The following is a 40,520-nucleotide window of genomic DNA, read 5'->3' as shown; positions in this document are numbered from 1 at the left end:
GTAGAAAATCTGGTAGTACACCGGGATCATGGCAGCCTGCCAGTCGTTGGCGTGAATGATGTCCGGCTTGAAGTCGATACAGCGGATCATTTCCAGCACTGCACGGCTGTAGAATACAAACCGCTCGCAGTCGTCATAGAAGCCGTAGATGCCGTCTCTGCCGAAGTAGTACTCATTGTCGATAAAATAATAGGTCACACCCTTGTAAATGCCGGTGAAAATGCCGCAGTACTGCTTCCGCCAGGAAACGTCCACGGTAATATTGGTCAGAAAGGTCAGAGAAGCACGCATTTCCGCAGAAATGGACTTGTACAGAGGGATCACGACCCGACAGTCATGTCCCTTTTTCACAATAGCGGAGGGCAGAGAGCCGGCAACATCCGCCAGACCGCCGGACGCTACATAGGGCAATGCCTCACTGGCTGCAAACAAAATATTCATACGGATCATCCCTCCTGCAATTAAATCTTCGCACCCTTGCTGATATACAACGGATAGCTCTGGGAACCGGTCAGTACCCGGTCATCCACGATTTCCACGTCCTTGTCGGTGATCACGCAGTTCAGGCTGCACTTGCTGCCGATGGAGGTGTTCTGCATGATGACGCTGTTTTTGACCACGGTGCCCTTACCGATCTTCACGCCCCGGAACAGTACGCAGTTTTCCACCTTTCCCTCGATGATACAGCCATCCGCAATCAAGGAGTTCTGGATGTCGGACTCCAGACCGAACCGAACCGGGCCGTTGTCCATGATCTTTGTGTAGATGGGGGCGGATTTCTTAAACAAACCGTTCCGGTTTTCCGGATTCAGCAGTGCCAGATTCGCCTCATAGTAGCTGGACAGGCTGTCCAGCCGGGCAACATAGCCCGTATGCTCATAAGCGGCGATCCGGTAGCCTGCCGCCTTGTCCTGCAGCACGTCCCGGCTGAAGCTGTACTGATTCCGGCTCATTTTCTCCTTGACCAGCTGCTTGAGGAAGGATTTGCTCAACACAAAGGTGTTCATACACAGGTTGCCGGTGCCCCGCATGGGCGGATCGATCATAACATCGTCCACCATGCCGTCCTCCCCGATGCCCAGGAGAGTGGCGTTCTGGTTCACGTCCTTATCGTAGAAGCCCTTGGAGTATGCTACGGTAATATCCGCACCGCTTTCGATGTGCGCACGGATCATGGGCCGGTAGTCGATGGTGGTCACAATGTCGCAGTCGGACAGCACCACATATTCTGCCGGAGAATGCTCTACATACTCCCACACTCCGTCCAGGGCTTCCAGTCTGCCCCGGTAAATACCGGTGCCAACATGGCTGAAGGGAGGCAGCAGATGCAGACCGCCGTTCTTTCTGGAAAGATCCCACTCACGGCCGGAGCCAAGGTGATCCAGCAGGGAACCGTAGTTGGATTTTGTGATGACTCCCACGTCGTCAATGTCGGAATTGACCATATTGGACAGGGGGAAGTCGATCAGCCGGTACCGTCCCCCAAAGGGCACGGAGCCCATGGTGCGGAGCTTGGTCAGATCAATGATGGAGGAATCGTGCATACTTGCAAAAATCAATCCCATTACGCTAATATTTGCACTCATAGTCACATCTCCTTACAGGTTGTCAGATATAATCTGCTTGGGCAGTACGGTTTTTCCTTCGGAAACATCCACCTTGTGACCTACGACTGCAATGCCCCATTCGTCACGGTTCTCGATGGTCTCCGGACTTGCGCCGATCTTAGCGTTCTCGTGGATCACGCAGTCCTCACCTACGATGGCGTATTCCACCACAGCACCTGCCTTGATGACCGTGCCGGGCATGATGATGCTGTACTTGACGGTAGCGTTCTCCTCTACCACAGCGCCGGAGAAGATGATGGAAAAGTCCACGGTGCCGTTGATCTCGCTGCCTTCGGAGATCATGGAATTTTCAACCGCCGCCTTGTCCCCGATGTACTGAGGGGGCATATTCAGGTTCCGGGAGTAGATCTTCCACTCCTTATCATACAGATCCAGAGGCACGCTGGGACTCAGCAGATCCATATTTGCCTCCCACAGGCTGTCCAGCGTCCCCACGTCCTTCCAGTAGCCCTCGAAGGCATAAGCGAACAGCCGCTCCCCTGCTGCCAGCATTGCAGGGATGATATCCTTACCGAAATCCTTGGAGCCGGAGTTTGCATTCTCGTTTTCGATCAGATACTGCTTGAGCTTCTTCCAGGTGAAGATGTAGATACCCATGGATGCCAGCGTGGACTTGGGTTCCTTGGGCTTTTCCGTAAAGTCCACAACTCTGCCTTCCTCATCGCAGGTCATGATGCCGAACCGGGAAGCCTCCTCCATGGGAACGTCCAGAACGGCGATGGTGCTGTCCGCCTGATGCTGCTTGTGGAACTGGAGCATCTTGGAGTAATCCATCTTGTAAATGTGATCGCCGCCCAGAATGATCACATACTCCGGGTCATAGCGCTCGATAAAGCTCATATTCTGGTAGATGGCGTTGGCAGTACCCTCGTACCAGGATGCCCCTGCATTGGTCTGGTAAGGGGGCAGCACATGTACGCCGCCGTGCAGCTTATCCAGATCCCAGGGCTGTCCGTTGCCGATGTAGTCGTTCAGCACCAGGGGCTGGTACTGGGTCAGCACGCCCACCGTATCGATGCCGGAATTGGTGCAGTTGGAAAGGGGAAAATCAATGATCCGGTACTTGCCGCCATAGGGTACAGCCGGCTTTGCCATATCCTGGGTCAGCGCATACAAGCGGCTGCCTTGTCCGCCCGCCAGGAGCATTGCTACACATTCTTTTTTAATGTACATAATTCATACTCGATTTTTCCGGAAGGGAAAAATCCACTCCTCTCTGCATTCGTTGGTAAAACTTCTATTTCTGCGCCGCTTTGGACGGTGCGGATTTCTTAGTCGATCTGCGTTTTTTATACGGCACCGGCTTGAAGAACATGGTGGACAAGGGTGCCAGCGTCAGCGCAATGCTGTTGTCAAAGCCATGCATGGGGATGGCTTCGGATTTGACGGCTTTTTCTGCTGCGCCGGAGCCGCCGAATTCCGTGGCGTCCGAATTGAACAGCAGCTTATAGCTGCCCTTATAGGGCACACCGATCCGGTATTCCCGCCGCTCCACCGGCACAAAGTTGCACACCACGATCAGCTCCTCACCCTTGTCGTCAAACCGGCGGAAGGCAATGACGCTTTGCTGATAATCGTCATTGGCGATCCAGCTGAATCCATCCCAGGAGTCGTCCCGCTCCCACAGGGGCGGATGCTCCGCATAAAACCGATTCAATTTCCGGGTGTACTTGAGCATGGTGTTGTGCTTGGGGTAATCCAGAAGCATCCAGTCCAGCTGGTGCTGGTAATCCCACTCCTTCATCTGGGCAAACTCCTGTCCCATAAAGAGAAGCTTCTTGCCCGGATGCGCCATCATATAGCCAAGAAACGCCCGGTAGGAGTCGAATTTTTGATCGTAGCCGCCGCTCATCTTGCCGATCATGGAGCATTTGCCATGCACCACTTCATCGTGGGAAATGGGCAGCACGTAATTTTCGGAAAAACAGTAGAAGAACGAGAAGGTCAGCTTATCGTGGTTGCCGGAGCGGAACAGAGGATCCATGGACATATAGCTGAGCATATCGTTCATCCAGCCCATATTCCATTTAAAGTTAAACCCCAGACCCCCGTCGCAGGTGGGCTTGGTGACCATGGGCCAGGCGGTGGATTCCTCGGCGATCATCAACGCATCCGGGAACTTTTCAAACACCGCTTCATTCAGATGCCGCAGAAAATCAATTGCCTCTAAATTCTCCCTGCCCCCGTTCTTGTTGGGGCACCACTGACCATCCGGCCGGTCATAATCCAGGTACAGCATGGATGCCACCGCATCCACCCGGAGACCATCTACGTGAAATTCCTCAAACCAGCAACATGCGCTGGAGATCAGGAAGGAGCACACCTCCGGCCTGCCGTAATCGAACACCTTGGTGCCCCAGGCGAAATGCTCCCCCTTGCGCACGTCCTCGTATTCGTAGCAGCATCCACCGTCAAACTCGAACAAGCCGTGTTCATCCTTGGGGAAGTGCGCCGGTACCCAGTCCAGGATCACCCCGATGCCGGCAGCATGGAACGCATCCACCATGGCACGGAAATCATCCGGCGTACCAAACCGGGAGGTGGGGGCGAAATAGCCCGTGACCTGATAGCCCCAGGAGCCGTCGTAGGGATACTCCGTCAGGGGCATGAACTCAATATGGGTATAAGACATTTTTTGCAGATACGGGATCATCTGCTTTGCAAAGGTCCGGTAATCCAGAAAGCTCCCGTCCGGATTGATGCGCCAGGAGTTAAAATGTACTTCGTACACATTCACCGGGCTTTTGTAAATATTTCTCTGCCGCTTGGCTTTGCGCCAGGCATCATCCTTCCATTCATAGCTGCTCTCGTAGATCTTGGAGGCAGTGGCTGGCCGGGTCTCATAATGCGCTCCGTAAGGATCCGCCTTCATACGGATCTTGCCGTCCCTGCCCTTGATGCTGTATTTATAGGCAGCGAACTGCTCCAGCCGGGGAATGCAGCATTCCCATACGCCGCCCCCGATGGCGTGCATGGGGGTCTGACTTCTGTCCCAGCGGTTGAAATCTCCCACCAGGGAAACGGATCGGGCATGGGGCGCCCAGACCCGGAAGCAATGATACTGTGTACCCTTGCTGGATATCGTGTGTGCGCCGAAAAATAAATAGGACTTGCAATTTTTCCCGCTCAAAAACAAAGACAGCGGAAATTCATTTTCTTTTTGCAGATCCGGAATCATAGTATCACCCTCCCCTATGCTTACATTTTAACAGATTCCCGCCCTGGATTCAAGTATTTCTGCGCACATCCAAAAAAGTTCATATACTCCGCCTAGAATCAACCGTCCATTTTATGCATATTGTACAAAATCGCAAAAAATCACGTGGAAAACGCCTTGACTCCTCGTATATTTTTCACAAAATTCTGCAAGGCATAAAGAAGGCGGCTGATGCCGCCTTCTTAGTCCGTGTTCCTTCTGACCTGCGCCAGCAACACTGTGATATCGTCCGGTCTGCCGTCTGCCGCACTGCGCTGTGCCTTACAGCAGATGGCTTGGGCAGCCTGCTGGAGGGAGCCTCCTGCCAACAGCTTCTGCTTGACAAAGGCGTACTCGCTGTCCTCCACCCCGTCGGACATCAGCACAATCACATCCGAATCCTCCAGCCGGAGTCGGGTCACATGCGCCTCCGGCCTGCCCACGATGCCGATGGGGAAGGTGGGGGTCTGGTACATGGTCACCACCTGTCCCTGCTGGATCAGAGTAGGGGCTGCTCCATATTTCACCAGCAAGGTCTCGCCGGTTTCCTGGCTGATCCGGGCAATATCCAGGGTGGCAAAGGTTTCCTCCGTGGACTTGGTCAGCATGATATGATTCACCATGCCCACCGCCGTCTGCATGGACACTCCCATTTCAATGAGCCGCCGGAAGTTGGACAGCACCAGCCGGGCATCCAGGGAAGCACGCCTGCCGGAGCCCATGCCATCGGACAGCACCAGATACTGATGCCCCCTGCCGTCACTGAACTGGTCATAGCTGTCCCCCGGCGGTTCCTCATCCCGGGCGGAGGACTGGGCTGCAAACACCGCCAGACCATAGGGAGGACGCTCCCACAGACAGATCCGCACCTCCTCCCCGGCAAGCCTGCCCTCCGTATAATCCAGCTCCATACCCAAAGCATCGGACAAGCAGTCCCGGACAGAGCCCCCATCCGGCGCCGCATCCGCAAAGGCGTACAGCTCCAGCGCCAGCCTGCCCTCCGCCGACCGGTATGCCACCGCAGTATGTACCGGATATCCCTCCCGTTCTAGCCGCTGGGTCACCTTCCGGGTCATGCTCCGGCTGTAGGATACCGCCAGTCGCTGTCCGGCAGTGCCAAGCAGTTCCTCCGTCAGTTCCATCTGGGAAAAGAGAAATCCCTGGGATTCCGTCAGCCGGGCGGACAGCATCCGGTGCAAAGCCGCCTGCCGCTGTGCCTGCTGCATATGTACCAGCAGGGTCTGTGCCCTTGCGCAGTCCTGCAAAGCCTCCGGCAGCTCTGTGCCATCCCCGGCAGCCGCACACCGGAACGCCTCCGCCGTTTCCTCGTATCGCTCCTCCCAGCATTCCAATCGCCGGGAGCAGCTGCGGCATACCTGCTCACACACGCTCTGGGCGGTGGTTTCCCGGCATCCGTTCCGTTCCAGCATCCGGGCGATCTGCTGAGCATTCTGCCGCACCCCTGCAAGGGCATGTGCCAGGTAGTCCATCTGCACCGCCGCAAAGCCGGCGGGCGCTTCCTCTCCCCCAACCTCCGGCAGCCACTGCTCCAGGATTCCCTCCACCGGCAGTGCCAGATACAAAAGGCATCCTGCCGACAGATTCAGAAGCAGAAGGATGGCTGCTGAATCCGTCCCCAGCAGCAGTTGTCCTGCTCCCTGAATCGCCAGGAACAGCAGGCATACAGCACCCTTATGAAAATCCGCAAAGTATCCGGCAGCCATACCGGACAGGGCGAGGAATGCAGCAGCGTCCCCCAGTTCCCGGCTGCAAAGCATCAATCCGGCGGAAGCCAGCACACCGCAGACGGTGCCCCCGGCAATGCCATAGCGTTTTGCCCCCTGCAAGAGCACAAACCCGGCAAAGATCACGCCCAGGTTACAGATCCAAAGCTGGGCGGATCCCAGTGCCCCGGTCACCAGCAGAAAGCATACCCCGAAGGCGCAGCCGTTCGGCTCGCTGTATCCCCCAGCGGCAGGGCGAAAGGCAGTCAGCGCCTCTGCGGCAAAGTATGCCGCCACTCCAGCCAGCACTGCCATGCACAGATACAGCGCCAGATCCGCCAGGTCGATGCCCCCGATCACAAAAAACAATCCGGCGGAAATACTGAGCCCGGCTGCCGCCGCCAGAGCGCCCATCCCGGCACTTGTCCGCCGGGGCAGCACAAACCCGGACAGCACGATCATCACCAGGGCGCACAGCAGCACCGGTGCATCCCCCAGGGTTCCCTGGGTCACGGAGGCAAACAGGCTCCCAGCCAGAACCGCCACCCCCTGGAGGGGGGACACCACCGCCGCCAGGGAGACCTGCAAGGGGGAGGAAAATTCCCCGAACCGGGCACCGGTCAGCAAAAAAGCGCTGACACCGGACAGCAGCAATGCCCCTGCCTGTCCCCGTGTCAGACGCTCGGTTGTACGTTCCTTGATCATATGTATCCGCCCACTTTCTCCATCCGTTTCATTGCGACAGCACCGCATGCTCTTTGTGCGATGCTGCTTTGATACAGAAAGTATACCACGGCAGGCAGGCGGAATCCTGTCGCAAGCCCTTGCAGCATTCCGGTTGTTCCGGCGGCATTCCATTGGGAAATGCCGGGGCAATGAAGATCATGCCGATTGCAGGATCCGGGCAAGGGCAAACAGCTGTTCCATGGTCAGCTGCTCTATCCGGGCAGCAGGCGCAAGCCCTGCCTGCTCCAGGGCAGCATACACCGCCTGCTTCGGGATCCCCAGCAGGGAGGCAAGACTGTTGGCGAGGGTCTTGCGCCGCTGGGAAAAGCCTGCCTTCACCATCCGGAAGAAAAAGCCCTCATCCAGCCCCTCCGGATGGGGATTTTCGTGCAGATCGATGCGGATCACCGCCGAGTCCACGTTGGGTGCCGGCATAAAGCTGCCCCGTGATACAGGGAACAGTTGTCTGGCTTCCCCGTAGTAATGGACTCCCACCGTGATCGCCCCTGCCTCCCGGGTACCCACCTGGGCGCAGAGCCGCTGGGCCGCTTCCTTCTGCACCATGACGGTAATGGAGGTGAGGGGCAACCGGCTTTCCAGCAGCAGCATCAGAATGGGTGAAGTGATATAATAGGGCAGATTGGCGCATACTGCAACAGGAAGCCCCCCGAACTCCTGCCGGAGCAATGCCGCCACGTCAATTTTCATAATATCCCCTGGCACGATCTTCACGTTGTCAAAGTCCGCCAGGGTCTCCTCCAGCACCGGCAGCAGCCGCTGATCGATCTCCACTGCCACCACCTTATCCGCACGCTTTGCAAGCTCCGCCGTCAGCACCCCAAAGCCCGTTCCGATCTCCAGCACCCCGAAGCCGGGTCTGGCGTTGCCCAATTCGGCGATCCGGGGGCAGACTGTAGGGTTGATGAGGAAATTCTGCCCCAGCCCCTTGGAAAAATGAAAGCCGTGCCGCCGTGCCAGATCCTGCACCACTGAAATATTCGTCAGATTCTCCATATGATAACCTGTCCTTTCTTGCAAGCCAATCTTGCATTTTGCCCCCGACTTTGCTATACTATATGTATCTATTGATGCATAAGGAGGGTATTCAATGCTTCGCCGTGATAAAATCAATTATTACCTGGATATTGCCGAAACCGTACTGGAGCGCAGCACCTGCATCCGCCGCAAGTTCGGTGCCATTATTGTAAAGCATGATGAGATCATTTCCACCGGATACGTCGGTGCGCCCCGGGGCAGAAAAAACTGCAATGATCTGAATTACTGCACCCGGGACAAGCTGGGCGTTCCCAAGGGACAGCGATATGAGCTGTGCCGGTCGGTGCATGCAGAGCAGAACGCCATTTTATCCGCCGCCCGGGCGGACATGATCGACGCCACCCTGTACCTTGCCTGTCACGATGCCCGGACGGATCAGCTGGACGGGGAAGTGGAACCCTGCTCCATGTGCAAGCGGCTCATCATCAACGCCGGCATCAAGCAGGTGATTGTCCGTCAGACCCGGGATGCGTATAAGATCATCACTGTGTCCGACTGGGTGGAGCAGGACGAATCCCTGACCGGCAGCAGCGGGTATTGATGTTCTTTCATAGTATACCATTTTTGCGCCGGATAGTCAAAGTTTTTGTGGAGCAATGCCACATTGACAGACTGTTGAAAGTGTGCTATAGTGAATATAGCAAATGTTGTGCTTCTTCGGGTATATTCCCGGTGAATCCACACAACATATTGATATTGGATTTGGTTCACGGAACAAGGAGGAAGCCATGAAATTCAAAAGCGGCATCTGGGACAAGGAGATCAATCTGCGGGACTTTATCATCCAGAACTATACACCCTATGAAGGGGACGACAGCTTTCTTGCGCCCCCCACTGCCCGTACCAGGGCGCTGTGGGACAAGGTGCTCGCCCTGCTGGAGCAGGAGCGGAAGGCAGGAGGCGTGCTGGATATTGACGAGCACACCATTTCCACCATCACCTCCCACAAATGCGGCTACATCGACAAAGAACTGGAAACCATTGTGGGCTTGCAGACGGACGCACCTCTGAAGCGTGCCATTATGCCCTTCGGCGGTATCCGCATGGTGCGCAATTCCCTGGCAGCCTACGGCAGAGAACTGCCCCCGGATGTGGAAAACGTATTCAAATACCGGAAGACCCACAACGATGGGGTATTTGACGTGTACACCGACGATATGAAGCGTGCCCGGCACACAGGCATCATCACCGGCCTGCCGGACGCATACGGCAGAGGGCGCATCATCGGGGATTACCGGCGGATCCCCCTGTACGGGGTGGATCGGCTCATCGAGGACAAGATCGCTGCCAAGAAGGCACATGATGCAGAGCCCATGTACGGGGATACGGTGCGGAACCTGGAGGAAATGGCGGAACAGATCAAGGCGCTGAAGGAGCTTAAGGAAATGGCGGCAGGCTACGGCTTCGACATTTCCCGGCCGGCAGAGAACACCCAGGAGGCCATCCAGTGGCTGTACTTCGGCTATCTGGCAGCCATTAAGGAGCAGAACGGTGCCGCCATGTCCCTGGGGCGGGTGTCCACCTTCCTGGATATCTACGCAGAGCAGGATCTGAAAAGCGGTACCTTTACCGAAGAACAGATCCAGGAGCTGGTAGATCACTTCATTATGAAGCTGCGGATGGTACGGTTCCTGCGTACCCCTGCCTATGATGAGCTGTTCTCCGGCGATCCCACCTGGGTCACCGAATCCATTGGCGGCATGTGTGAGGACGGCAGACCCATGGTCACCAAGATGAGCTACCGGTTCCTGCATACCCTGGTAAACCTGGGGCCTGCACCGGAGCCGAACCTGACGGTACTGTGGAGTCACCGGCTGCCGGAGCCCTTCAAGAAATTCTGCGCCCGGATCTCCATCAGCACCTCCTCCATCCAGTACGAGAACGATGAGCTGATGCGGGAACGGTTCGGAGATGATTACGGCATCGCCTGCTGCGTATCTGCCATGCCCATCGGCAAGCAGATGCAGTTCTTCGGGGCAAGAGCCAACCTGGCGAAGGCGCTGCTGTATGCCATCAACGACGGCAGGGACGAGCGGTACGAGGATCGGCTGTGCCAGGGTGTGGGACAACTGTCGGATGGGCCCCTCCAGTTTGATGAGGTCTACAGTAAGTTTGAATATGTGTGTGAATGGCTCACCAAGCTGTATATCAACACCCTGAACATCATTCACTTCATGCACGACAAGTACTGCTACGAACGGCTGCAAATGGCGCTCCACGATGAGAACATCATCCGCACCTCCGCCTGCGGTCTGGCAGGGCTTTCCGTGGTGGTGGACAGCCTGTCCGCCATCAAGTATGCCAAGGTGACCCCCATCCGGAATGCAGCAGGCATCGCCACCGACTTTGCCATTGAGGGGGATTACCCCAAGTTCGGCAATAACGATCCCAGAGTGGACGAGCTTGCCACCATGGTGGTGGAGCGGTTCATGAAGCGGCTGTCCCGCCGGAGAACCTACCGGAATTCCATTCCCACCATGTCCATCCTCACCATTACCTCCAACGTAGTATACGGCAAGAAAACCGGCTCCACCCCGGATGGCAGAAAGGCAGGGGAGCCCTTCGCACCGGGAGCAAATCCCATGCACGGCAGGGACACCAATGGCTGCATCGCATCCATGCTGTCCGTATCCAAGATCCCCTATGCCTACGCAGAGGACGGCATTTCCTACACCTTCTCCATCATTCCGGACGCACTGGGCAAGAACGAGGAGGACAAGGAAAACAACCTGGTTGCCCTGCTGGACGGCTACACCCGGGAGCACGGACACCATATGAACGTAAACGTCATGAACCGGGAGACGCTGATCGATGCAATGGATCATCCGGAGCTGTATCCCCAGTTGACCATCCGGGTCAGCGGCTATGCGGTCAACTTCATCAAGCTGACCCGGGAGCAGCAGCTTGACGTGATCCACCGCACCTTCCACACCCGGATGTAGTCCCGGAAGGAGGAATCCCCATGACCACCGGCTATCTGCATTCCCTGGAAAGCTTCGGCGCAGTGGACGGCCCCGGCATCCGCTTTGTGGTATTTCTGTCCGGCTGTCCCCTCCGGTGCCTGTACTGTCACAATCCAGATACCTGGGAGCAGAAGCAGACTCTGTGCATGACGCCGCCCCAGGTAATGGAGAAGATCCGCAGTGAGCGCAGCTTTCTGCTGCGGGGAGGCGTGACCCTTTCCGGCGGAGAGCCTTTGATGCAGCCTGCATTCTGTGAGGAGCTGCTGACGCTTTGCCGGCAGGAGGGCTTCCACACCGCCATTGACACCAGCGGCTCCATTCCCCTGTCCCAGTCCCGGCATGCCATTGATCTGGCGAACATGCTTCTGCTGGACATCAAGGACATTGACCCGGAGGATTGCCGGACGCTGACCGGAAAAACCAACGAAAACGCCCTTGCCACTCTGGATCACTGCGAACAGACCGGCAAGGAGGTATGGATCCGGCATGTGCTGGTGCCCGGCTATACCCTGAATCCGGACAAGCTCCGGCGACTGGCGGAAAAGCTGTCCGGCTACCGATGCGTAAAACGGGTGGAGCTGCTGCCCTATCATACCATGGGGCTGTACAAGTGGGAAGCTCTGGGGATCCCCTGCAAGCTGGCGGATACCCCGACGCCTACGGATGACGAGATCGCCATGGCAAACGGATTCTTTACTAAGCAGAAAACCCCTGCTGCGGAATGACCGCAGCAGGGGTTCTGTTTGTATGTGGAATCAGTTCTTGATGCTGTGCATGGGCGCCGGGATCCTGCCGCCCCGGGCAATGAACTTTGCCGGGGACTTCCGATTGATCTGCATAATGGGGCCGCTGCCGAACAGACCGCCAAACTCCAGGATATCCCCTTCCTTCTTGCCGATGGCAGGGATCAGCCGCACCGCCGTGGTCTTGTTGTTCACCATGCCGATGGCAGCCTCGTCTGCGATGATGGCAGAAATAGTCTCCGCCGGGGTATCCCCCGGAACCACAACCATGTCCAGACCCACGGAGCATACCGCAGTCATAGCCTCCAGCTTTTCCAGCCGCAGGGTGCCGTTTTCTGCGGCAGCGATCATGCCTGCATCCTCGGACACGGGAATGAAAGCACCGGACAGACCACCTACGTTGGAGGATGCCATTACGCCGCCCTTCTTCACTGCGTCATTGAGCAGCGCCAGAGCCGCCGTGGTACCGTGGGTGCCGCAGCACTCCAGACCGATCTCCTCCAGAATATGGGCAACGCTGTCCCCCACTGCCGGAGTGGGTGCCAGGGACAGATCCACGATGCCGAAGGGCACATCCAGCATTTCGGAAGCCCGTGCTCCCACCAGCTGACCCATCCGGGTGATCTTAAAGGCGGTCTTTTTAATGATATCAGCGATTTCGTTGATGCTGGCATCCGGGTGCTTTGCAAGGGCTGCCCGTACCACGCCGGGGCCGGATACACCCACGTTGATGACGCAGTCCGGCTCTCCCACCCCGTGGAACGCACCAGCCATAAAGGGGTTATCCTCCGGTGCATTGCACAGCACCACCAGCTTGGAGGGGCCTACGCACTGCCGATCCGCAGTCAGCTCCGCAGACTGGCGGATGATACCGCCCATCAGGGCAACTGCGTCCATATTGATGCCTGCCTTGCTGGAGCCGATGTTGACGGAGGAGCAAAGATTTGTGGTCACATCCAGAGCCTCCGGGATGGAATGGATCAGCTCCAGATCCCCGGCGGAAAAGCCCTTCTGCACCAGTGCGGAATAACCGCCGATGAAGTTGACCCCACAAGCGTCCGCCGCACGCTGCAATGCCTTTGCGAACTTCACCGGGTCGCCCCCCTTGCATGCGCCGCAGAGCATGGCAATGGGGGTCACGGAGATCCGCTTGTTGATGATGGGAATGCCGTACTCGGTCTCGATCTGTTGCCCCACGGACACCAGATTCTTTGCCCGGGTGGTGATCTTTTCATACACCTTTTCACAGGCACGGTCAATGTCCGGATCGATACAGTCCAGCAGGGAAATGCCCATGGTGATGGTACGGATGTCCAGGCACTCGTCCTGGATCATGCGGATGGTTTCGAGAATATCGTATACATTCAGCATATCAGCAGTCCTTTCCCATCAGATCCGGTGCATGGAATTAAAAATGTCCTCGTGCATGGTGTGAATGGACAGACCCAGTTCTTCTCCCAGCTGGTTCATCCGGTCAGACAGCACGGCAAAATCCGTGGTCATAGCGGAAATGTCCACCAGCATGATCATAGCGAACAGATCCTGCAGCACGCTCTGGGTCACCTCGATCACATTTGCCCGGTACTCAGCGCAAATGCCGCTGACCTGATGCAGAATGCCTACATTGTCTTTGCCGATTACAGTTACAACCGCTCTCATATGTAAATCCTCCAGATTCAGTTTCAAACATGACGTTCTATATTAGTATACCACAAGCCCAAGGAAAAAGAAAGCCCTTTGCACAATTTTTCGTCCGTGCCCCGGTGCAATTTTTTTCTGCTGCTACTTTTCCTTTCCGCAAATATATGATATAATAGAGAAAACCCACACCAAAGGATGAGATGCTATGCTGATAGATTGCCACAATCACACCCACAATTCTCCGGACGGGGAAAACGAAAGCGTCCTGGAGCGATGCGCCCGGGCGGCAGAGCTGGGCATCGGCGTGCTGGCGGTGACGGATCACTGCGAGGTCAACCGATTCTTCAGCCTTGCCCACTACGGCGTGGAGCCAAACGGCTATGATACCTACGATTTCAGCAGGGACTTTGAGCTGTCCATGCAGGAGAACACCGCCGCCAAGGCTCATACCCCCGCCGGGGTGAAGCTGCTGTGCGGCATTGAGTTGGGACAAGCCACCCATGAGCTTGCACTGGCGGAGCATGTATACGCAGACGTGCGGCTGGATTTCGTCATCGGCTCCATGCACCAGCTACCCGGCTGGGATGATTTCGCCTTTCTGGATTACAGCAAGGTGGATGCTGCCGCACTGTTTCATGAAAATTTGCAGGAAATTGCCCGGCTTGCCAGCACCGATACCTACGATGTGCTGGGGCATATCACCTACGCCCTCCGGTATATGGCGGCAGCAGGGATACACCTGGAGCTTGCCCCCTACAGGGAGGAACTGGCGGAGATCTTCCGGATCGTCATTGCCAAGGGCAAGGGCATCGAGATCAACACCTCCGGTCTGCGGCAGGCATACGGGGATACCTTCCCCAATCTGGAATGTCTGAAGCTGTACCGGGATCTGGGGGGAGAAATCCTCACCATCGGTTCCGACGCCCATTCCAATCTGGATCTGGGAAAGGGCATTGCCCAGGGACTGGACATTGCCCGGGCAGCCGGATTTACAAATATCGCCTACTTTGAAAAACACGAACCGCAGTTTTTAAAGCTTGCGGATTGATGAACAGGAGGTTATCACATGAACGAACTACTGCATTTGCTCAAGCAGAACGCCCGTCTGTCCAACGAGGAGCTGGGTGCCATGCTGGGAATCACCCCGGCAGAGGTGGCGGCACAGATCAAGAAGCTGGAGGAGGACGGCATCATCAAGGGCTACAGCGTAGTGCTTAACGATGAGCTTGCCAACAAGGACACGGTGACTGCCTTCATTGAACTGAAGGTGACTCCCAAGCGGGACTGCGGCTTTGAGGATCTTGCCAAGACGGTGATGATGTATGACGAGGTGGAAAGCGTATCCCTCATGTCCGGTGCCTATGACCTGGCTGTTACCGTAACCGGCTCCAGCCTGAAGGTGATTGCCCTGTTCGTGGCGCAGCGCCTGTCCACCATTGACGGGGTGCTGTCCACTGCCACCCACTTCGTCCTCAAACGCTATAAGGAAAAGGGCATCTTCATCGAACAGGAGCCTATTGACGAGAGGGGTATGGTTTCACCGTGATAGAATACGAAAAGCTGCTTTCCAGCACCATTCAGCAGATCAAGCCCTCCGGTATCCGGAAATTCTTCGATCTGGCGGAAAACATGGAAGGGGTCATCAGTCTGGGGGTGGGCGAGCCGGATTTCCAGACCCCTTGGGTAGTTCGCAGTACTGCCATCCAGACCCTGGAGAAGCGCCGGATCATTTACAGTGCCAATGCGGGACTGCTGGATCTGCGCCGGGAGATCTGTAATTATCTGAACCGGAAACAGGGGATTACATACGATCCGAAAACGGAGCTGATCGTTACTGTGGGCGGCTCCGAGGCCATTGATATTTCCATCCGTGCCCTCATCAATCCAGGGGACGAGGTTCTGATCGTGGAGCCATCCTTCGTGTGCTATGCTCCCATCGTCCGGCTGGCAGGGGGCGTACCCGTGCCCATGGCCACCCGTCTGGAGGATTCCTTCAAGCTGACCCCGGAGATCCTCCGCAGTCATATTACCCCCCGCACCAAGCTGCTGGTACTACCCTTCCCCAACAATCCCACCGGTGCCATCATGACCCGGGAGGAACTGGAGAAAATCGCAGAGGTGCTCCGGGGCACCAACATTCTGGTGCTGTCCGATGAGATCTACTCGGAGCTGACCTACGGCAGAACCCACTGCTCCATCGCCCAGATCGAGGGCATGCAGGAGCGCACCATTCTGGTGAACGGCTTCTCCAAGGCGTTTGCCATGACCGGCTGGCGGCTGGGGTATGTGGCTGCCCCCGCACCCATCATCAAGCAGACAGTGAAAATTCACCAGTATACCATTATGTGCTCCCCCACCATCAGTCAGTACGCTGCCATCCAGGCACTGCAAAGCTGTGACGAGGACGTGCGCCGGATGGTGGACGAGTATAACATCCGGCGGCGATACCTGGTGGAGCGGTTCAACGAGATCGGACTCCCCTGCTTCAATCCAGAGGGGGCGTTCTATGTATTCCCCTGCATCCGCAGCACCGGCATGAGCAGTGAGGCATTCTGTGAGGCACTGCTCAACCAGCAGAAGGTGGCTGTGGTGCCCGGCAACGCATTCGGCGACAGTGGCGAGGGCTTTGTCCGGGTGTCCTACGCATACTCCCTCAAGCATCTGATGATGGCACTGGATCGGATCGAGGCATTCCTTGCTTCCGGAAAGGCAGGTCAAATATGAGAGAAATCCAGGTACGCACCCCGGCAAAGGTAAATCTGACTCTGGATGTGGTGGGCAAGCGGGATGACGGGTATCACAGCATCGAAAGCGTCTTCCAGGCAGTTGGCATTTACGATGCACTCACGTTGACTCGGGTGGATACCCCCGGCATCACCCTATCCAGCACCAACAAATATCTCCCTTGCAATCAGAAAAATATCGCCTACCAGGCGGCTCAGCTGTTTCTGAAGCATGCGCATCGCTGGGATGGCATTCACATTCACATTGAAAAGCACATTCCCTCCCAGGCAGGTCTGGGCGGTGGCAGCTCCGATGGAGCTGCGGTAATCGCTGCTCTCAACTGGCTGCTGGGCTGCCGCATGTCCCTGCAGGAGCAGTGCGAGATCGCCGCACAGGTGGGGGCGGACGTGCCCTTCTTTCTGACGGGCGGCACGATGCATGTGTCCGGCATGGGAGAGATCCTGGAGCCTTTGCCGCCCATGCCTGCTCTGCCCATGGTAATCGCCAAAGGCAAAGCAGGTGTGTCCACCCCGGAGGCATACCGGCGGATCGACCAGTTGACGGATCCGGTGCATCCGGATACCGCAAGGGTCATTGACTTCCTCCGGAACGGGCGGTATTGGGATGCCATTCCCGAGTGCGGCAATCTGTTTGAAGCCGCCACAAACCTGGAGGAGGTTACCCAGATCAAGCAGATCATGATGGACATGGGGGCGCAATGCGCCTTGATGACCGGCAGCGGCTCGGCAGTGTTCGGCATTTTTGACACCGGCCTCATGGCACAGAAATGCTGCAACGCCCTGCATGCAGTAGTTCTCTATGCGGTGACGTGCAAGACCCTCAAGCACAGCATCCGCATCGTCAGCCGCAGCTAACCAATCGAAGCAAGCAAAAGCCCGGAAGCGGTTTTCCATCGCTTCCGGGCTTGTTTTATCGTTCTGCCTGGGCTTATTCCGTTTCCGTTACGGCAATGCCCAGAATATCCAGATTTTCCTTGTCCACTGCGGAGGGGCATGCAGACATCAGCTCGCTGGCGTTCTGCACCTTGGGGAATGCGGTTACATCCCGCAGGCTGTCCACGCCCAGCATCACCATTGCCAGACGATCCAGACCGATACCCATGCCACCGTGAGGCGGCGCACCAAACCGGTATGCCTCCACCAGGAAACCGAACTTGGCTTCGATCTCCTCGTCGGTCAGACCCAGCGCCTGGAACATCTTCTGCTGCAGCTCGTAGTTGGTGATACGAATGGATCCGGAGGAAAGCTCCGTGCCGTTCAGCACCAGGTCAAACGCCTTGGCAATGACCTTTTCCGGGGCGCTGTCCAGATACTGGAGACAGTCATCCTCCGGCATGGTGAAGGGGTGGTGCATTGCCATCCAGCAGTTGTTGTCCTCATCCCACTCGAAGAAGGGCATCTGGGTGATCCACAGGAAGTTGAACTGCCCCTCCGGGATCAGATCCAGCTTCCGTGCCACGGTCTGACGCAGTGCCCCCAGTACCGGCAGAGTCACCTTGTTCTTATCTGCCACGATCAGCACCACGTCCCCCTGCTGGCAATCCAGTGCCTGGAGGATCTCATGGAGCTTGTCCTCCCCCACAAATTTCCCGAAGGAGCAACTGGGCTTTTCCTCCACCCAGCGAATGAATGCCAGACCCTTGGCACCGATGCCCTTGACCATTTCCGTGAGCTTGTCGATCTCTTTCCGGGTCAGGGTGCCTGCCGCCTGCTTTGCCACAATGGCACGGACGCTGCCCCCGGCTTCGATGGCACCGGTAAATACCCCAAAGCCGCAGTCCTTCACATATTCGCTGATGTCCTGGATCTCCATACCGTATCGGGTATCCGGCTTATCAGAGCCAAACCGGTTCATGGCCTCTGCATAGGACAGACGGGGCAGGGGCAGGGGAATCTCTCTGCCCAGCACCTGCTGAAACACATGATGTACAAAGCCCTCCGCCATCTGGAGGATATCCTCCACGTCTACAAAGGACATTTCCAGGTCGATCTGGGTGAATTCCGGCTGCCGGTCCGCCCGGAGATCCTCATCCCGGAAGCACCGTGCCAGCTGAATGTACCGATCCATGCCTGCAACCATCAGCAGTTGCTTGTAGATTTGGGGGGACTGGGGCAGAGCATAGAACTTGCCCGGATGCACCCGGGAGGGAATCAGATAATCCCGTGCCCCCTCCGGGGTGGATTTCATCATCATAGGGGTCTCGATCTCGATAAAATCGTTGGCGTAGAAATACTCTCTTGCCGCCTTGGCAATCTGATGCCGCATGACCAGGTTCCGCTGCAGGGGTGCCCGGCGCAGATCCAGATACCGGTACTTGAGCCGCAGCTCCTCGTTGACCTTGGTATCGCTTGTGATCTCAAAGGGGGGCGTCTGCGCCTTGTTCAGGATCCGCAGATCATCCACCACCAGTTCCACGTTGCCGTTTTTCATATCGTGGTTGATGCTCTCCCGTTCCTTGACGGTACCGTGTGCCATCAGCACATACTCGCCCCGGCAGGTCTCTGCCTTTGCAAACAGCTCCGGCTGCTGGGTTTCGTTGAATGCCAGCTGTACCACGCCGGTACGATCCCGCAGGTCAATAAACAGCAGGGTGCCAAGATTGCGCACCTTCTGCACGAAACCGCATACCACAGCCTCCGTGCCGATCTGGCTTACCTCTCCGCAGAAATGTGTCCGTTTCAAGCCCTTCATTGTATCCATCATCCTGTTCGCCCGCCCAAGCGGACTATGCTCCTTTCCGTTGTTCCATTAAAAGGATATCTCGTCCATTACTCCGTCAAACATGCCGTACATAGCAACATTGGTGAACGAATCCACAAAGCTGTCATCCAGCAGGAGAGGCGTCTGCTCTCCGGTCTTCATATTCTTCAGGTTTGCATTCCCCGTGGTCAGCTCATTTTCACCCAGCACCAGCAGATAAGAGGTGCCGATCTTGTCCGCATATTTCATCTGGGACTTGAAGCTGCGACCCAGCAGGTCATATTCCACCCAGAAGCCCTCCTGCCGCAGCAGGTTTGCATACTGCATGGCACGGCTGACCCCTTCCGGATCCATGGTGGCAATGTACAGATCGCAGTGATTGGGTTCCAGGAAGTCACAGCCCTGGCTCTCCATGGTCAGCAGCAGCCGCTCAATCCCCATTGCAAAGCCCAGGGCAGGCTGATGCTGTCCACCCAGCTCCTCGATGAGTCCGTCATATCTGCCGCCGCCGCATACGGTACCCTGGGCGCCGATGTCGGTGGTGACGAATTCAAACACGGTCTTTGTGTAATAATCCAGACCCCGGACGATCTTGGGGTTGATGGAAAAATCAATGTCCATCGCCTTCAGATAGCCCTGGAGCTTTTCAAAGTGGGTCTTGCAGTCCTCACACAGGTAATCCAGGATCACCGGAGCGTCCTTTCCAAGCTCTCCGCAAATAGGGCTCTTGCAGTCCAGGATCCGCATGGGATTCTTCTCCAATCGGGACAGACAGGTGTCGCAAAGCTGATCCTTCCGGGCTTCAAAGTATGCCCGCAGCGCCTTGTGGTATTCCGCCCGACAGGTGGGGCAGCCGATGGAATTGATGTACAGCTGGATCCCCTTCAGACCCAGCGTATCCAGAACTGCCTTTGCCAGGGAAATGACCTCCGCATCCGCAACAGGCTCTGCACTTCCTGCCATTTCCAGACCAAACTGGTGGAATTCCCGGAGTCTGCCTGCCTGGGGTCGTTCATGCCGGAAGCAGGACAGCAGATAGAACACCTTCTGGGGCAGTGCCTCATTCAGCAGCCCGTTTTGCAGCATCGCACGGATAGTGCCGGCAGTGCCCTCCGGTCTGAGTGTAAACTTCGTTTCCTTTGCCATGACGGTGTACATTTCCTTCTGCACCACGTCCGTGGTCTCCCCCACAGAGCGCTGAAACAGCTCCGTGTTTTCAAAGGTGGGGATGCGGATTTCCCGGAAGCCATAGGACTGCGCCACACTGCGGGCTACCTGCTCTACGGTGTACCATTTGTGGATGTTTGCCGGGGTAATATCCTCCGTGCCGTTGGGTCGTTTTAAATTCAAAGCCATAATTTTCCTGCGCCCTGCGCAGCTCCTTTCGGGAAGTATTGGTGTTGTCCGGGCAGTGCCGCACAAAACAGCAATTGCCCCGCATGGGGGCAATTCAACGGCTGCATATGCCGCAGCAGTGCCTTACAGGGAGGGATTTCCGATTTCACGCCAATCCAGGTCGCCCCGTTCCAGTGCCAGGATCAAAGCCTCTGCGGTTGCAATATTGGTGGCAACCGGTACGTTGTGTACGTCGCACAGCCGCAGCAGGTTCATATCGTTGGGTTCGTTGGACTTGGGATTGATGGGATCCCGGAAAAACAGGAGCACATCAATCTCGTTGCAGGAAATACGGGCACAGATCTGCTGATCGCCGCCCTGGGAACCGCTCAGATATCGCTGAATGTGCAGACCGGTAGCCTCGCTGACCTGCTTGCCGGTGGTACCGGTGGCGCACAGGTTGTGACGGGACAGGATACCGCAGTATGCAATACAGAACTGGATCATCAGTTCCTTCTTGGAGTCGTGGGCAATCAATGCTATGTTCATAAGTCCGTTCCTTTCTACCGCTTTTTGCGATGATGCTGTCAGACACCGCTGCACAGTGGCAGCAGACTGTTACTTGATTTTCACGGTCAGCGGTGCGTTCTCGCCCTTGAGCCGCTTGGCAATGGCGTCAAATGCCGCCAGGCTGGGCGCAGTGGAGGGGATGGGCTGACCCTTGCCGGTGGCGATGACCAGCTCGTAATCCTCCGGGATCACGCCGATCAGCTGCACGCCGATGGTGTCAATGATCTCGTCCAGGCTTTTTACCAGTTCCGAGCCGATGGCACGCTTGTTGACCTTGTTGATAATCAGGCGCTGGCGCTTATTGCCACGGTTATAGAATTCATCGGACATCATCTGGGCATCCCGCACGCAGATGGGATCCGGCGTGGTCACAACCAGAATGGTGTTGGCCTGTTCCACGATATCGAATACATGGGAGTTGATGCCGGCACCGGTGTCGATGATGATATAGTCAAAATATTTTCGGATCTGCTTGCAGATATCCACGATTTGCTCCACCGTTGCGCTTGCAAAGGGGTCCTTCGGTGCGCAGAGAATATTCAAGTTGCTTGCCATAGGCACCTGGGTTACAGCATCCAGGGGCTTTACCCGGTTGTGAAGCACATCCCCCAGGTCGTACTTGATCTTGCCCTGCATGCCGAAAATGATATCAATACAGCGCAGACCGAAATCCAGCTCGATGATCAGGGTTCTGCTGCCCTGCTTTGCAAGGGTATACCCCAATCCGGAACAGATGGAGGATTTGCCCGTGCCGCCTTTGCCGGACGTAACTGCAATTACTTTTGACATAGTATCAGATTCCTTTCCCCTATTTGCCGGCACAGTAACCATGTCTGCCTGCGTGCAGACAGCCGGATTTGATCTTTCTTTACACAGTATATCATACTATATTATACCATACTTATCGGGATTGTCAAAGCCCCTTTTCGGGAAAAATAAAAAATTGTATAGTTACATTGTTTCGACAGACCGTCTTTGTGCATTATGCACAACTTTTTATGTGGATGGAATTATTCGCCTGTTAGATGTTCACCGATTTTGGTATCCGGATAGCAATCTGCATACAGCTCCAGCACCTTGCGCACCATGTACTTGGCGTAATTGCCCCCTTCGATCACCCCGGCAAATGCAATCTCCGGATCCTCCGCCGGGGCGAACCCGATCACAAAGGAGTCCGTACCCCGGGGGGACTGGGGGGTACCGGTCTTGATGGCAGTCTGAAACCCCAGGTGGGTCAGGGAATACTCCTTCGGCATGGTGCTCTGGGCGGCAAGAATCATGCCCTGCCGGATCAGAGGATACACCGAGTCATACTGCACATTGATCTTTTCTGCGATCACCGGCTCGGTCTTAGAGATCAGCTTGGTGCCTGCGTTGTTGTACACACCATCCACCAGGTGGGGACGATAGCGCACCCCTTCGTTGGCAATGGTGGATGCCGCCACCGCCATTTGCAGGGGTGTTACCTGCACCTCGGACTGACCGATGGCAGCCTGGAGCACATAACCTGCGTACCAGGGCATCTCCAGCTTTTCAAAGGTCTGGGGATTTGCCAGCCGTCCGGCAGCGTCCCCGGACTCCAGCCCCAGGGACTGCCCCAAGCCGTAGTAAGTAGCATACTCGGAAATAGTGTCGATGCCCAACCGCTGGGCAAGCTCATAGAAGAAGATGTTGCAGGACACCTGAATGGCACGGGTCACATTGATGGCAGAGTGGTAGCCGGTACAATGCACCGTACTGTCCAAGTACTTATAGTTTCTGGTACAGAAATAAGTGGAGCCGGCGTTGATGATCCCCGTATTCAGCCCTGCCGTAGCGGTGATGGTCTTGAAGGTGGAGCCGGGTCGGTACAAACCATCCGTCGCCCGGTTGACCAGAGGGGTGTTCTCCCCGTTCAGCACGGACTGATAGTCATTCATCAGATCCTCCAGGTTATAGGTGGGAGCGGTCGCCATACCCAGCACCGCATTGGACTTCACGTCCAGCACCACCAGCGCCCCGGCGGAAACCTCGTCATATGCCGGATCGTTCAGATCCCGCAGGTACTGCATCATATCCTCCAGTACCCCCTGAAGCCCCCGCTGGAATTCACTGTCCACCGTCAGCTGCACCCGGTTGCCGCCTACAGCCTCCTGGGTGATCTGGGAGGAAGCCACTTTGCCGTTCACATAGGTGATCTCCTTGACCCCGTCCGTGCCCCGCAGCTCCTTCTCCAATGCCAGTTCCAGTCCGCTTTTCCCCACCGTATCCGACAGCAGATAGCTGTGCCCGTTTTCCTTCAGCTGCTCAAATTCCTCCTTGCTGTAGATGGGGCCCACAGTACCGATCTCATGGGGCAGGATATCACCCTGCTTGACGGTGCGGATGGCTTCCTCGATCACGTCAAAGCCCGGCAACTGTAAGCGCCGCTCCTTGATGAGCGTCACAAGCTCCGCCGGGATATCCTCCGCAAAGGTGTAGTGATTGTTCACTGCAAAGCTCCGCAGCAGCATTTCGTACCGGATGCCTGCGATGATCCGCTGCTCCCGGGGAGAATAGGTATCCGCAATGTCGTAGTCCCCGATCAGCTTATCCATGCAGTTCTGGGCAGTGGCATAGGTGTTCAGATTCAAGGTTGTGCGCAGCTTTGCCACCTGTTCCTCGGAATCGCTCAGAAAGGAAAATGGCTCTACCATGGTAATGGGCATGGTGTCATTCCAGTCCAGCTCCCGCTCCTTCAACAGATTGGCAACCTCCAGCAGAACAGCATTCCCTGCCCCATTGTCCGCCGGGAAGTATGCCTTTTCCACAATGATATTATAGCCAATCTTGTTGCCCACGATGGTATTGCCGTCACTGTCCACGATCTCCCCACGGGCAGCGCTGACCGGTTGGGCATACACAGCGGTGGACTGGGCTTTTTCCAGGTATGCGGTGCCGTTGACCACCTGGATCTTCATCAGCCGCAATCCCCCCAGGATCACGGATATCACCACCAGCAGCACAAGAATTGCCGCCCGCAGCCGATCCCCCAGCAGTGCCAAGGTTTCCTTCATAGATCCATACTCCTTTCCGCAGTGTGCTTATGCCTCGTTGGCATTGCCCGAAGGAGGCAGCAGCCTGCGCTTGATCAGCTTGAAAATCGGATACAAGGGCAGCACTGCTCCGGTGGTCAGAAAGATCACCGGCAGATGCCATCGGGCAAAGACGGTTTCCACAGCGTCGTAATTCCACATGTAATAGTAAAACAGGTAATCCAGCCCCCCCTGCATGGCTGCCAGCAACAGGGTCACGATCAGCACATTGATGATGTTGTGCCGCAGCAGATGCATAAACAGCAGGGCGGTACACACGCAGCCGCATACCAGAAACAGGGCGTTCAGTCCCAGCAGCTTGCCGCAGGAAATGTCGATCATCAGACCGGTGACCATGCCCACTCCCGCTGCGGTCAGCACCCCTTCGCTCATGGAGATACACACCGCCGCCGGGATCACATACAGGGGGTTCAGATGCCTGCCGGTACATTGCAGCACAAAGCACAGGGCAAGCAGCAGCACATACAGCGTCCAGCGCAGGGCGATGCAGAACCGCTCCTGTTTGGGGCTGCGCTTGGGGGCACTAATTGTCATAATTAGCCCCCTTGCCGTTAAAGTCCAGGATCACCACCACGCTGGTGATCCGATCCAGGCTCACTGCCGGCTGGATCACCGCATAGGCGGACAAGCCGCTTTCCTCCATGCCGGTTTCCGCCACATTGCCAATGACGCAGCCCCGGGGAAATAAGCCGGAGCTGCCAGCGGTAATGACCAGATCCCCCTGCTGCATGGTCATGGTTTTGTCCATGTAGATCATTTTGGTTTTCCCGTCTGCCGCATAGCGGAGATTTCCTTCCACGATGCCCGTATCCTTTGTCCGGTTGCATACCGCACCGATGGACAGATCCGGGGACAAAATGGTACGCACAGTAGCGTAAGTATCCGCCACCTCTGTGATAACGCCCACCAGACCTTCACCGGTCATCACCGGGTCATTGACGGAGATCCCGTCCTCCCTGCCCCGGTCAATGACGAACGCACCGTAGGGATCGTTGGTCACATAGGAGATCAGGTGGCAGGGTGCGGAATGCACAAAGTCCGGATGCTCCTCCTTGATACCCAGGAACTTCCGCAGCTCCGCCAGCTCCTCCTTGGTGTTCTCATAATCCACCAGCTGGCTGTTCAGCGAGCCGATCTGCGCCCGCAGCTCCTGGTTTTCGTTGTAGTATTCCTGGGCGTTGAGGATGGTGTCAACGCCCCCTTCGATTTGATTGGAAACGGCGGTAAACGCCTGCCGCACCGGGTTGAATACAACACCGAACCCCTGGGACAGCCAGGTGGTGCTGCCGCCCCGGGTCACCGCATACAGCACGACCCCCAGCAGCAATGCCAGCACGCCCAGGATGATCTTAAATTTAAAACTGCGAAAAAATTCGCTCATGCCCTGACTCCTTCCGGTTGTCTATGGAAACCCGAAAAGGGCGAGATGCTTCTCGCCCCATGCGTTTAGTAATACCGCACTTCTTCCGTAAGCAGATCCCGGTATTTCTCCAGATTTTCCAGGATCCTGCCGGTGCCCTCTGCCACGCAATCCAGGGGATACTCCGCCACATACACAGGCATGCCGGTTTCCCGGTTGATGAGCTTATCCAGCCCCCGGAGCAGTGCGCCGCCGCCCGCAAGGGTAATGCCCTGGTCGATGATATCTGCTGAAAGCTCCGGCGGAGTCTTTTCCAGGGTGATCTTAATGGCCTCGATGACCCGGGACAAGGGTTCCGCCAAAGCGTCCCGCACCTCCGCCGAGGTAATGGTAATATTCTCCGGCAGGCCGTTCAGCAGATTCCGCCCCTTGATCTCCATGCTGGACTCCTGCTCGCTTGGAAACGCCGAACCGATCTCCAGCTTGATGTTTTCCGCCGTCCGCTCCCCGATCAGCAGATTGTACTTGCGGCGGATGTAATTGACAATGGCGTTGTCAAATTCATCCCCTGCCATCCGCACGGAACGGGAGGTTACAATACCCCCCAGAGAAATCACTGCCACCTCACTGGTGCCGCCGCCGATGTCCACGATCATGCTGCCGGTGGCATCCAGGGTAGGCAGACCTGCACCGATGGCTGCTGCCATTGGCTCCTCAATGATATTCACCCGCTTGGCGCCAGCTTTTTCCGCCGCCTCCTTGACTGCACGGCGTTCCACCGCCGTAACCCCGGAGGGAATGCAGATAATGACCCGTGCCTTGGTGAAGATGGTACCCTGCAACGCCTTGCGGATAAACTCCTGCAGCATGGTGGTGGTAATGTCAAAATCCGCAATGACACCGTCCTTCAGAGGGCGCACTGCCACAATGGAGCCGGGAGTCCTGCCGATGACTTCCTTTGCTTCCTTGCCCACATAACGCGCCTGATCCGTGCGGGTATTGACTGCCACTACGGAGGGCTCACGAATGATAATGCCCTTTCCCCGCAAATACACAAGGGTATTTGCTGTCCCCAGGTCGATCCCAATGTCCCTTGTAAACATCTGTTTTCTCCTTCATCCGGTTCTTTTGCTCTCTCTGTGTGCGGTACGAACCGCCTAACTCTCATTATTATACCACCATTCCGGTGGATACACAATCCTTTTTCCGACAAAAAACCGCAGCGCTGCTGTTTCAGGTCTGAATGGCGTTTGCGATCTTGGGGGATACGAACAGCGCCACTGCCAGCAGAATGATCTGCGCCACATTGAGCTGGAAATGAATCCCGAAGGTCAGGTCAAATACGCTCAGGTTCAGGGTGGTAGCATCCAGACCGATGGCTTTGGAATAGGCAAGCCAGCTGACCCCGTATACCCCCTCGCACAGATTCCCCAGCAATCCTCCAAGCACGGCTGCGGTTACGATCATAAATAACAATACCAGTTTATTTTTCATTCCGTCCTCCTATGCTCCAGTAGAGCCGAATCCGCCGGCACCCCGTGCGGAATCCGGCAGCTGCTGTACTTCTTCTGTCCGGGGCAGCAGCACCGGCGTTACCACAAGCTGAGCGATCCGCATACCCGGTGTGATCCGGAAGGGCTCCCTCCCCCGATTCACCAGTGGCACCAGCACCTCACCCCGGTAGTCGCTGTCGATGACGCCCACCCCGTTGGCCATGGATACGCCGTGCTTGGTGGCAAGCCCGGAGCGGGCATATACCAACAGCACCACATCCTGCCGGTCGGGACACAGGGCGATGCCCGTAGACACCGGCACGCAGTCACCCGGCTCAATCACCAGATCCTCCGTCAAACAGGCGGAAAGATCGTACCCGGCACTGCCCGGGGTCTGCTGCTCCGGCAGGATCGCCTCCGGCCGCAGGCGCATGATCTGTAATTTCATAAATACTCCTTACTGCACCCCCCGGTAGGCAAGCCCCCGGGTATATCGCTCCGGCAGGACGGCATGCCCTGTCCGGTACTGTTCTATGATCCGGGCTGTCTGCTCCGGCGACTCCGTGGTAAACAGCAGCACGCCGAATCCCATCCGATTCCATTCCTCCAGCCGGTCCGCCAGGTAAACAGGCTCCGCATTCAGCAGCTCCGCATAACCCCCGGTGCAATACACCGGAAAGCTTCTCCCCGTCCGATCAGTGAGAGCATGTCCGCACTGTTTGCAGCCCACCTCATTGCGGATGGGGCAGTTTCGCATCAGCATCAAGGGCAATCTGCCGTAAAGCACCGCCCCGGATGGTACCGGACTGTGCAGCTGCTGCATGGCGCCCCGTTTCAGTTCCACAGACAGGATCAGATCCGAAAGCCCAAGTTGACTGTAAGCATCTGCGGCGGCACTATTGGCGACATGCAGCCCGAAATCCCCGTGAAGCACAAAGCCCAACTGTCTGCCCAGGGCGATATGCGCCAGATTGCTGCACAAAAGATGTCGGTAGCCCTTGCTGTACATTTCCTCCAGCCGGGACATCAGTCCCGCTTCATCCTCTATGAACCGGGGAAGCATCAGCATTCGCTTTTCCATGGGTATCAGGCTGTCCGGCTGCCATTGCTCCAGGGGCAATCCCGCCAGTGCATACTGCTCCGACGGGATCCGGCTGAACTGTGCCGCCTCTCTTGCGTGAATGTGCAGCCCCCACGCCTCCGTCCGTGCAGGATGGATGGGCATAGGCTCCGACCAGGCAAGGGTATGTACCGGGGTGTTGTCCCGAATCCGTGCAGCATCCAACTGCTGCACTCCAGCCCGGCGCATGGCGTTCAGACTGCCAGCGGACAACATCAGCCCCTGTTCCCCGGTCAGTTCTGTATGCGCCAGGGTGTAAATAGTATCCCCGAGCTTGGAAAGCTGCCGTTCCAGACGCTGTACGTCCAACGCAGCAGTCCGGGCAGGCTCCGGGACATCCCCTTCCACACAGGCAATATGCCCCGCATCGTCCGCCAGGGTCAACCGGGCAGACTGTCCTGCCGCCAGTTCCAGCTTTGCATGCAGAGCGGCACGCTTGCCGGGCTTTGCATACAGGCTTTGCAGCTTTGGCAGCACCTGTTTTGCCGCCGTCACATCCTCCCGGCTGCGGATGCCGAACATCTTCTGCCGCTTTCCGGTCAGGTATCCATCTGTAAAGCCGCTCCGGGAAAACACCGCCCGCAGCTGCTCCAGATCCACCGGTTGACCCTGGAGCGCCTGCCGGTAGGCGGTGACTGCCGCCGCTACATACTCCGGCCGCTTCATCCGCCCCTCGATCTTAAGGGATGCAACCCCCATCTGCACCAGTGCCGGGATCTGCTGCACACTGCAAAGATCCTTCAAGGACAGGGTACACGCCTCCGGGTCGCCGCAGCTGGTAAAGGGTAGCCGGCACGCCTGGGCGCATCTGCCCCGGTTGGCACTTCTGGAGCCAACCATGGCGGACAGGTAGCATTGACCGGACACGGACATGCACAGCGCACCGTGGCAGAATACCTCGATCTCCATGCCGGTGCTGCAAAGGGTCTCCAGTTCCTTGCAGGACAGCTCCCGTGCCGCCACCACCCGGCGGATCCCCAGCCGGGCAGCCTCCAAAGCTCCCTGCACTGTGTGGATGGTCATCTGGGTGGAAGCATGGATGGGCATGGTGGGGCAGATCTGCCGCACCCGGGCAATGGCACCCAGATCCTGCATGATAAAAGCGTCCACCCCTGCCTCCGCTGCCTGCCGGATCAAAGCATCCAGCAGGACAAACTGATTGTCGAATACCAGGGTATTCACCGCCAGATACAGCTTTGCGCCGTACAGGTGGCACAATCTGCATGCTTCCTGCAAAGCGGCTGCGTCAAAGTTTTCCGCACTTTGCCGGGCGGAAAAATCCCACGCCCCGACATATACTGCATCTGCGCCGCACCGAAGGGCAGCCAGTAATGCATCCGGACCACCGGCAGGCGCCAGCAGCTCCGGCAGCCGATCAGCCATCCAGGCTGTCCTTCAGGGACTTGAGCTTGACGATGTTCTCCAGCTGGGCGATCTTCGCCTTCAGAGATTCGTTTTCACGCAGCGCCAGATCCCGCTCGATCCGTGCCTTTCCGGCTTCATCCACATATTCCTTGACCTGCGCCCGGATGGTTTCTACGTTGGCGGTGGATTTGCTCAGCTCATCCAGGGTAGAAAGCGCAACCATCACTGCCGCATGGTGGGCAGAGACCCGGGTGTTGGTCTCCGTAATGCTCAAAATTTTCTTTTCCAGCGTCTTGGCAAGGCTATATACATAGCTGGGTGCTTCTTCCGTCTGCACCACATATTCCTTTCCACAGATTACGACCTTTACACGATTTAGCATAGCTCTTTTTCCTTTCGCACGGGAACCCCATTCCCGGAAATCATAGGGAATACCGTACAAAGTCCTCAGCCAGGCTTTCCACGGCGTTGCCTACACATATATATTTATTATACAACATTCCTGTAGGTTTGGAAAGTGCTTTTTATGTTTTTTATCAGATTTTTTTATCCTGCTCCGGCGGTACATAATACACAGTCCCGCCCGAGCGCCGGTCATGCTTCTGCTCCAGCCAAACCGACAGGACTTCTCCCACCACGCCGGGACTGCGGAACACGCATTCTGCGTAAAACTGCTCTGCGGCATGCCGCCGGGCAAAGGATCTTGCCAGTGCCGGATCCCCCACTGCAGCCCGGCGTGTGTACAGATACCGTTGTTCTCCACGGTAAGTCAGCCGCACAATATACCGCTGCACCAGCTTTCCCATACGTCCTCCCCAGGCAGCTGCGCTGAAAAAACGCCGCCGCATATACATACGGCAGCGTTCACACAGGCATAGCACGTCTTCTGCATGCTTCTTAAGGCAACACCGCACAAAGCCCGCCTGTCGGCTTTGCGTAGCATCTGCTGACGAATTTTCCGTCATATCACACAGAAACTCCTTGCAATACGCCAGTATTCCTGCGTCGTTTCTATGCAATCTGACGAAAAATCTGTTGGCACATCTACCACGCATTCTTTGTGCGATGTTGCCTTAACTCAGCTTCTTTTTCTCCTCGTCAAGCTGTCTCATCAGCTCTTCAAAATCCATAGGCGCAGAGGATCGTGCCGGCCGCCGGGGCGCCGTTCTGGATGCCGTGGGGGCAGCTGTTTTTACCGGAGATTTTTCTGCCGCCTTGGGTGCTTCCTGTTTCGACTGCTGCTGAGCTGCATGCTGCTTCGCCTTGGAAGCTGCGATCCGCTGTTCCTCCTCTGCCTGGATCCGCTCACGCTCCTCCGCCCGCTGGCGCATTGCCCGCTTGATGGCTGCTACCCGTGCGTCCATGTCATTGCCGTCGCCGTCCGTCTCATTCTCCTGGGCATAATCCTGTTCGCCCTTTTTGCGGGAATCCTCCCGGGCAAGCAGACGCTCCGCTTCCTCGATCTTTGCCCGCCGCTGTCTGGACGCCTCTGCATCCGCCGGCTTCTGTCTGGATTCGGACTTGTGCTTTTTCTTCTTGGAAGCATCCGCCCCCTTCTGGTGGAAATGCTCCGCAAGGCTCGCCTTCCGCTCTGCGAAATCCTCATCCGCATGCTTTGCACTGTCCGCATTGAACAAAGGAGACTGGGGCTTCTTTCTGGTCTTGACAGTCCGGTCATGCTCCTCCTCTTCCTCTTCGTCCTCTGCGTTTGCTGCAATGAACCGGGAAATCACATAAATCAAAAGAATTACACAGGGCAGTGCAATCAGCAGAATGATGCCCCAGGTACCTGTCATCACCAGCAGCGCACTGCCAATGGCGATATTTTCAAAGCGGCACAAGCCGATGATGGAATTTTTCTCGATCTCGGCGGTTTCCGTGCCGCTGGCATTGTTCAGGTAGTAAATGATCTTTGCGTCCGAGCCTTCCGTATCCGCAGAGATCAGACTGATCCGGCCAATGGTCTTGTCCCCGGCACTGTTGGTGTAAAGCACCACATTTTCCTTGGCGTAGTCATGCTGTGCCTGGACGAACACTGCCGCATTCTGGGTCACCAGAGGCTGCATGTCCGCCGTCCGGTTCAGATAGATCTGATACCCCGCCACTGTAGGGGAGGCATTCCGCCCACCGAACATCAGATTGGAAGTCAGACCTGCTGCGATGCAAAGCACGCAGATAATAATCATAAAAACAGCCAGGCTGGAGACCAGCTTTTTTCTCTTGTGCGCCATAAGACCCTCCGATTGTTGTATTCTTTTATTCTACCGGCAAACGCCGCAAACATTACACAATTCATATTATATCACATGCGCCGGGGAATTTCAATTCCCCACACAAATTTTTTGAAATTTTCATTTTTTCAGCGTTCCCTCTTGACAATTCCGGATTTTGTGGTAAAATAATAGTGTTCATTTTATGCTAGTGTAGCACAGCTGGTAGTGCAGCGCATTCGTAATGCGCAGGTCGCAGGTTCGAATCCCGTCACTAGCTCCAGGAAAGCACGATGGTTCCGATGCAATTGTATCCGGACAGTCGTGCTTCTTTTTTATGGGCAAGGGGGCATTTTATGAGCTGCCAAAACTGGCAGAAACATTGATAATGGTGAACTGTATGAGAAATTATAAAATTATAATTGCTTTCGTTGTCTGTGCTATAGCATTTGCGTCAATAATATCTTTACCTTCTCGGATGATTGTGGAAGCTAATAGTGAAGGGTTGGTAACAGAAAAATATGATTCCAAGCAGAGCAGATTTGATTTTGAATTTTCGACAAATGAAGCAACAGGAACTATAAAATCATTTGACGTTTCTGATAATGGTAAAATAGCAACTTGTATTAATCCGTCTAATATTAATGTTTACGATGAATACGGCAACTTTGATTTTGCGATTTATACGAATCTTACACGAACCAAGGTAATTTTGCAATGGGATAAAAATACATTACTTATATATCTGAACTTATCAAGTGATTGTGGTTCAAAATATGACCTTGTTATGATAAACGGATATGAGGATTACCAACTTTATAGCTGTCCAGTTACTGATAATACAGAGAAATTCTGGGGCGAACTTGAAATGCATGAAGACGAACTGATAACAGATAAAGGACGATACTATCTGCAATACGGGAACCTTAGGTATAAAGATAATGAAAGTAATGAAGATTATGCGGTAACAGAAAACACCTCTTTTAGACCATGGATGCTATTGAGTATTCCAATTTTAACAGTAATTATTTGGTTTGGTTTTCTTAGAAAACGAGTAAAACGGTGGGAAGAGAAACAACACAATTAAATGATTCACACACTAGATGAACATTCATTTGGCATGATAAATATTATAGCTTTGTTCGATCACCAAAAACAGCATAGATATGTTCCCCCTTTACATTCCTCATGCAGAGATCCGATCACCATCTGAAGCAAAGTTTTGGGCATGCCAAAGGGACGGCAAAAACCGTCCCTTTGATTGATTCCAAGCTTCGATATGCGCTCAATCCATCTGCCGCTCCGTTAATCGAGTCATGCTCTTTGCCGCAATCAGCATGGTAGAGCCATTGTGCAGCAGTGCAGAAATCCCCGGCGGCAGTGCGCCCACTACGCCAAGCAGGATCAGCGCCGCATTGAATCCGGCAATGAACCGATAGTTGGAGGAGATCCGGTGCATCAGCTTTTCGCTGATCTCCCGGACAGTGACCAGCACCGTAATATCATCCCGACACAGGGTAACGTCCGCCACCTCCCGGGCAATATCCGAGCCGTCGCTCATGGCTACGGACACATCCGCCGCCGCAAGGGCAGGGGTATCGTTCACCCCATCCCCGGTCATGATGACCCGGAAGCCCTCCTGTTGCAGCTTTTTCACAAACTCGCTCTTATGCTCCGGCAGCACCTGCGCTACATATTTATCAATGCCCAGCTCCCGGCTGACCCGAGCCGCTGCGGATTCCGCATCTCCGGTCAGCATGCAGATCCGGTGGATGCCCCTGCTGCGCAGTGCCCGAATCACATCCTTTGCCTCCCGGCGCACCGGATCATCAATCACCAGCATACCTGCCAATTGACCGCCGATCGCCAGAAATATCGCTGAGCCGCCTGCTGCCTTTTCCCGCATCAGTGCGGTCTGCTCCGGCGTCCGTGGGATGCCCTCGTCCTCAAACACAAAATGCTCCGAGCCGATGATGGCACGATTGCCGCCGTAATGGGTCACAATGCCGTGTGCCACCAGATATTCCACTTCGGCGTGGCGCTCCTCGTGCAGCAGTCCCTCTGCCGCAGCCTTCTTGACCACTGCCACAGCCATACTATGTGGGAAATGCTCCTCCAGGCATGCAGCCGTGGTCAGTACCTCATCCCGTTCAAAGCCGTTGAAGCAGATCACATCGGAAACCTCCGGGCTGGCATTGGTCAGAGTACCGGTTTTGTCAAATACAATGGCATCCGCCTCAGCAAACGCCTCCAGATACTTGCCGCCCTTGACGGTAGCACCATACTCCGCAGCCTCCCGCATCGCAGAGATCACGGAAATGGGGGTGGACAGCTTGATGGCACAGGAGAAATCCACCATCAGCACCGACAGTGCCTTGGTCAGATTGCCGCTGAGCAGCCAGACCAGTCCGAATCCCAGAAAGCTGTAGGGTACAATGGCGTCCGCCAGATGCTCTGCCTTGCTTTGCACCCCTGCCTTCAGATTTTCGGATTCATCGATCAGACTGATAATCTGGTTGAGCCGGGAATCCGCCGCAAGGCTTCTGACCTCTACCACAAGGGTTCCTGCTTCCACCGTAGTGCCGGCAAACACGCTGTCCCCGGGCTTTTTATGTACCGCTTCGGATTCGCCGGTCATGGTGGCCTGGTTCACCATACCCTCCTCATCGCAGACTGTTCCGTCAAAGGGGATTACGCTGCCCGTCCGGACAATGACCTGATCTCCCACCTGCACCCGGTCAAAGGGCACCTTGACGCTGTCCGCTCCGCAGCGAAGCCATACACTGTCCACATTCAGCGACAGCTGCTCGGACAATGCAAGCCGGGTACGCTTTTTGGTGTACGCCTCCAGCCGGTCGGATACCGCCAGCAGGAACATGACGGAGGAGGCAGTCTTGAAGTGTCCCTGAGCGATAGATACGCCGATGGATACGCCATCCAGCACGGAAATATCCATTTCAAACCGTAACAATGTGTCCAGCGCCCGGAGGATGTACTTGACCGCCCGGTAAATGGTCATCAGATTCCGGATGGGAGACGGAATCAGCTTTCGCAGCAACCGCCCTGCCAGCATCTGCTCCAGATCCCGGCGGAATTCATCGTCCGCCTGTTCTGCCGCAGTAAGCCCCACCTCCGGGATCTGAGAACGCTGCAAGCCCCCAACCCAGGCAAGAATCTCCTGCCGGGCGCCGGGGGTATAGGTTACAAGGATGCTGCCGGTGCGGAAATTCACCTGGGCAGTGCGTACACCCTGCAGCTCCAGCAGCTGCTCCGTCAAACCGTTGGCTTTTTCCCGGGTCAGAACATAGTCCCCGCAGCGCAGACGCAGACGATTGTGGTTATCATACGCAATGGTGTACTGCATGGTTTATGCTTCTTTCCCGCAGTTCTCCGCACAGGCTGCTTCTGCCTTTTCGTCAAACCGGATATCCTCAGCATCCTCCTTGATCCTGGTCAAAGACGCTGCTGCATCCTCCCGGAGCTTCATGCCGCCGGCAACTGCCTTCACACAGCCGTCATGGAAAACCCGGCTCTTCAGGAACTTTACGCCTGCTGTTGCCGCCAGTACGCCGATTGCAAAATAACGGGTCTTTTCATCCTTCAGAAAGTTTTTCATGATTTCATCCTCTTTTCTACATAGTTCGCCAAAAAGCGATAAAAAATGACAGAAAAAGATTAGCAATCGCTAACCCGTTTCTGCCTTTATTGTAGCACAACACATACGGTTTGTCAAGATGGAACGATGCTCGGCAATGTCCTGCAAGCTATGCGCAAGTATCGCCTCAACTCAAATCATTTTCCTCTGCCTCCAACCGGGCGATATAGGCATTGTACTTTTGAATCTTTCTTTCATTGATTACGAGATCCATCAGAAAGGAAATAACCAGCATCATCATAAAATCAATTGCAAACTGCCGCACGCACATACCCTGCCCGGTGATATCTCCGAACAGGTCCATCAAAGACCAGGTCAGAGCCAGAGCCGCCCCATTCAGTGTATACAAGCCAAGGCGCTTCCCTCTTGCCTTCGGAGACGGATCCACCACCTTCCCGAACACCGTAGGCAGTTTATGCACTTTATGCTGGCGATTCACCTTCCAGATGGCAAGTCCCATCAGAAACAGCAACACCAACTCCGGCAAGGCAAGTCCGCCGTGAACTCCCACGTAAATAATCCGTACCATTACATAAAGAATTGCGATCATGCCGCAGGCTGCAAGTCCCTGGGTATTGACTGCATCCATGCGCTCATCCGTCTCATAAGCGCCCCGCAGTTTTTTTGCAAGGTTTTTCCGAAATGCTTCATCTTGTTTCATCTTCTTGGCTCCTCTCCTCTTTGGGAATCCAGAAAAGTGTGTCCAGAGTACAATCCAGCGCATCACAAATTGCCATACAAAGCTTCAGGGTTGGATTGTAATTCCCCTGTTCGATCATGCCGATGGTTTGTCTGGTTACACCCACCCGCTTTGCAAGCTCCTCCTGATTCATGTCGTGGGCAATACGGGCAATCTTCATGCGTTTGTTTTTCATCCGGAATATACCTCCTCCTTCCTGGACTACATGCCAGTGCATATGAACCGGATCCCCTATTTCATTTTTATTATACACTATGCATTGTAAAATGTCAAGTATATATTGCATAATGAAAGATAAATTTTTCATATGCAACAGCACACTTGCGACCTATACTCCTTCGCCCGCAAAAAGCGCCTCCGGATGCTCCGAAGGCGCTTTCCTCTATTTCTCCCCCTGCAACAGTCCTGCCAGCTGGGTCAGCAGATCCGAGCCGCCGCTGAGACTGATACTGCCCACATTGCTGCAGATCCGCTCGATGCTCTCCAGCTCCTTGAGCTTATACAGGGTGCGGTTCTCGTCCATGAGCTTGGCTGTATTCAGCAGGGAACGGGTGGAAGCAACCTCCTCCCGGCGGGTAATGACGCTGGCCTGGGCACGCTTCTGCGCCACCAGCACCGTGTTCATGATGTCCCGGATCTCCCCGGGCAGGATGATGTCCTTCACGCCTCCGTCGGTGATCTCCACAAACAGCTTCTCCGCCTTTTCCCGGAGCCGCCCGGTCACATAGTCGGACAGTTCCTCCTTGCTTTCCAGGATCTCGTCCAGCGGGTGCATGCCCACATAATCCCGGAGCGCCAGCTGGGCTGCCACATGCAGTTGTTCCTTGAAATCGTTGATCTCCAGGGCGATCCGCACATAGTCTGTGATCCGGTAGCTATACACATAGCTGATCCGCAGACTCACCTTGTCCTGGGTCAGCAGCTCCTGGCCGGTGACGGTCATGGAAGTCAGCCGGGTATCCACGAAATCCGCCTGCACCTGCACGCTGCACCGCCAGTAGTAATAGGTGCCCGGCTCCAGCACGCCCACCAGCTTCCGGTCAAAGTACAGCCGTGCCCGGTCGTAGGGGGATACCTCCACCTTCACATAATATACGGAAGGCAGCCGGGAAAAGATATACCGGGGCACATCCGGTGCCACCTCCGGGGTAGCAATGCTCACCAACTGGAAGGTATGGCTGTGCTGGATGCTCCAGAAGGCATGCTGCCCCTTGGACAGGGCTTCCGCAAAGATCCCGTCCACAAAATGCAGCGCCAGCTGCTGGTCTGCTACCTGGACGGAAGCAGTCTGCTTGGCAATCTCCGGGCATGCCAACAAGGTCTCCAGGGTGCAACTGCCGGAGGTCAGAGGCTGGTTCAGCTCCAGCACCTCCACCCGGGTATCCCCGAACAGGCGATATTTTCCCGGTTCCAGCAGCCGCATGAATCTGCCGTGCTTGATGAGCAAGCCTCTCTGATTGTCCTGAATGATCATGGTTTTCATATGTATTCCTCCTATGGAACAGCGGCAGTGCCGCCGGATGGTCGTGGTATGATCCGGACATGTTCGGCGTGCGGCCGACAGCTTCAGTATGGCTTTGCCCGGGCGGCAGGATCTGCGGCACGGGGTGGGCGCATACGGTATCCGCCGCCGGGCAGGGCAGCCGGCATGGTACCTGTCTGCTCCCGCCAGAGGCGCAGGGGTACATGGATCATACGCTTTTTTCTTGTGGTGCACACCGCCGGTGGGCGGCATGCGGCTGGTTCCGTATGAACGGTACGGAATGTGTGCTAGAGTTCATGCTCTATACATTCATCTCATCGGCTCCGGCATACACTGTGGGCATTGCCCCGTGCACCGCCCTGCTTTTTGGGGAAGCAGCGGCTCTGGACTTCCGATGTATGTATCATACCACAGGGTGCAATGAAAAACACGGAAAAAAAGCTGCGAACATTCCGGAACCGCATTTTAAAAATATTTCCTTGACGTATTTCCCCATTGGTGCTATACTACTATGTAGTTTTAATCGGAATTGAGGAGTTATATGGAATCCAAACGCAACTATCAGCTGGATGTGCTGAAATTCTTTTTTACCCTGTGTATTTTCCTGTACCACGCCAGACTGCTGGCGCCTGCCGGCGGTCTTGCCCGGCAGATCTCCGACAAGTGGGGCTGGTTCGGGGTGCATTTCTTCTTCATCGTCTCCGGCATGCTGATGGCGAACAGCTTCATGCGCCACCGGACGGAGCAGACCCAGGAGCCGGGAAAAGCCGCCGTCCGCTTTGTGGTACACAAATTCCGCAGCATCGCCGGGATCTACTTCATTTCCTTTTCCTTCAACTTTGTAATCCGGTTTTGCATTGAGCTGCACGCCCACCAGGATGTATCCGCCCTGACCACGCTGTGGAAGCTGATCCTGGGCAGCGTACCGGAGCTGTTTCTGGTACAGATGTCCGGGGTGCGGCAGATCGGCGTCAACAGCGTGACCTGGTACATCTCCGCCATGCTGCTGGTGATGCTGCCTCTGTACTACTTCCTCTGCAAAAAGCCGGACTTTTTCCTGCATGTATTCAGCCCCACGGCGGCGCTGATGCTGTACGGCTTTTTCACCCAGATGGACAATGGCTACTTCGATCAGAACGACTGTATCGGTCCCTTCAGCGGCGGCGTGCTTCGTGCCCTCTGCGGCATTTGCGCCGGGGCTGCCACCTGGGCATTGGCACAGTGGATCCGGGAGCATCTCTCTGACCAGCAGTACAGCACCAAGCTGACTCTCATCGAGGTGCTGTTCAGCGTCTATCTGCTCCTGGTGTGGATCTTCCCCAGCTTCAGTGCGCATCTCATGTACGGCGCCCTGCTCCCCATCCCCCTGCTGGTGGCAGTGGTGTTCAGCGGCAAGAGCCGGATCTCCGCCCTGTTCCAGATGCCCTGGCTCCGGCACATCAACCGGCTGTCCATGCTGATTTACTTCAATCACTACGCTGCCCGGCAGTTAATCACGAGATTTGACCTGTGGCTGGATCGCCCCTATTTGCAGCGCTATCTGCTGATGGCAATGCTCACTGCTGGGTTCTGCCTGCTGTGTGCCACCCTGGAATGGCTCATCCACCGATGCTTCTCCCAGAAAGCATCCAAACCCGTATAACGCAAAAACAGCACCATGTACGAATACATGGTGCTGTTTTGTTTCTCAGAAAACGCTCAAAGAGCATCCACCAGATGCGCCAGATACCGGGCAATCAGGGTAATGTCACTGGAATCCACAATGCTGTCCCCGTTCACATCCGCACAGGGTAGCTGTTCCTCTGTCATGGCGGGGGTCAGCTCCGTATCCTCTGCCACATAGCGGCAAAGCCGTACTACATCCGCAATGGTGACTTCTCCATCGCTGTTCACGTCTCCCCGCAGGATGGAAGGCGTGTCGCTGACACTGTATACCACCTCCACCCTGGTGTACTTGACGGTAATGATATCCTCCTTCTCTTCTTCCTTTGCAGCGGAGGAATCCCACCACTTTTGCAGTTCTACCTTACCGTCGGCAATCACCGCCTCCACCGTTTCCTTGTCGGCATTCTCCAGTGTACCGTCAAATTCCACCTTTGCCTTGCTGCCGGTACCCAGACTCAACTGATAACCCTTGGAGGTCCAGAACTTGTTGCCTGCGGCATCCTTTGCGTTGATGCACACTGCACAGCCTGCATACGCCCAGGAGGAGCCTGCACTGGAGGTCACATCCGCAGTCAGACGGATCTCCTTGAGATGCTCCGGATCCGTAATGGGGATCTCCACATAGCCGTTTGCGTTCAGCATGCTCTCCGGATCCTCAAAACACTCCACCCGTTCGGTCACCTTGCTGGGGTCATAGATCTCCAGACCGTCAAAGTCGGAGGCGTCATCCGTGATCACGATCATGGCTGCGGAGTATGCAGGCAGTGTTACCTGAACCGTATTATCCGACACATCCGTTACAATATCCAGCAGCCGGATGTCGGCGCTGTCTCCGGATACTGCATACACAGCCGCCGCTTCATACTGCTTGTCGGAATGATTCAGGGCAATGGAGGCAGTCTCCTGTCTGGACATGTCCTTATTGGTGAGCATGGCGGTCACAACGCTCTGATCCGTACCGTTGACAGCCGCATAGGCGCTTGCAAGAGAAACATCCGCCGTCTTTGTGGGCATCAGCGTATCTCCGAATTTGCCGCCCTTGCCGTCATAATTGGTGTAAAGATTGATGCCGGAGAACATGTATTCATTGCCGCCCCAGAGAGACGCAAAGTATACGTTAGCATCCGCATAGCAGCCCAGGGCTTCTGCCTGGGCGATGGTGGCGCTCACATCCTCGCCCCCGTAGTTGTACTCGGAAATGGCAAGCTTGGTACCCGGGTAGTAGGTGTCAATGGACTTCTGCACCGTAGGCAGAATGGGTACATTCGCCTGGCACCACTTGCCGATCCAGCTATTTTCCGCAAAGCCAGCCTCGTACAGAGTCCGGACGGACTGGACACGATCCTCCGCCCCGACTCTTGCGGATTC

At 55.8% G+C, this 40,520-nt stretch carries 38 protein-coding genes and 1 tRNA gene (1 of these 39 only partly in view); 10 read left to right on the top strand and 29 right to left on the bottom strand.

The window, feature by feature from the left end:
* The 6 genes from RUM_RS03040 to rsmA all read right to left on the bottom strand — a co-directional run.
* Window positions 1-441 (bottom strand): glycogen/starch synthase (locus RUM_RS03040; RefSeq protein ID WP_041326228.1); only part of this gene is annotated, 441 nt, incomplete at its 3' end.
* Window positions 442-461: 20 nt separating this feature from the next.
* Entirely contained in the window at window positions 462-1,586 is a 1,125-nt protein-coding gene (glgD, locus tag RUM_RS03035) for a glucose-1-phosphate adenylyltransferase subunit GlgD (protein ID WP_015557753.1), read from the bottom strand.
* A gap of 12 nt (window positions 1,587-1,598) precedes the next feature.
* Window positions 1,599-2,801: a glucose-1-phosphate adenylyltransferase gene (locus tag RUM_RS03030; protein ID WP_147645549.1), complete on the bottom strand. Its 1,203-nt coding sequence runs from the start codon at window positions 2,799-2,801 to the stop codon at window positions 1,599-1,601.
* 64 nt (window positions 2,802-2,865) lie between these two features.
* Complete coding sequence (glgB, locus tag RUM_RS03025) at window positions 2,866-4,806, bottom strand: 1,4-alpha-glucan branching protein GlgB (RefSeq protein WP_015557751.1); 1,941 nt, start codon at window positions 4,804-4,806, stop codon at window positions 2,866-2,868.
* A gap of 221 nt (window positions 4,807-5,027) precedes the next feature.
* Window positions 5,028-7,253 (bottom strand): SpoIIE family protein phosphatase, encoded by a 2,226-nt coding sequence (locus RUM_RS03020; RefSeq protein WP_015557750.1) that lies wholly within the window; start codon window positions 7,251-7,253, stop codon window positions 5,028-5,030.
* Window positions 7,254-7,430: 177 nt separating this feature from the next.
* The gene (gene rsmA, locus RUM_RS03015; RefSeq protein ID WP_015557748.1) at window positions 7,431-8,288 is read right to left on the bottom strand and encodes a 16S rRNA (adenine(1518)-N(6)/adenine(1519)-N(6))-dimethyltransferase RsmA; all 858 of its coding nucleotides are present in this window, start codon (window positions 8,286-8,288) and stop codon (window positions 7,431-7,433) included.
* A 94-nt stretch (window positions 8,289-8,382) separates the two neighbouring features.
* Between rsmA and RUM_RS03010 the strand changes: the two genes are divergently transcribed.
* From RUM_RS03010 to pflA, 3 genes are all read left to right on the top strand, one after another.
* On the top strand, window positions 8,383-8,871 hold the full coding sequence (locus tag RUM_RS03010; RefSeq protein ID WP_015557747.1) for a deoxycytidylate deaminase: 489 nt from the start codon (window positions 8,383-8,385) through the stop codon (window positions 8,869-8,871).
* 187 nt (window positions 8,872-9,058) lie between these two features.
* On the top strand, window positions 9,059-11,272 hold the full coding sequence (gene pflB / locus RUM_RS03005; protein WP_015557746.1) for a formate C-acetyltransferase: 2,214 nt from the start codon (window positions 9,059-9,061) through the stop codon (window positions 11,270-11,272).
* A 20-nt stretch (window positions 11,273-11,292) separates the two neighbouring features.
* Window positions 11,293-12,018 (top strand): pyruvate formate-lyase-activating protein, encoded by a 726-nt coding sequence (gene pflA, locus RUM_RS03000; protein ID WP_015557745.1) that lies wholly within the window; start codon window positions 11,293-11,295, stop codon window positions 12,016-12,018.
* A gap of 30 nt (window positions 12,019-12,048) precedes the next feature.
* Here pflA and RUM_RS02995 read toward each other — a convergent pair whose 3' ends face one another.
* Both RUM_RS02995 and RUM_RS02990 read right to left on the bottom strand, forming a co-directional pair.
* Complete coding sequence (locus tag RUM_RS02995) at window positions 12,049-13,407, bottom strand: PFL family protein (RefSeq protein WP_015557744.1); 1,359 nt, start codon at window positions 13,405-13,407, stop codon at window positions 12,049-12,051.
* 18 nt (window positions 13,408-13,425) lie between these two features.
* A complete protein-coding gene (locus RUM_RS02990) occupies window positions 13,426-13,695 on the bottom strand; it encodes an ACT domain-containing protein (protein WP_015557743.1) in 270 nt (89 codons plus the stop codon).
* A 187-nt stretch (window positions 13,696-13,882) separates the two neighbouring features.
* On the opposite strand from RUM_RS02990, the gene RUM_RS02985 reads away from it, so the two are divergent.
* From RUM_RS02985 to ispE, 4 genes are read left to right on the top strand one after another with little or no spacing between them, the layout of a single operon-like run.
* Window positions 13,883-14,725 (top strand): histidinol-phosphatase HisJ family protein, encoded by an 843-nt coding sequence (locus tag RUM_RS02985; protein ID WP_015557742.1) that lies wholly within the window; start codon window positions 13,883-13,885, stop codon window positions 14,723-14,725.
* Between the two features lie 18 nt (window positions 14,726-14,743).
* Window positions 14,744-15,223: an Lrp/AsnC family transcriptional regulator gene (locus tag RUM_RS02980; protein ID WP_015557741.1), complete on the top strand. Its 480-nt coding sequence runs from the start codon at window positions 14,744-14,746 to the stop codon at window positions 15,221-15,223.
* Window positions 15,223-16,401: an aminotransferase class I/II-fold pyridoxal phosphate-dependent enzyme gene (locus RUM_RS02975; protein WP_041326537.1), complete on the top strand. Its 1,179-nt coding sequence runs from the start codon at window positions 15,223-15,225 to the stop codon at window positions 16,399-16,401. The genes RUM_RS02980 and RUM_RS02975 overlap by 1 nt, the downstream gene beginning before the upstream one ends.
* A complete protein-coding gene (gene ispE / locus RUM_RS02970) occupies window positions 16,398-17,276 on the top strand; it encodes a 4-(cytidine 5'-diphospho)-2-C-methyl-D-erythritol kinase (RefSeq protein ID WP_015557740.1) in 879 nt (292 codons plus the stop codon). The genes RUM_RS02975 and ispE overlap by 4 nt, the downstream gene beginning before the upstream one ends.
* Before the next feature lie 73 nt (window positions 17,277-17,349).
* On the opposite strand, the gene aspS is transcribed toward ispE, so the two are convergent.
* From aspS to RUM_RS02900, 14 genes are all read right to left on the bottom strand, one after another.
* Window positions 17,350-19,113 carry an aspartate--tRNA ligase gene (gene aspS, locus RUM_RS02965; RefSeq protein ID WP_015557739.1) on the bottom strand — a complete coding sequence of 588 codons (1,764 nt, stop codon included), beginning with the start codon at window positions 19,111-19,113 and terminating at the stop codon, window positions 17,350-17,352.
* Window positions 19,114-19,170: 57 nt separating this feature from the next.
* On the bottom strand, window positions 19,171-20,478 hold the full coding sequence (gene hisS, locus RUM_RS02960; protein WP_015557738.1) for a histidine--tRNA ligase: 1,308 nt from the start codon (window positions 20,476-20,478) through the stop codon (window positions 19,171-19,173).
* Window positions 20,479-20,601: 123 nt separating this feature from the next.
* Window positions 20,602-21,006, bottom strand: a complete 405-nt coding sequence (mgsA, locus tag RUM_RS02955) for a methylglyoxal synthase (protein ID WP_015557737.1) — start codon at window positions 21,004-21,006, stop codon at window positions 20,602-20,604.
* Between the two features lie 69 nt (window positions 21,007-21,075).
* Window positions 21,076-21,816: a nucleotide-binding protein gene (locus RUM_RS02950; RefSeq protein ID WP_015557736.1), complete on the bottom strand. Its 741-nt coding sequence runs from the start codon at window positions 21,814-21,816 to the stop codon at window positions 21,076-21,078.
* Window positions 21,817-22,037: 221 nt separating this feature from the next.
* Entirely contained in the window at window positions 22,038-24,062 is a 2,025-nt protein-coding gene (locus RUM_RS02945) for a peptidoglycan D,D-transpeptidase FtsI family protein (protein WP_015557735.1), read from the bottom strand.
* Window positions 24,063-24,089: 27 nt separating this feature from the next.
* Window positions 24,090-24,635, bottom strand: a complete 546-nt coding sequence (gene mreD, locus RUM_RS02940; RefSeq protein ID WP_015557734.1) for a rod shape-determining protein MreD — start codon at window positions 24,633-24,635, stop codon at window positions 24,090-24,092.
* The gene (mreC, locus tag RUM_RS02935; RefSeq protein WP_015557733.1) at window positions 24,625-25,482 is read right to left on the bottom strand and encodes a rod shape-determining protein MreC; all 858 of its coding nucleotides are present in this window, start codon (window positions 25,480-25,482) and stop codon (window positions 24,625-24,627) included. Before mreC ends, mreD begins: the two co-directional genes overlap by 11 nt.
* 65 nt (window positions 25,483-25,547) lie before the next feature.
* The gene (locus tag RUM_RS02930) at window positions 25,548-26,564 is read right to left on the bottom strand and encodes a rod shape-determining protein (protein WP_015557732.1); all 1,017 of its coding nucleotides are present in this window, start codon (window positions 26,562-26,564) and stop codon (window positions 25,548-25,550) included.
* A gap of 130 nt (window positions 26,565-26,694) precedes the next feature.
* Window positions 26,695-26,955 (bottom strand): DUF4321 domain-containing protein, encoded by a 261-nt coding sequence (locus RUM_RS02925; protein WP_015557731.1) that lies wholly within the window; start codon window positions 26,953-26,955, stop codon window positions 26,695-26,697.
* 9 nt (window positions 26,956-26,964) lie between these two features.
* Window positions 26,965-27,402, bottom strand: coding sequence for a dUTP diphosphatase (gene dut / locus RUM_RS02920; RefSeq protein ID WP_015557730.1), 438 nt, complete (start codon window positions 27,400-27,402; stop codon window positions 26,965-26,967).
* A gap of 9 nt (window positions 27,403-27,411) precedes the next feature.
* Window positions 27,412-29,457, bottom strand: a complete 2,046-nt coding sequence (locus RUM_RS02915; RefSeq protein ID WP_015557729.1) for a peptidase U32 family protein — start codon at window positions 29,455-29,457, stop codon at window positions 27,412-27,414.
* Window positions 29,450-29,821: a cell division protein ZapA gene (locus RUM_RS02910; RefSeq protein WP_015557728.1), complete on the bottom strand. Its 372-nt coding sequence runs from the start codon at window positions 29,819-29,821 to the stop codon at window positions 29,450-29,452. The genes RUM_RS02915 and RUM_RS02910 overlap by 8 nt, the downstream gene beginning before the upstream one ends.
* 154 nt (window positions 29,822-29,975) lie before the next feature.
* Complete coding sequence (locus RUM_RS02905; protein WP_015557727.1) at window positions 29,976-30,245, bottom strand: hypothetical protein; 270 nt, start codon at window positions 30,243-30,245, stop codon at window positions 29,976-29,978.
* Between the two features lie 267 nt (window positions 30,246-30,512).
* Window positions 30,513-31,670: a hypothetical protein gene (locus RUM_RS02900; RefSeq protein WP_015557726.1), complete on the bottom strand. Its 1,158-nt coding sequence runs from the start codon at window positions 31,668-31,670 to the stop codon at window positions 30,513-30,515.
* 186 nt (window positions 31,671-31,856) lie between these two features.
* On the opposite strand from RUM_RS02900, the gene RUM_RS02895 reads away from it, so the two are divergent.
* Window positions 31,857-31,932 (top strand) — tRNA-Thr (locus tag RUM_RS02895).
* Between the two features lie 117 nt (window positions 31,933-32,049).
* On the top strand, window positions 32,050-32,736 hold the full coding sequence (locus tag RUM_RS12310) for a hypothetical protein (RefSeq protein WP_147645547.1): 687 nt from the start codon (window positions 32,050-32,052) through the stop codon (window positions 32,734-32,736).
* 198 nt (window positions 32,737-32,934) lie between these two features.
* Here the strand turns inward: RUM_RS12310 and RUM_RS02885 are convergent, their stop codons facing one another.
* From RUM_RS02885 to RUM_RS13160, 6 genes are all read right to left on the bottom strand, one after another.
* On the bottom strand, window positions 32,935-35,013 hold the full coding sequence (locus RUM_RS02885; protein ID WP_015557723.1) for a heavy metal translocating P-type ATPase: 2,079 nt from the start codon (window positions 35,011-35,013) through the stop codon (window positions 32,935-32,937).
* A 3-nt stretch (window positions 35,014-35,016) separates the two neighbouring features.
* Window positions 35,017-35,265: a hypothetical protein gene (locus RUM_RS02880; RefSeq protein WP_015557722.1), complete on the bottom strand. Its 249-nt coding sequence runs from the start codon at window positions 35,263-35,265 to the stop codon at window positions 35,017-35,019.
* A 166-nt stretch (window positions 35,266-35,431) separates the two neighbouring features.
* Window positions 35,432-35,965: a hypothetical protein gene (locus RUM_RS02875; protein WP_015557721.1), complete on the bottom strand. Its 534-nt coding sequence runs from the start codon at window positions 35,963-35,965 to the stop codon at window positions 35,432-35,434.
* Entirely contained in the window at window positions 35,952-36,179 is a 228-nt protein-coding gene (locus RUM_RS02870) for a helix-turn-helix transcriptional regulator (protein WP_015557720.1), read from the bottom strand. Before RUM_RS02870 ends, RUM_RS02875 begins: the two co-directional genes overlap by 14 nt.
* A 207-nt stretch (window positions 36,180-36,386) precedes the next feature.
* Entirely contained in the window at window positions 36,387-37,487 is a 1,101-nt protein-coding gene (locus RUM_RS02865) for a slipin family protein (protein WP_015557719.1), read from the bottom strand.
* An 83-nt stretch (window positions 37,488-37,570) separates the two neighbouring features.
* A complete protein-coding gene (locus RUM_RS13160; RefSeq protein WP_015557718.1) occupies window positions 37,571-37,699 on the bottom strand; it encodes a hypothetical protein in 129 nt (42 codons plus the stop codon).
* Between the two features lie 329 nt (window positions 37,700-38,028).
* Here RUM_RS13160 and RUM_RS02860 point away from each other — a divergent pair, with 329 nt between their 5' ends.
* Window positions 38,029-39,129, top strand: a complete 1,101-nt coding sequence (locus RUM_RS02860) for an acyltransferase family protein (RefSeq protein ID WP_015557716.1) — start codon at window positions 38,029-38,031, stop codon at window positions 39,127-39,129.
* Between the two features lie 56 nt (window positions 39,130-39,185).
* On the opposite strand, the gene RUM_RS02855 is transcribed toward RUM_RS02860, so the two are convergent.
* Window positions 39,186-40,520: the 3' portion of a glycoside hydrolase family 44 protein gene (locus RUM_RS02855; protein ID WP_015557715.1), read on the bottom strand. It continues 939 nt past the right edge of the window; 1,335 of the gene's 2,274 nt are visible here — the last part of the coding sequence; its start codon lies off the right edge, out of view; it ends in the stop codon at window positions 39,186-39,188.

Origin of the sequence: Ruminococcus champanellensis 18P13 = JCM 17042, assembly GCF_000210095.1 — a bacterium.
GTDB lineage: Bacteria > Bacillota > Clostridia > Oscillospirales > Ruminococcaceae > Ruminococcus_F > Ruminococcus_F champanellensis.
The sequence above is the reverse complement of the archived record's forward strand: the minus strand, read 5'-3'. Positions and strand labels throughout refer to the sequence as shown.

What these genes read in the sequence shown, in the direction of transcription:
- RUM_RS02905 (WP_015557727.1), bottom strand. Translation starts at nt 30,245, where the DNA reads ATGGGAAAGCTGGTGCAGCGGTATATTGTGCGGCTGACTTACCGTGGA.
- RUM_RS02900 (WP_015557726.1), bottom strand. Translation starts at nt 31,670, where the DNA reads ATGGCGCACAAGAGAAAAAAGCTGGTCTCCAGCCTGGCTGTTTTTATG.
- hisS (WP_015557738.1), bottom strand. Translation starts at nt 20,478, where the DNA reads ATGGCTTTGAATTTAAAACGACCCAACGGCACGGAGGATATTACCCCG.
- RUM_RS02885 (WP_015557723.1), bottom strand. Translation starts at nt 35,013, where the DNA reads ATGCAGTACACCATTGCGTATGATAACCACAATCGTCTGCGTCTGCGC.
- RUM_RS12310 (WP_147645547.1), top strand. Translation starts at nt 32,050, where the DNA reads ATGAGAAATTATAAAATTATAATTGCTTTCGTTGTCTGTGCTATAGCA.
- RUM_RS02910 (WP_015557728.1), bottom strand. Translation starts at nt 29,821, where the DNA reads ATGCTAAATCGTGTAAAGGTCGTAATCTGTGGAAAGGAATATGTGGTG.
- RUM_RS02950 (WP_015557736.1), bottom strand. Translation starts at nt 21,816, where the DNA reads ATGTCAAAAGTAATTGCAGTTACGTCCGGCAAAGGCGGCACGGGCAAA.
- pflB (WP_015557746.1), top strand. Translation starts at nt 9,059, where the DNA reads ATGAAATTCAAAAGCGGCATCTGGGACAAGGAGATCAATCTGCGGGAC.
- mreC (WP_015557733.1), bottom strand. Translation starts at nt 25,482, where the DNA reads ATGAGCGAATTTTTTCGCAGTTTTAAATTTAAGATCATCCTGGGCGTG.
- dut (WP_015557730.1), bottom strand. Translation starts at nt 27,402, where the DNA reads ATGAAATTACAGATCATGCGCCTGCGGCCGGAGGCGATCCTGCCGGAG.
- RUM_RS02930 (WP_015557732.1), bottom strand. Translation starts at nt 26,564, where the DNA reads ATGTTTACAAGGGACATTGGGATCGACCTGGGGACAGCAAATACCCTT.
- RUM_RS02875 (WP_015557721.1), bottom strand. Translation starts at nt 35,965, where the DNA reads ATGAAACAAGATGAAGCATTTCGGAAAAACCTTGCAAAAAAACTGCGG.
- RUM_RS13160 (WP_015557718.1), bottom strand. Translation starts at nt 37,699, where the DNA reads ATGATCCATGTACCCCTGCGCCTCTGGCGGGAGCAGACAGGTACCATG.
- aspS (WP_015557739.1), bottom strand. Translation starts at nt 19,113, where the DNA reads ATGAAGGGCTTGAAACGGACACATTTCTGCGGAGAGGTAAGCCAGATC.
- RUM_RS02860 (WP_015557716.1), top strand. Translation starts at nt 38,029, where the DNA reads ATGGAATCCAAACGCAACTATCAGCTGGATGTGCTGAAATTCTTTTTT.
- mgsA (WP_015557737.1), bottom strand. Translation starts at nt 21,006, where the DNA reads ATGAACATAGCATTGATTGCCCACGACTCCAAGAAGGAACTGATGATC.
- ispE (WP_015557740.1), top strand. Translation starts at nt 16,398, where the DNA reads ATGAGAGAAATCCAGGTACGCACCCCGGCAAAGGTAAATCTGACTCTG.
- RUM_RS03020 (WP_015557750.1), bottom strand. Translation starts at nt 7,253, where the DNA reads ATGATCAAGGAACGTACAACCGAGCGTCTGACACGGGGACAGGCAGGG.
- RUM_RS02945 (WP_015557735.1), bottom strand. Translation starts at nt 24,062, where the DNA reads ATGAAGGAAACCTTGGCACTGCTGGGGGATCGGCTGCGGGCGGCAATT.
- mreD (WP_015557734.1), bottom strand. Translation starts at nt 24,635, where the DNA reads ATGACAATTAGTGCCCCCAAGCGCAGCCCCAAACAGGAGCGGTTCTGC.
- RUM_RS02915 (WP_015557729.1), bottom strand. Translation starts at nt 29,457, where the DNA reads ATGGCTGATCGGCTGCCGGAGCTGCTGGCGCCTGCCGGTGGTCCGGAT.
- glgD (WP_015557753.1), bottom strand. Translation starts at nt 1,586, where the DNA reads ATGAGTGCAAATATTAGCGTAATGGGATTGATTTTTGCAAGTATGCAC.
- RUM_RS02925 (WP_015557731.1), bottom strand. Translation starts at nt 26,955, where the DNA reads ATGAAAAATAAACTGGTATTGTTATTTATGATCGTAACCGCAGCCGTG.
- RUM_RS02880 (WP_015557722.1), bottom strand. Translation starts at nt 35,265, where the DNA reads ATGAAAAACTTTCTGAAGGATGAAAAGACCCGTTATTTTGCAATCGGC.
- RUM_RS02990 (WP_015557743.1), bottom strand. Translation starts at nt 13,695, where the DNA reads ATGAGAGCGGTTGTAACTGTAATCGGCAAAGACAATGTAGGCATTCTG.
- RUM_RS03010 (WP_015557747.1), top strand. Translation starts at nt 8,383, where the DNA reads ATGCTTCGCCGTGATAAAATCAATTATTACCTGGATATTGCCGAAACC.
- RUM_RS03030 (WP_147645549.1), bottom strand. Translation starts at nt 2,801, where the DNA reads ATGTACATTAAAAAAGAATGTGTAGCAATGCTCCTGGCGGGCGGACAA.
- RUM_RS02985 (WP_015557742.1), top strand. Translation starts at nt 13,883, where the DNA reads ATGCTGATAGATTGCCACAATCACACCCACAATTCTCCGGACGGGGAA.
- pflA (WP_015557745.1), top strand. Translation starts at nt 11,293, where the DNA reads ATGACCACCGGCTATCTGCATTCCCTGGAAAGCTTCGGCGCAGTGGAC.
- RUM_RS02865 (WP_015557719.1), bottom strand. Translation starts at nt 37,487, where the DNA reads ATGAAAACCATGATCATTCAGGACAATCAGAGAGGCTTGCTCATCAAG.
- RUM_RS02870 (WP_015557720.1), bottom strand. Translation starts at nt 36,179, where the DNA reads ATGAAAAACAAACGCATGAAGATTGCCCGTATTGCCCACGACATGAAT.
- glgB (WP_015557751.1), bottom strand. Translation starts at nt 4,806, where the DNA reads ATGATTCCGGATCTGCAAAAAGAAAATGAATTTCCGCTGTCTTTGTTT.
- RUM_RS02980 (WP_015557741.1), top strand. Translation starts at nt 14,744, where the DNA reads ATGAACGAACTACTGCATTTGCTCAAGCAGAACGCCCGTCTGTCCAAC.
- RUM_RS02995 (WP_015557744.1), bottom strand. Translation starts at nt 13,407, where the DNA reads ATGCTGAATGTATACGATATTCTCGAAACCATCCGCATGATCCAGGAC.
- rsmA (WP_015557748.1), bottom strand. Translation starts at nt 8,288, where the DNA reads ATGGAGAATCTGACGAATATTTCAGTGGTGCAGGATCTGGCACGGCGG.